This window comes from Pseudalkalibacillus hwajinpoensis, from assembly GCF_015234585.1.
Classification (GTDB): Bacteria; Bacillota; Bacilli; order Bacillales; family Guptibacillaceae; genus Guptibacillus; species Guptibacillus hwajinpoensis_B.
Window position 1 is genome coordinate 1,211,102 of the sequence record NZ_JADFCM010000001.1, and the last position, 57,671, is coordinate 1,268,772.

The following is a 57,671-nucleotide window of genomic DNA, read 5'->3' on the forward strand; positions in this document are numbered from 1 at the left end:
ATCTCCTTTATAACGGAGATGCGAACGATAAAGCGATCGGTGTGGAACTTTGTTGGGGAGGAGGTATATCCTTTATAGAGGCCTATGACCGCTATGTTTGGTACCATGCTTATTTATGTGATAAATATAAACTCGATCCTGAATCAGATATAGTTGCCCACTCAACACTTGATCCAACACGTAGAACAGATCCTGAGAATGCATTAAATCGCTATGGAATTACATGGTCGACTTTTATTGAAGATGTAACAGGTGTTTGGAAAAACTTTAAAGAAATAAGTAGCCCTGGGAAGGTGAAATCTACTACCAGCACACTTATTGTTAGTGCAGGTGATCGTGGGAAAGAAGTTGAGAGAATTCAAGAACTTCTCATTCGTGCAGGAATGGACCTGCGTGAATTTGGGGCGGACGGTATTTTTGGAAGAGAAACGCAGGAAGCAGTTGAGAAATTTCAGCGATTAACAGGTCTAGTGGAAGATGGGATTGTTGGTCCCAAAACACTTGCTGCGTTGAAGCGAGCTCCAAAAGGTGGGTTCTCTATGAATGCTCCAGTAAGACCTTACCCTGGTCGATATGTGATGAATGGCGATCGTGGCAAAGATGTAGAAGCCGTTCAACGAGCGGTTAATGTGAACCCAGATGGTATCTTTGGACCCGCAACTGAAAAGGCTGTAAGGGCTTATCAGAAAAGAAAAGGATTATCAGTAGATGGGATTGTTGGTCCAGATACATGGAATATGCTTTTTTAAGTAGCGCATTGAGAACCTCCAACGCAGCTCTTCCAGCTTACAATGCAACAGAGGCAGGTATCGTCTCACTATCGAAATCATTGGCAAGTCGTTATGCGAAGCGGAAAATACGTGTGAACGTTATTTCGCCAGGACCAATTGATACCCCTCTTGCTCGGAAGTTATATGGCACAGAGGATGGGTTTCAGAAAGCCTATAAACAACATCCTAGAGGGTCATTTGGAACGCCTCTTGAAATCGCAAAAGTGGTTTACTTTCTATCAAGTGAGGACGCAAGTTATATTAATGGTCATAATCTTGTTGTTGATGGTTGATATATCCTATCGTAGAAAAAAGCCCGTTATCGTTGATAACGGGCTTTTTTCTTATGGTTTTGGAACCTGTAAATCTGGCATCCACTGCTTCATATGAAGATTCATTTCATTTAATAAATCAGGTTTTACTTCACTTAGCGGGTGGACTTTATACTCATTATCTACATAAGTCGGAGTAAATGCTGGGGAAGTGATTGAGAGCATAGAGTTTCCTCGGAAATTCTTTTTGACGAATTGAACCTCAAGAATGCCTCCGATATCTTTGTAATCCCCTTTTTGACCTGACCAAAAATTACCTAGTGAATAGGCAACCAATACATTGCGCTTGTCGTTTGTTTCAATCCATTCTAACGGCTGGAGAACGTGGGGGTGATGACCTAAAATCAGGTTTGCTCCCGCTTCAGCTACATAAGAACTAAGTTCTAGCTGGTTATTGTTTGGATAGCGTTCATATTCATTTCCGAAGTGTAAGCTTACAACTACCCCATCCGCTACCTTTTTGGCTTTTTGAATATCTTGAGTTATGAGTTGTTTATCAATGTAGTTCACGAGATAAGGTTTATTTCCAGGAGGGCGGAGGCCATTGGTTCCGTAAGTATAGGAGAGAAAAGCCAGCGTTATCCCATTATGTTCAATCGTTCTAATGATAGTGCGATCTTTTTTTGAAACATAACTTCCTGTATAAAGAACGCCGATTTTGTTCCAATGTTTAATCGCATTTTGGATGGCTTTTTCTCCTCGGTCTAAAGTATGGTTATTCGCCATCGATACAATATCTACTCCGGAATTTTTAAGTGCGTCCCCAACTTCTGTTGGACTATTAAAAGAAGGATAAGATGAAAGGCCGATTGATGTCCCGCCGATGACGGTTTCTTGATTGGCGATCGTAATATCAGCTTTCTTTAATTGGTTTTGAACATCTTCAAGCATTGGATTAAAGTTAAATCCATTGCCTACTACTGCCTTTTCATAAACTCGGTCGTGAATGAGTATATCTCCCACCGCCGAAAGCGTTAAGGAAGCATTCTGAATAGCTGTATTCTCCTCAGTTTGTTGAGAGATGTTCCGATAGGTCGTGAGCAGCTCAGACGGCTGCTGAGGTTCAGTTTCATTTTGTGTAGAAAGCACAACTATGAGACCAGCCACAATAAAGAAAAGTATTCCAACAATAACGGATGTTTTTTTCATTAAGTTCACCCATATCCATATGTATATTATTAATATGAAATTAGTTTGCATCACCGTTATATTATCACCTTTTGATGAGAAAAGCATGTTCCTATCAAAAGGATAGACATGGTGAATTCACCATGTCTATTGGGGCGTATGATGTGGTCGGATTTTATAGTCTGAATTAGAGCTCACTGAAACGGTGTGAATGTTTTCTAGAAAAGTAGACAGAGTGGTATCTTCTTGTTGAAGTAACTTCGTTAAGGTTGCTTTTGTACTTGTCCTATAGACGCCCTGTAGAGGTTTAAGTGTCCCATCTACCAATGGAATTGCGCCATCTGCATGATAGCACAATACGTTTTTAATTAGTTTACTTGTCATAGATGTTGAAATGGAAAGTGTGTCTACTTCAATAACCCACGCTATTTCTGTTCTAGCGAGAGATAGTCCGGCATGCAATCCTCCTATAGGTCCCCTATTTAGATAAAAGTCCGTAATGATGCGAATATTTGTTGGGACGTGTGGTAGTAACTCTCTAGGATTATTTGTAACGATAATGATCTCATCTGCAATTTGACTCATTTTTTTGATCTGACATAAGATTTGTGGCTCATTATGATGTAGTAGAAGGGATCTATGGTGACCTTTTACATAATCACTAGGTCCTCCGGCTAAAATGATTCCTGTTAGCATGCTCATCACCTTCCAATTTTTTTGTTAACTTAAATGTAATATGGTTTGGGGAAACTAGGCTGTAAACAATGTCACATTTTTAAGAGAAAATTGATTGAGGTGTGATGTATATCACACTTAGAATGGAGTGGAACTCTTATAATGATGCTAAGAGAAACATTATAGGAGGCGAAAATCATGAAAGTTACTTGTCCCATCTCCACTATGAATAAAGGCGGATACAATACACAGTCATTTTCAAAGGATAATTTTATTAAATTAGAGGAATTAATGTATGAACAGCAGGTTAAGCGTGGCGAAACGATTTATTGGGAAGGCAATGAATCGAATCATATATACTATTTGATAAGCGGAGCAGTAAAACTTACGAAGAGTTCTGATGAGGGTAAAGATCTTGTACTCTATCATTTTCAAGCAGGAGATCTGTTCGGAGAATTCCATGATGATAGTCATGCGCAGAATAGCTTTAGTGCAGAAGCCATGACGGATTGTAGTCTAGGTATCATCCAGCAGAAAGATCTTGAAACAATTTTATGGCAAAATGGGGATCTTGCCATTGAATTTATGAAATGGATGGGCTATATGCAGCGTTTTACCCAAACAAAATTACGCGATTTGATGTTTTTCGGAAAGCATGGAGCACTCGCTTCAACTTTGATTAGAATCGCCAATACTTATGGGGTTGAAGAAGGACCAAGTATTCGTATGACTACGAAGTTTACAAATACGGAGCTTGCAGACTTGATTGGAGCAACTCGAGAAACGGTTAATCGAATGCTCAACCAGCTTAAGAAGGATGAGATTATAGCCTATGATGGGGGAGCAATCCTGATTGAAGATCTCGATAAATTGAAAGCCATATGTCATTGCGAAGGCTGTCCAAAAAACATATGCAGGTTATAAGGCGTGAGAGTTCAGGAGTTTTAATCCTGAACTCTTTTTTTGACTTGATCGTGATGGCGTGCGGAGGTTGTGGAAGAGGATATTCGCCAAAATCGATAAATAATGGCTAAATTCAGATATATTGGCTAACTCGTGAATGTTCTCTTGTTTAGTGAGTTTAGTCACAGATTAGGAATCTGTATTCTCATACAATAAACCTATAGTGAAGTATAAAGGAGGATGAGTGATGGGGGCTCTTGAGGAGAAGAAAGAAACAGCGAGAAAAGTTGTAATAAATAAGGGAGGACCAAACCTGAAAGGAACGATGGTCGCAGTAATGTTACTTGGTGGCTTTATTCTATTATCCTGGTTTGGGGTGTACTGGCTATATATGGTTCGTCTTTAGAAAGGGGGAAAAGAGATGCACATGCACAAATTAGAAAGACTTTGGCTTATGATTGGGAGCGGGACACTTATTCTTTTTCTTTTAGTCATTGGTGTGAACGCTTTCGCAATGGGGCATACGCCACCGAGTGATAACGATATTCTTGATCCAACAAAAGTAGATGTAACCGCGCCCTTTGATCAACCTGGTTTAAAGAAAATAGGTGAGAATGAATATGAAGCGGTTTTAGTTGCTCAAGCCTTCACTTTTCAATCAAATGATGAGCTGAAAATACCTGAAGGGGCTACCGTTCATTTTAAAGTTACTAGTAAAGACGTTGTTCATGGATTTCAAATCCCAAAGACGAATGTCAATATGATGATTACACCTGGGCACGTGAATACCATTACACATACATTTGATGAGGCTGGACAATTCCTGATTTTATGTAATGAATATTGCGGGGTAGGACATCAGGCAATGGGTGTACCTCTGGAGGTGACAAAATGAGTCATTCTATAGTAGATCGAAATGATGCAAAACTCAGTATGGCTCATTTGTTAATTGCCTTTGTATCTGTTCTATTAGGTGGTATTGCAGGATTACTACAAACGTTAGTAAGAAGTGGAACAATCCAGTTACCAGCAGGAATAGGGTATTATCAGCTTTTGACTGCACACGGGATCTTGCTCGCACTTATTTTTACAACTTATTTTATTATTGGGTTCTTTTATGCCGGCATGAGCAGAACAATGGGGAAGTTCTATGACCAACCATACCGTATGGCGTGGCTGGGATATATCATAATGACGATTGGAACGGTTCTTACAACTGTTATGGTTTTATTAAATGAGGGAACGGTTCTGTATACTTTCTATGCCCCGTTAAAAGCGTCTCCATGGTTTTATATTGGATTAACGTTGTTTATTATCGGAACATGGTTAGCGGGCGGTGCGATGTGTCATCAGTACTACATTTGGAAAAAAGTTTCTCATGAGAAGCTATCTCCATTATTTAGCTTCATGGCTGTGATGACGATGGTGCTTTGGTTTGTCGCTACTATTGGTGTTGCTGTTTCAGTTATCTTTCAGTTTATTCCATGGTCGTTCGGCTGGGTGGATGAAATTAATATTCTTCTAAGTCGTACGCTTTTCTGGTATTTTGGTCATCCGCTCGTTTATTTTTGGTTATTACCTGCCTACGTCTGTTGGTACGTTATTATACCCGAAATTATAGGTGGTAAAATTTTCAGTGATTCTTTAGCGCGTTTGTCTTTCGTCCTTTTCTTGCTATTTTCGATACCGGTAGGATTTCATCATCAGTTACTCGAATCTGGTATTTCTCCTTTTTGGAAATTTCTACAGGTTGTGTTAACGTTTATGGTTATTGTTCCTTCACTCATGACGGCCTTCTCACTATTCGCTTCTTTTGAAATCGCTGGTCGTCGCAAAGGGGCAAAGGGTCTCTTTGGATGGTTCCGAGTATTACCATGGAAAGATGCGCGGTTCTTTGCGCCAATGGTCGGAATGTTGATTTTCATTCCAGCTGGTGCTGGTGGGATCATTAATGCAAGTAACCAAATGAACCAGATTGTGCATAACACGCTTTGGGTAACTGGGCATTTCCACCTTACCGTTGCCTCAAGTGTGGCTCTTACCTTCTTTGGCATTGCTTACTGGCTAATTCCTCATCTTACTGGAAGAGTATTGACGGGGAAAATGCACAGCATAGCGAATTTGCAAACAATTTTATGGGCAATTGGCATGTTTTTTATGTCAGGAGCCATGCATACAGTGGGTTTACTTGGTGCACCGAGGAGAACAGCTTATACGACTTATCAGGATAACCCTGATGCATTAGGGTGGATTCCATATGAAGTGACGATGGCCGTTGGTGGATCAATCCTGTTTCTTGCCATTTTGCTGTTAGTTTACATTATTGTGAACCTCACGTTTTTTGCACCAAAAGGAAAAGAAGATTTTCCGATCGGAGAAGTGGCAGAAGATGCAGAGAAAACGCCTGCTATTTTGGAAAACTGGCGACTATGGCTTAGCATTGCGACAATACTCATACTTGTGGCTTATACAGTACCGGTCGTTCATATGATTGAACATGCACCACCCGGGTCTCCTGGGTTTAAATTTTGGTAATCAAAGCGCCGGTTATAATCCGGCGTTTTTCTATTGTACATCAGTTTGGTATAGTTAAGTTGGAAAAGAGGAGGGGTATAATTGAAAAAGTCTAATATCTTGTTTATTGGTGCTGGGCGCATGGCTGAGGCTATTTTCTCAGGACTTAAACAGTCTGGAAATATGGGGACAATTACGGTAACGAATCAATCTGATCAGAAGAAATTGGATGATTTGAGAAAAACGTATGAAGTTGAAACAGGAGTATGGCAGGATGTCATTTCCGAGCATGATATTGTCATTCTAGCAGTGCCCCCAGCAGCACATCCAACTGTTCTTAAAGAGCTAGCTGATCGAGTAACAAATCAATTTATCATTACAGTTGCTGCAGGCATTGGTCCTTCTATTTTAGAAGCATCACTTCCAGGACGTCCAACAGCCTGGATCATGCCGAATACAGCGGCTGATATCGGTGAGTCTATTTCATTATTCACGTGTGGAAATCACGTTACAGAGGATCATCGTGAAGCACTTCAGGTCATTCTGGATGCTATCGGAGAGTCTGAAGAGTTGTCTGAGAAGCAAATTCATGATCTTACTGCAATTACAGGAAGTGCTCCAGCATTTGTTTATCACTTAGCAGAGTCACTTGAAAAAACGGCTGCGTCTTATGGATTAACTGCTGATGTAGCTAGGAAGCTTGTTGTGCAAATGATCTATGGATCTGCTTCAATGCTTAAAGATGGGCGAGACGCAGGAGAATTGCGTGATCAAGTGACAACACCAGGTGGGGCTACTGCTGCAGGACTAGATGTTCTGAGGAAGGGAGATTTCAGTCAGCTTCTGCATGAGGCGATTCTCGCTGTAAACGACAAAGCGGCTGAACAGGCGAAATAAAAAGAGGATGCCCATTATAGCGGGCATCCTCTTTTTGATTATTATAAAATATAAGGTCCTAACAAAAAAATGAGAATTCCAAGATTTAATCCTAGCTGATAAGAAGTACGCTGAAGAATGGTCCATTCTTGGTCCTGTCCTATTCGACTGATGATGAAAGAGACAAGGAAGATAATCACTGGCCAGACGTATGGAGCTCCTTCAAACGTAAGATAGGTAGGGGCAAGGTTTTGAAAGGGGCCGTCAAGAATCGAAGGTAAGAAAATCATCTGGGACCCAACGCAAAGGAGGACAATTGTCCATTCTACCCAGCTCTTATCCTGCTCAACTGCAGTTGTATTTGCAAAATATAAGTACATTAAAGCAACTGCCGGTAGAATCAGAAAACCAAAGGAAAAAGCTAGCATTGCGAACATACCTACAATTGCTGTGAATGTATAATAAAGAGCGAATTTCAGATCATCTTTTGACGTTTCAATACTGCTCTCAATTACGGTTGAATCAGTAGATGCCCCATGTAAAACCAGGCCATTGTCTTCTTGGTCCATCCAAACTAGCGATTGATCTGTAATTGAAACAGGTCGTATCGAAAGTTCCTCACTTGTACTTCTTCTAGAAGCCAACCATTCTCCATCTTGGCGCGATGCTTCATAAATACTTATAACAGAACGCTTCGGAGATATTTCGCCCTCTGCACTAAACAACAGATGAGGTTTTCCATCTACTTTAGTTAATGAGAAATAGTTAGGCCTTGGGAAGCTATCTCCTGTTTCAACATTAGTGATTTTCAATAGGTTAACTGTAGCCTCTTCTCCACCAATACTTTCGCCGAAGTAAGTGTTTATCACTCTTGTTCCCTGTCTTGTTGCACTAACTGTATATGTAAACGTCACGGTTTCATCTACTTGAATCATCTGGAGATTGCTGTATAATTCTCCGGACGAGAGAGGGGTTTCGTGAATAATAACTGGTTCTTTGCCTGGATCAAGTGTTAAAAATTGATTTGTATCTTCTGATTGAACATAAAGAAATAACTGCCCATTTTCTGCAAAGGTTCCACCTTTTATGTATTGAGGTAACTCCGTTTCTGAATCAATTTTTCCTTCTGGAGAAATGGAGTAAACCGTGTGGCGTGACCAGGCTATAACCCCATCATTTGATGCATTTATACCTTCAATCTTATTCAGGATGGATTGCTCTTCTCCATTTCGAGCATAGATAATTTCATCCTTTTTTTTGTAAATGGCTTGTTTATCATCAACATAGAAAGAGTACCCTTCAGGAATAGCATACTCGAGATTTTCTGAGGATGTTTCAAGCTGTTCGTTAACGACGATTTTTCGCACAGGATCGCCGCTGAAATATAACGTACTTTCTTCTTCTTCATGTTCCACAAACATTTCACTATCCTCAGCTGCTACGTCTAAATCAATTGTTCTACTCCATTCTTCGTCGGGTTTTTCTTGAAGAATTGACAGCTGATGGAGAAAAATTAATAACAAAATAACGAGGCCAGTTAGTATGGGAAGCCCAAATTTTTTCATTCAATCACTCCTTATTCCTTACATACGTTTGAATTTTACACAAGTTTCAAAAAATTTACAATAGTTTTTAGTTTGAATCGCCAAAAGATTTCGTGAATAGAATACGGTAGCTAAATTCAGGGGGTACCGTTATGGATATGAAGAGAGTGAATGAGAGAATAGATGAATTAGTAAAAGAAGCAGTAAGTCACCAGGAGAAGAATGGCTCATTTCATTACTGTTTTGAGAATAGCCTTCTAACTGATGCAGTTATGATTGTGCTCATAAGAACACTTGGATTGAAAGAAGAAACATTAGTGGATCAGCTTGTCCATCGTTTGCTGATGAATCAGTCAAGGGGCGGGTATTGGAAGTTATTTGAAGATGATGAAGGGAATCTTTCGGCTACAGTTCAGGCGTATCATAGCCTCCTTTATTCGGGGAAAATAGAGCGGGAGCATACTCAGATGAAGAAAGCTGAGCGGTATATCCAAAAGTGGGGAGGGATAGAGAAAACGGATTCAATGACTAAAGTTTTTCTAGCATTAAATGGTCACCTGGAATGGCCACAGCTTTTCCATTTTCCGATGTTATTTATGCTAATACCTGGTTCCTCTCCGGTTTCTTTCTTTGATTTAAGCTCCTATGCCCGCCTTCATTTTGCGCCGATCATCTTATGTCAGGATCTACGCTATTCGATTAAGACGAGCTGGACACCTGATCTCGCTCATTTATTAAATGAAGAACGCGTTTTTTCAGACGCTATCAAATCATTTTGGGATTCCATAGTTCAATTTCCAGATAATCAGTTGTTCAAAGCAAGAAAGAGAGCTGAACAATATATGTTACAGCGAATTGAAAGTGATGGAACGTTATTAAATTATGCTACTGCCACATTTTTCATGATTTATGCCATGCTCGCCCTTGGTTATGAAAAACAGTCTCCGGTTATTCTACGTGCTATAGATGGTTTGAAGGGGATGTTGTGTTTGTCAGAGAATCATATTCAAAACTCTCCCTCTACAATTTGGGATACTGCTCTAATAACGCATACGCTCCAAGAAGCAGGACTTTCAAGTGTTGATCCTATCATTATGAAGGCAAGTGAATATTTAGGAAGAAATCAACACACAAAGTTTGGAGACTGGGCGATGGCAAAACAGAATATTATTCCTGGGGGATGGGGATTTAGTGAAGGAAACAGTATTCATCCAGATGTAGATGATACGACAGCTGCCCTGAGAGCAATGAAACATGCTTCTTCCTCAAATAGCTGGCAGCGAGGAGTGAACTGGATACTTGCGATGCAAAATAAGGATGGGGGATGGCCCGCATTTGAAACAGACCGTAAAGCTCTTCTATTGAAAGATCTACCGATCGATGGAGCGCAATCTTCTTTTCCTGATGATTCGTCAGCCGATCTTACCGGAAGAACTGTCGAATTTCTATGTAACTTCGCTGGGTTACAACATAATCATCCATCAGTAGTAAGAGGAGTAAAGTGGCTTGTTAGCAACCAGGAGAGTGATGGTTCATGGTGCGGAAGGTGGGGGATTTGCTATGTTTACGGTACATGGGCAGCTGTAACTGGACTGAAGGCAGCGGGGTATAGTGCGTCATTTCCTGCAATCAGTAAGGGTTTAGAATTTCTTAAAAAGATTCAGCAGGAAGATGGTGGATGGGGAGAATCATGTAAAAGTGATGAACAAAAAAAGTATATTTCTCTTAGCTATAGTACACCTTCCCAAACCGCTTGGTCAGTTGATGCTTTAACAATTTGTGGAGATAAATGTGATGCACTTCATAAAGGAGTAGAGTATCTTACGAAAGGTGCTTTTGAAAATAAAGAACTCACTTATCCAACAGGAGCAGGATTACCAGGTGGCTTTTACGTTCACTATCACAGTTATAAAATGATCTGGCCGCTCCTTGCCCTTGCCCATTACAGACAATTGTTGAATCAGGAGTGAAAGACAGAGCGGATGCACGATATGCATCCGCTCTTGATCGTTCTACTTTGCTTCGACGCCGCTTTTTTCAACTTCATTCACAGTGATTTCTCCAGTTCCACGAGGAATTTTTACTGTGTGTATCTTCTTCGCTTCAAGTGCTCTTGCAATAGCATTGGTTGCGTCTGAAGGGTCAATTTTGTCCCCGCAAGTATAGACATCTACTGAAGCATATCCGTGTTCAGGAAAACTATGAATGGTAAGGTGAGATTCAGCAATAATAACGGCGCCACTAATTCCCTGGGGCTCGAACGGGTGGAAGACTACGTCTCTAATTTCGGCTCCAGCTTCAAGTGCTGCACTAGCAAAGGTTTCTTCTATATAGACTAAATCGTTTAATTTCTCTTTGTTACAGTTCCACATTTCAGCGATAATATGGTGACCTAATGTTTCGATGGTAATAGCCTCCTTATTGGTTGCATCCTATAGTTTTGATTTTAGTAAATCGTTTTATACAGTTTTCTCCCCTATGAATGAGATATTTAAACATTAGGAGTGTCTTGATTTGACACCTTATGTTCAAAAGTTTAAACTTAAGAACAATAAAACGACTTGCCTGAGGAGATGATACGATGGAAGTGATAGAAGAAATAGTAAGAACACAAAGAGAGTATTATTATAATGGGGAAACGAAATCGTATGCTTTCAGAAAACAAAAGCTAGAGACATTAAGAAAAGTCATTAAAGAATATGAACCTGAAGTATTAAAAGCACTTAAGGAAGATCTTCATAAATCAGAGTGGGAAGCTTATACAACTGAAATTGGTTTTCTGCTTGAAGAAATAAAGTTTACGCTAAAGCATTTAAAGGAGTGGATGAGTCCTGAGAGAGCGAAGTCGCCTGTCACTCATCTTGGTTCTAAAAGTTATGTTCATCGAGAGCCGTATGGCGTTACATTAATTATTGCTCCTTGGAATTATCCATTCCAGCTGCAGATTGCCCCTCTTGTTGGTGCCATTGCAGCGGGTAACTGTGCCGTTTTAAAGCCATCGGAACTAACCCCCGCAGTGTCTGCTGTGATTGCCAAAATGATTCGAGAAGTCTTTCCGCGAAAGTATATTGCTGTCGTTGAAGGTGGCGTAGATACGAGTACGGAGTTATTAAAGCAATCGTTTGATCATATTTTCTTCACAGGAAGTGTTCCAGTCGGAAAAGTTGTGATGGAGGCTGCGGCTAAACAACTTATACCGGTAACGCTTGAACTTGGCGGAAAGAGTCCGGCCATAGTAAATAAAGATGCTAATTTAAACTTGGCTGCTAAACGAATCATGTGGGGTAAATTCACAAATGCTGGACAAACGTGTATCGCTCCAGACTATTTATACGTTCATCGTGATGTAAAGAAAGCATTGTTAGAACAAATGGCTCAAGTTTTGGTTGAATTCTACGGAGAAGATCCATTGTCTGATGAGAAATACGGTCACATCGTAAGTGATCGTCATTTCCAAAGATTAAAAGAATTCCTAAATGATGGTGACGTATTAATAGGTGGGCAACATAAAGAAAAGGAACGTGTCATTGCTCCAACAATTATGGATAATGTGTCTTGGGAAGATCCTGTCATGCAAGAAGAAATCTTTGGTCCGATCCTTCCTGTTCTTGAATTCACAGATATTTATACTGTGATTGATGATGTACGCAGACGTCCAAAGCCACTTGCTCTTTATTTTTTCTCGGAATCTGAAAAAATGCAAGATTTGATCACTTCTTCTATTTCTTTTGGAGGCGGATGTATGAACGACACGTTAATGCATATCGTCTCACCTTATCTACCATTTGGTGGTGTTGGTTCAAGCGGTACTGGAAGCTATCATGGTCAAGCGAGCTTTGAAGCATTTTCTCATCAGAAAAGCATTGTGAAACAAACAACGAAATTCGATTTTGCATTTCGTTATCCCTCTGCTAAAAACGGGCTAAAAATGATAAAAAGGATCATGGGATAACAAGTTTTTTTCTTTAGTGATCTACCGTGTCGTGATATGATTACGAAAAGCAGTACTCGAATGATTCTGAGCACTGCTCTATTCTCGATTAACTTAGGGGGAAGTAGATATGAGTAAAGGTGTTATTAGTCTTGGTGAAGCATTAATTGACTTTATTCCTCTCGACAAGGACAATCTCACGTATCAAAAAAGTCCTGGTGGTGCTCCTGCGAACGTATCTGTTGGACTTGCACGTCTCGGTGTTAACTCCACGTTTCTAGGGAAAGTTGGGGATGATGTCCTCGGACGATTTCTCCAAGAAACGCTAAAGAATTATGGTGTTGATGTATCAACGATGATCTTAACTGAGTCAGCCCGAACCGGAGTTGTCTTTGTTACAAATGCAGAAAACGGAGAGCGTAGTTTTGACTTTTACATAAACCCAAGTGCCGATCGCTTTTTGCATGCAGAAGAAATAAGTGACGAATTATTCGAGCGTCATCGTATCCTTCATTTTGGATCAATTTCAATGATTAGTGAACCTTCTAGAAGTGCAACTAAGGTAGCGGTTGAAAAAGCAAAAGAAAATGGATTACTCATTTCTTATGACCCGAACTTACGACTAGGCCTTTGGGAAAGTGAAGAAAGAGCTAAAGAAACGATCGTCTCAATGTTATCAGAGGCAGATATACTAAAACTTTCTGAAGAAGAGCTCACATTCATTACAGGTGAAGAAGCGATCGAAGATGGAATTAAGAAGCTCGCTCATTATCGTATTCCAGTGATCTTTATTACTATGGGTGGTGAAGGTAGTCTCGTTTACACACCAGACTACTCACTTAGAGTACCTGCTATGAAAGTTAAAGCCGTTGATACAACAGGCGCAGGAGATGCATTTGTTTCTGGCATTTTAAACGGTTTCAATGAATATGAAGGCTCTCTTAGTGATCTATCGCGTGAAGAGCTTAAACGTATGACGCAATTTGCTAGCGTGTCTGGTGCTTTAGCAGCTGCAACGAAGGGCGCAATGACCGCTCTTCCAACGAAAACAGAAGTGGAAGAAATCTTATTAAAAGAGTCGAAATAATGAAGCACCCCCGCTAATGTGCGGGGTGTTTTTGTGTACAAGATCTCCATTACACAAAACTAGAATGAAGTCTTGCTGTAAGATACAATGAAAAAGGAACTTATAAACTATTCGGAGGTGCATCGTATGAACCGTGATTTTTTATTAGAATTGTTATCAACCGCTTCTCCATCAGGAGCTGAAATGGAAATCCAGCATAAATGGATGAACTATGTAAGAGAGTTTGCAGATGACATTAAAACGGATAACGCAGGTAATGCGATCGGAATTCTTAATCCAGAAGCAGAATTTAAAGTGCTTCTTGCAGGACACTGTGACGAAATTGGATTTATGGTGAAGCAAATTGATCAAAATGGATTTATTCGCGTAGAGAAATTAGGTGGAATTAGTCACAAGCCTGCTATTGGCATGAAAGTAACAATTCTAGGCACACATGGAAAGTTAACAGGTGTATTTGGTGTCAATGCAGAACATCACGGAGGGGCGAAAGAGTTTCATTTCGAGGACCTCTATATCGACTGTGGTGCAACTACAAAAGAAGAAATCGAGAAGTACGTCCAAATTGGGGACCTCGCAGTCTATAAAAGAGAAGTTGAGCACCTCTTAAATGACCGAATTAGTGGAAGAGGCTTAGACAACCGGACTGGTTCATTTATCGTAGCAGAAGTTCTTCGTGAAGTAGCCAAGCGTAACCCTAAAGTAGGTGTTTATGCTGTTAGCACAGTGAATGAAGAAACAAACATGGGTGGTGCTTATTTCGCTGGTGCAGGAATTCAACCAACAATGGCCATTGCTTGTGATGTTACATTTTCTTCAGACTATCCTGGAATTGATGCAAGAAAGCACACAGAGGTTGATCTTGGAGGTGGACCTGTTCTTGCGAAAGGCGCTCCAATCAATATAAAAATCAATCAGCTCCTTGAAAAGGCTGCTAAAAAGCTTGATTTGAAACTTCAGTATGAGTTAACACCAAGAATGACAGGGACGGATGCAGATAAGCTTCGTTTAACAGGATACGGTGTTCCTGTATCACTTGTGTCCCTTCCGCTTCGCTATATGCATGCGCCGGTAGAAACAGTAAGTTTAAAAGATATGCAGGAAGAAATTGATTTGCTCGTGGAAATGATAGCGGATTTAACAGGCGAAGAAAGTGTGAATCCACTAATTAAATAATAATATTGACAAAATTGTGACAATAGTGCTAAGATGACAGAGTGAAAAATAACGGTAAAGGAGAGTGTGTGTGATGAGACATATTTTGAAAGATATCCAACAACTAACTTCATGTACTCATAGACGCACTTTGCCAGGGATGTAACCCCTTTGTCACAGTAAAGGAATCGGCACGCGTCTTAGACGTGTGCCCTTTTCTATGTCTTAAGAAGTCATTAGACATAACCGCATGCGGTTATGTCTTTTTTGGTTTCTGAGAAAAGTGACAGTGGGGAAATGAAGTGATCCATGGAAGGAGGATGGTGAAATAGTCAATCAGAAAGAATAACTGTAGGAAAAAGTTAGGAGGGATTAAGTTGTTCTCTATTTTACGGAAATTGAGCTGGTTTTTTAAACAGCATTGGAAACGGTATAGCATTGCTATTGCTTTATTGATTTTTGGGGGTATTCTCGAGGTCATTCCACCAAAATTAATCGGAATGGCCATTGATGAAATAAACGTAGGAAGCTTAACCTGGGAAAGCTTACGAAATTATTTATTTTTTTATGGAGGGTTATTGCTCGTCGTCTATATCGTCACATATATTTGGATGTACCAATTATTTGGTGGTGCCTTTCTAGTTGAGAGGGCGCTCAGATCTAAATTGATGAAGCACCTCCTTAAAATGACGCCATCCTTTTACGAGAAAAACCGAACTGGAGACCTGATGGCAAGGGCCACAAATGATCTAAAAGCTGTCTCCCTTACCGCAGGATTTGGTATTTTAACATTAGTAGATTCAACGATCTTTATGTTTCTTATTTTGATTACAATGGGCGTTCTTATTAGCTGGAAATTAACGCTTGCGGCTATTCTTCCTCTACCCCTTATGGCTCTTGCCATGAATCGTTACGGAAAAATCATTCATAAGCGCTTTACAGCTGCCCAAGATTCGTTCGGAGATATGAATGATCAAGTACTAGAATCGATTGCAGGAGTTCGAGTAACGCGTGCTTATGTACAAGAAAGGGCAGCTCAGCAAAAGTTTCAGAACTTAACGGAAGATGTATATAAGAAAAATATTGAAGTAGCAAAAGTAGATGTTTTATTTGAGCCAACTATTAAAGTTCTTGTCGGGATTAGTTATTTAATTGGGTTAGGGTATGGAGCGTATCTCGTTTTTCATAAAGTCCTAACACTCGGAGAACTGGTGTCATTCAATGTTTACCTGGGGATGCTCATATGGCCGATGATTGCGGTTGGAGAGTTGATCAACGTCATGCAGCGAGGAAATGCATCGTTGAACCGTGTCTTAGAGACGCTGTCTCATGAAGAGGATGTGAAAGAACACCATTCTCCTCAATATCTGGATACACCTGGTACGATCGTTTTTGAAGATGTTACTTTTAAGTATCCCTCTTCATCTGTTACGAATTTACAAAATGTTTCATTTACTCTGAAGAAAGGCCAAACATTAGGCGTTGTAGGGAGAACAGGTAGTGGGAAAACGACATTACTGAAGCAACTTTTAAGAGAATATCCGGTCGGTAAAGGGAAAATCAAAATTTCTGACGTGCCGATCGAAGAAATTTCTCTCGAAACTCTGCAAAGCTGGATTGGTTATGTTCCTCAGGATCAGATGCTTTTCTCAAGGTCGGTGAGAGAAAACCTTCTGTTTGGTAAAAATAATGGAACAGATCAAGACATTGATCGAGTGCTGCGGCTATCCGACTTTAAAAAAGATATACATGTGCTCCCTGAAGGACTTGAGACGCTTGTTGGAGAAAAAGGCGTCGCTTTATCAGGTGGACAGAAACAAAGGGTATCCATTGCGCGAGCTCTAATGATTGATCCTGAAATATTAATTTTAGACGATGCAATGTCTGCCGTTGATGGAAAAACTGAAGCACAAATTATATCCAATATTCGCAATGAACGTTCTGGGAAAACGACGTTTATAGCCACGCATCGTTTGTCGGGTGTTCAGCATGCTGATTGGATTATCGTTCTTGATGAGGGCAAGGTGATTGAGGAAGGAACTCATAAAGAGCTTCTTTCTAAAAAGGGATGGTATCGTGACCAATTTGACAGACAGCAGCTTGAGGATTCATTGAAGGAGGTGCTGTAAATGAATCGACAGGTAGGAAAGCGATTAGTTAAGTATGCACTGGGTTTTAAGAAAAATATTCTTATTGCTTTACTCTTATTAATGGTAGCTGTTACAGCAGAGCTCTCTGGGCCTTTCATTGCGAAACGTATGATTGATGTCCATATTATGGGGATTGAGTATCCCTGGTATGAAACAGATCAGGGAGAAGAAGCTGTTAAATATGATGGGGACTGGTATAAACGAAGTGATCATTTTGGGAGCGATGAATTTAAAGGAGAGGAAGTAAGGATTCTTCAGGTAGGTCGCGACTACTATTTCGTTGATGAAGCGATCGCATACGATGGAGAACGGTCGGTTGACGACAACCTTATCACGATTCAAAAGGATGGGGAACAACAATCCTATCAAGCTAAAGAAATAAGCAATGAAGAACTGCTTGCCTTTTATCAACCGCAAATAGAACCGATGGTCTGGTTAATAGCGCTCTACTTTGGGCTTCTATTGTTTGCATCCTTTTTTGAATATGGGCAGGGACTTCTATTGCAAACCTCTGCTAACCGTATTATTCAAAAAATGAGAACGGATGTTTACTCCCAGATTCAGCGTTTGCATATCAACTATTTTGATAATTTACCAGCCGGTAAAGTTGTGGCAAGAATTACGAATGATACGGAGGCAATAAGAGAGCTTTATGTGACGGTGCTCGCAACGTTCTTCACAAGCATCTTTTATATGACAGGGATATTTATTGCCTTATTCTTGCTTGATGTAAAGCTTGCGTTGATTACATTAACGATTGTGCCCCTCCTTCTGATTTGGATCTTCGTTTATCGTAAATATGCGTCGAAATTCAATAAGGTCATTCGAACAAGGATTAGTGATATTAACGGAATGATCAATGAATCCATTCAGGGCATGTCGATAATAAGAGCTTTCAAACGTCAAGAGAAGACTGAAGCGGAATTTGAAGAGCTGAATGACAGCCATTTTACTTATCAAAATAAGCTATTGAATTTGAATTCCTTAATGTCACATAACCTTGTGAACATTCTACGGAATATTTCATTTGTAGTATTGATTTGGTACTTTGGGGGAGCTTCATTAACGGTTGGGTCTATTGTGAGTCTCGGTGTTCTTTATGCTTTTGTGGATTATTTGAATCGCTTATTTCAACCCGTTACAAATATGGTGAACCAGCTAGCTAATTTAGAACAGGCTTTAGTAGCGGCGGACAGAGTTTTTGAGCTTCTTGATGAAAAGGGGGAAGATGTATCAGATGGTGAATTTCCTCGTTATGATGGGAATGTCACTTTCGATCATGTTTCGTTTGCATACAAAGCAGAAGAATATGTGTTAAAGGAACTATCATTTGAAGCGAAAAAAGGTCAGACGGTTGCCCTAGTGGGGCATACTGGTTCAGGGAAAAGTTCAATTATGAATTTATTATTCCGATTTTACGATAACCAAAAAGGAACGATCTCTATCGATGGTCAAAATATTCAAGATATTCCAAAGCAGCAGTTAAGACAGCATATGGCGATAGTGCTCCAGGATCCATTCTTGTTCACTGGAACGATTGCTTCGAATGTAAGTCTTAATGACTCCTCGATCTCAAGAGAAAAAGTTGAAAAGGCTTTAAAAGATGTGGGAGCAGAGCAGCTGCTTCGGTCTCTTCCAAACGGGTATGATGAGGCAGTGATCGAAAAAGGAAGCACGCTTTCTTCGGGGCAAAGACAGCTGATCTCTTTTGCAAGGGCACTAGCGTTTGACCCTGCTGTCTTAATTCTTGATGAGGCGACTTCGAATGTTGATACCGAAACAGAAATGATTATTCAAAATGCGCTGGATATTTTAAAAAAGGGTCGTACCACATTTATCATTGCTCACAGACTCTCAACAATTCGAGAGGCTGACCAAATCCTTGTTCTTCACCAAGGTGAAATCGTTGAACGAGGCGATCATGATCAATTGATGAAGCAAAAGGGAAGGTACTTCCAAATGTATCAGCTTCAACAAGGGAAAAAGGTTGAGCAGGCAGTTTAGTAGATATCAGTAGATGAAATGAATCAAAGCCGTAGCTTAAGCTACGGCTTTGATGTTGGAGGGAGCAAACCCCATTCTTTTTCTATTAGATATGTTAGGTATACTGTTGATTCTCGATCTTTGGCTTATTTTAGTGAACTCTTTATCTCACTCGTCTTTCAGTCTGAAGAGAGTAATAAGTAGTTGCATCTATCGTTGAGAGGGGCGGAATCCAGCTTGTTCGGCTTCATCTGTGTTACAAAACATTTCTTCTGCTTTCGTAATCTCGTAATATGATCCTTCAGGAACGTGGTAAATTTTATCTCCTTTAGAATTAATGTTTCCTTTAATGTCACAACCTTGTTGAGATCCCTTGTCAGAAGATGTGGAGTCAGATGCTTCAAAGGATTCGTTAAATCCTTCTTCGCGAACGTAATCTTCAATACTCCAAATGCCTTTGCCTTCTTCTTGAGCCTTACGCTGAATTTCTTGGAATGTATCAACGTACTTTACGTTTGGCTGATAAATATAAGCAACTCTTGCTAGTCCTTCTTCAAGGAGCATCTCATTAAACATCTGATCGCCAATCCATACGTAAGCAAGCAGTCGACCGTATTTGTCGCGTTCTGAAACATCTATCTCGACACCAATTTCTTTTCCTTCTAGTTGATTCTTAGCAAACTGGGAGGCTTCAGGTCCATAGGGTTGTACAGGTTTACTCGGATGCTTTGTTTCCGGAGTGTCAACGAGAAGGAGTCTAATTGTTTCTTCTCGATCTTCAAGAGTTACTTTCAATGTATCGCCATCAACAACTCGATCCACTGTTGTCGGAATTGTGTTTTCTTTTATTTCTGTATCAGATGTGAGTGTAGCGCATGCAGATAAAAATAAGATGATAAAAAGAAAAGGCAGTCTTATTCGTATCATTTGTTACTCTCCTTTCCGTTCCACTTAGGTCTTAGACGCCCATATTAGGCATAATCTAAAAGGGGGGTGATCCAATTGAATCACGGATGTATTTACTGTGAGAAAGAATTGCTCTTCCCGTGGGAACGACGAAGATTGGTTTGCGATGAATGTCATTATGCAATATCAGACACCTATCATGAAGATTATAGAGAAATTGGTGAAAGAAAAATAGAACAGAAAGCCCGTCATTAATGACGGGCTTTTCTTTGAGTGTTGTTGTTCAAGCGTTCCAATATCTCCGTTTCTAAACGCTCGTCTTCGCTTTTCTTAATACCTTTTAACGGCTAGGGTGCAGCGGGATATGCAGATTAGTTCTTCTTGTTCGTCTACGATGTTGATTTCCCAGACCATTGTTCTTCTGCCGATGTGGATTGGTTCGGCGATAGCTCGGACGACGCCGTCTTTTTTGCTTCGGAGGTGATTAGCGTTGATCTCCATCCCAAAAGTTGCTTCGTTTTCTGAATCTAGATTAAGTGTGCCGCCTATGCTGGCTGCTGATTCTGCTAGGGCTACTGATGCGCCACCGTGAAGAAAGCCAAGTGGTTGATGAGTGCTTGGTCCAACTGGCATTTCGAGAACAACTTTTTCAGGTGTTAATGTAATGGCTTTAATGCCGAGTGCCTCTAACATTGTATTTGCAAATTCCATCGTATTACCCCCATTTTTATGTACTTATTTACAGTATACACGAGGCTAACGTGAGAAAAAGAGAAAAGTTAGCGATCGATAGGCTGTAGCATTTCTAAATAAATTCCTTTTTACTTTCATTCCGAGAATAGAGGATTATTTTCACGAATTTATGTAAAGGTGAGGGAGTGGTTCATAAATATAAAAAAGTCAGAGACCAAATGGATCTCTGACTTTCTCACCGTGTTAAATGAAATAGGCTAACAATAAACCAATTGCCATTAACAGTCCGAATTGTGTATGCATTTGAGCAGTTGCTTGCATAGCAGGCATCATGTGAGCTGCTTTGGTTTTTCCTTCAAATAAGCGGATGGCTTTAAATGCTTTAGGGATGCTCAATATTATCAACAAAAGCCATAAAGATGAATCAATTGTAATAATAAGTCCAACCACCCAGAGGTAGGATACGATAAACATACCCTCTAAAAATGTTACAGCCTTATCATGTCCGAGAAGAATCGCAAGTGTTTTACGTCCTTTTTCCTTGTCGCCTTCTAAGTCACGAATATTATTCGCCATGAGGATGCCGCCAACTAGAATGGATATAGGAATCGAAACGAGAATGCTTTCAAACGTAACCACACCTGTTTGAATAAAGAAAGAAAGTAATACAAGTATTAGTCCCATAAATACACCAGCAGCAATTTCACCAAATGGTGTGTAGGCGATTGGATACGGACCGCCAGTGTAAAAGTACCCTGCTGCCATGCAGATTGTTCCAATAACCGCAATCCACCATGTTGTAAGGATACAGATATAAACACCTAAAAGAATCGCAATGCCGAAGAAAATAAAAGCAAGGTTTAATACTGTTCTTGCACTAACACCATCTCGTACGATAGCGCCCCCAATTCCTACACTCCCAGCGTGATCGAGACCCCTTTTGAAATCATAGTATTCATTAAACATGTTTGTTGCAGATTGAATAAGAATAGATGCGATCATCATCGCCATAAACAATCCAAAATGTAATGTATGACTTTGAAGGGCAAGCATTGTGCCCAGAAAAACCGGGACGAAGGAAGCAGTTAATGTATGCGGCCTGAGTAAACGCCACCATACCTGCCATGTTGGTTTTGAAGGCGTGACTTTGTTCAGCTTATCGTTGCTGTTATTCATACGCTCTTCCATATAATTGTGTCTCTCCCTTTAGTAATAAACTTCTTATAAATTCCCCTTGTAACCATTATAGTTTAAAAAAATGGATAAGGGGTGTCAATCCTTTTGTCAATATCAAGAAGTCTCTGTCAATAGAGGAAAATAGCGAATTTCCCTTCAAACGAAAGAGAAATGAAGGTTATTCTAAGTTTGAGGTGGATAAAAGTAGTTATTCTTCCATTCAAAAACGATCCTTCGTTTGAAGGATCGTTTTTGAATGATTAATAATATGGGTAAGGATATGGGTATGGTCTGAAGAACGCAATACTTCCTAGTCCTACTCCTAAAAGACCGCCAAGAAAACCTCCTGCAAGTGCTCCGAAGAAAAACATGCCTGGTCCTTCGGGATGTTGTGGCCCGTCACAATTGCGATTTAAAGGGCGGATATAAACAAATTCATTATCAACTTCTTCAACGTGACCTCTATGCAATTGACCGTCATGACACTTGATTTCAACACATTGTCCTATGTGTTGACGACAAACCCCATGGTAATAGTGTCTGGACAATATAGACCCTCCCTTATGCATTAGTTTATAAACGACTGCAAAGCAGCGTCTACTTTTATCAGTGTATGCTCATTATTTTTTTTGCTAAGGGCACTTGCGGAACATTAAAATGGTTTTTTTCTATGAGATGGGGAATCTATACATAAGAAGCATTCATACGGTTAAACAGCTTCGTTGACAGTCTTAGCCAGACAGGTGTATCCTTTAATTAACTGTGGCCGAGGCTAACTCGGTCTGCTTTTGCATGGACAGAAAGTTGGGGGGAGAAGACGGTGTCTACAATACAACATCAAGAATTATTTAGCCTGCTTCATCAAGGTGTAAGTAAGGCAGAAAAGCGGGGAACGTCCGTGCTTGTTAGTCAGGTGCTATCAGTAGCTGCTGTCGATCCCCTCTCCTTTTATGCTGCAGGTTCGTTTACTAACGAGAATGATCGAACATTCTGGTCGGACCCTGAGAATGACACGACAATAGTGGGCCAGGGTTGTGTGAAGCAATTTGAGGCTCAAATCGATCGTTTTCGTTCAATTGAAAGTGATTGGCAAACTTTTTTAGAACAAGCGATCATAGAGGGGGCTCCATCAAGGCCAGGTGTTGGACCGGTTCTGTTAGGTGGGTTTTCATTCGATCCAACTGCCCCAGATAGCGGTGAATGGGATTCCTTTCCTAAAGGCGGGATGGTTCTTCCAGAATTAATGTTAACTTCAGCTGGAAACCATGCTTGGCTCACACTCAACGCAATTGTTAGCGCAGGAGATAATGTGGAAGTTATATCTGAAGCGCTTTTAGATAAGCATGATCGTCTTTTTGAGAAGCTTACGTCTCATGCCTATGCAGATGTCGATGCTATTTCAATAGAAGAAATACGACCTAAGGAATGGAAAGAAACGGTCAGAAGTGCTGCTGCTAATATTAGAAATGGCCATCTTGATAAAGTCGTTTTAGCGAGAGAAATTAAGCTCCAGTCGACTCAAAACTTTTCATCAACAAAAACACTGACAAATTTAAAAAAACAACAAAGTGATAGCTATGTTTTCGCGTTCGAATATGGGGACAAATGTTTTCTTGGAGCTTCACCTGAACGGTTAGTCAAAAGAGATGGACAACAAGTGTATTCGACTTGTCTTGCGGGCTCTATTCAACGAGGTGAATCGAAGGAAATGGATGATGAACTTGGAGAAGCTCTTCTTCATGATCAAAAGAATCGAATTGAGCATGATCTTGTCGTTCAAATGATTCGATCAGCTATGGAAGAGGAGTGTGAATTTGTTCAGGTACCGTCAAGGCCGGAAATACTTAAAACGCCTCATATTCAACATTTATTTACTCCTGTTGTAGCAAGGGCTGGTAGAGAGACAAGCCTTTTTCGTATGGTTGAACGGCTTCATCCTACCCCTGCGCTTGGCGGTTATCCTCAAAAGGAAGCCGTAAATGAAATTAAGCGAATAGAGAAGCTTGATCGAGGTTGGTATGCAGGACCTGTTGGTTGGGTTGATTATCAGGGAAATGGAGAATTTGCTGTAGCTATACGCTCTGGTCTACTTAAAGGAGAAGAAGCAACGCTATACGCTGGGTGCGGTATAGTTGGAGATTCTGACCCTGATAGTGAATATGAAGAAACCAAAATGAAGTTTAAACCAATGCTAACAGCTCTTGGAGGTAAGAAATATGACTGACCAGGAAATACTAGCAAGTTACGTAGGATCATTTGTTGATGAGCTTGTGCGTTCAGGTGTTAAACATGCTGTTATTAGTCCAGGATCGCGTTCTACCCCGCTCGCAATGGTCATGGCTGAACACCCGTTACTAAACGTCTGGGTGCATATCGATGAGCGATCTGCTGGTTTTTTTGCGCTTGGCATGGCCAAATCGCATAAGGAACCTGTCGCACTTCTATGTTCTTCAGGTACGGCTGGCGCTAATTACTATCCTGCTGTTATTGAGGCTGCTCAATCCAATGTACCGTTGATTGTTTTGACTGGCGATCGCCCGCATGAGCTTCGTGATAATGGAGCTCCACAGGCGATTGATCAAATCAAGCTATATGGGGACTATGTGAAATGGTTTATGGAAATGGCGATGCCTTCTTCCTCTCCAGATTTAAATCGGTATATCAGAACTGCGGCTTCTAGAGCGACAGCCGTTTCTTCCGGTCTCCCTGCTGGACCTGTGCATCTTAATTTCCCATTTAGAGATCCCTTGATACCAGATCTATCCTATACAGGTCTTTTTTCAGATGGTAGGGAGAATTATGAGCCGTGGGTAAATGCGGCAGATCACATACGTGTTTTAAACGAAGATGCAGTCACAGATTATGCAAACAAATTAGCTGGCAAGAAAGGTATTATTGTGGTCGGACCTCAGGATAATGACGAATTAGCTGAACCGCTATTTGCTCTTGCTGAGGAATTAGGTTATCCGCTTTTAGCAGATCCACTTTCAAAATGCCGGCATATTGATTCTCCTAATCTTGTAGAAGGGTATGACGCCTTTCTTAGGGGTGAGGTGGATTCAGAGCTATACCCTGAAGTAGTGATTAGATTTGGGGCGATGCCAGTTTCAAAAGCTTATATGCTCTTTATGAAGAGAGTAGCAAGTCCTATTCATATAATTGTGGATGAGAGAGGATGGAGAGACCCTACTCTTTATAGTTCTGACATGCTTACAGTTTCCTCTGTATCGTTTGTGAACAGTCTTCTTCCTGCTGTGCGAAGCATCAACTCTACTGAGAAGCGGTGGTTACACAAATGGAAGGCCATTAACCAAACGACTCTCACCTTACTTCATGAAGATTTAGGAACTGACGAGCTATTTGAGGGCCATGTGTTTAGAGAATTAGGGAAACTGATGAGTGCGAATGATCTCCTGTTTGTAGGGAATAGCATGCCTATTCGCGATATGGAGAACTTTTTCTTGCCAGAGAATTCTCGACCTACTGTAATGGGGAATCGAGGAGCGAATGGTATTGACGGTATTATTTCAACAGCTCTTGGAGCAAGTACAGCCTATTCTTCTAGCGTGCTGGTGATTGGTGACCTTTCTTTCTACCATGATATGAATGGTCTGCTTCTAGCTAAGCTATATGAGATCAATATGACGGTTATTGTGGTTAACAATGATGGCGGAGGGATTTTCTCATTTCTACCTCAGCGCAAGCAGGAGAAGCACTTTGAGAAACTCTTTGGCACACCACATGGACTAAATTATGAACATGCTGCCGCATTATATGAGGCAAGTTTTGAACGCGTATGGAATTGGGAAGAGTTTAGTTATGCGTATGAGAAAAGTCAGGATCACCATGGGCTAAGCATTATTGAGGTTCCAACTGATCGTGATGCCAATCTTAGGCTTCATCGAGAGATGTTCGCGAAGGTTTCGAAGGAAACAGCAATAGTCCTGCAGGAGAGTCTTAAATCATGATTTATACCGTTGGTGGACAACCTTTTCATGTCGAAATCGCGGGAGAAGGAGAACCTCTTCTATTATTGCATGGATTCACAGGATCGAGTGAGAACTGGTCTTCTTTTATGAAAAGATGGTCCAGGCTATATAAAGTGATTGCAATCGATCTTATCGGTCACGGCGAAAGTGCGAAACCGAATGATGCTTCTCAATATACTATGGAATCTATGGGGAGTTACTTGAAACAACTATTAAATTTACTTGGGATCGATCAACTCCATTTGCTTGGCTATTCCATGGGTGGACGATTTGCTTTGTCATTTTCTGTCCAGTACCCTTCGCTCATTAAAACGCTTATTCTGGAAAGCAGTTCACCTGGGCTTTTTACGGAAGATCAAAGAAGAGAGCGAGTGCAGAAAGACCATGCACTTGCCAGGCGAATTCAGAAGGAAGGTATTGAAGATTTCGTAACCTTCTGGGAATCTCTTCCGTTATTTTCTTCGCAGAAGAAACTTTCGCCAAGTATTCAAAGTGAAATAAGAAAGCAGCGTTTGAGCAATACTGAAATAGGACTAGCCAATAGTCTAATTGGAATGGGAACGGGGGCACAGGCTTCCTATTGGAGTGTGTTAGAGAAGATAACCTTTCCAGTCCTTCTAATAGTTGGGGAGTACGATCAGAAGTTCATTTCAATTGGGAAACAGATGGAAAAAAAGCTTCCTCAGGCTGATTTTGTGCAAATTATTGGCGCAGGGCATACAATTCATGTAGAAGAACCTGAAATCTTTGATAAAATGGTAGTAGCTTTTCTAAAAAAGCATGCAGATTCTAATCTGTAAATTTTGTTACATAAGGAAGGAGAATTTCTAAATGATTCAATGGAAGACTGAACGAGAATTTGAAGATATTCTTTACGAAACGTATGATGGTATTGCTAAGATTACAATCAACCGTCCAGAGGTGCGCAATGCATTTACGCCAAGAACGGTTAACGAATTAATTACCGCTTTTTCATTTGCGAGAGACAATTCAGATATTGGTGTTATTGTTCTAGCAGGAGCTGGAGACAAAGCTTTCTGTTCTGGCGGTGACCAAAGTGTTCGTGGTCATGGTGGTTATGTAGGTGATGATGAGATTCCTCGTCTAAATGTCTTGGATCTTCAACGCCTCATTCGTGTTATCCCTAAGCCGGTTGTTGCAATGGTATCAGGTTATGCGATTGGAGGAGGACACGTCCTTCACGTGGTATGTGACCTGACAATTGCTGCAGATAATGCTATTTTTGGTCAGACTGGCCCTAAAGTTGGTAGCTTTGATGCTGGATACGGTGCAGGATACCTTGCTCGTATCGTAGGTCATAAGAAAGCTCGTGAAATCTGGTACCTATGTCGTCAATACAATGCACAAGAAGCACTTGATATGGGACTTGTTAATACGGTTGTTCCACTTGATCAGCTTGAAGCTGAAACAGTACAGTGGGCACAGGAAATGCTTGATAAGTCACCAACAGCCCTACGCTTCCTTAAAGCTTCTCTTAACGCCGATACAGACGGTCTTGCAGGACTCCAGCAAATGGGTGGAGACGCAACGCTTCTTTATTACACAACTGATGAAGCAAAAGAAGGACGCGATTCATTTAAAGAAAAACGCAAACCGGACTTTAAACAGTTCCCACGTTTTCCTTAAATCGATTGCTTGAAACAGCTTGATGGATTCCCATCAAGCTGTTTTTTTCAAATAGTCTATGGTAATGAAAGAAAGGATGTTAAAGGTGGATACGATGCCAAATTGGCTACATAAACGTGCTTCTATGACGCCTGAGCGAGTGGCGCTTATCGATAATGGCAAACAGTTAACTTATAAACAGTTACAAGAAAAGGCAGTTAATATGGCAAATGCTCTAAAAGCAAAAGGGATCGAAAAAGGAAAGCATGTTGGTTTTTATATGGAGAATGGATTAGAGGCTGCCGTTTGTTTACATACTCTGATGTACATTGGGGCTGTCATTGTTCCATTGAATCATCGATTAACAGGACCAGAGCTATCTTTCCAAATGAACGATGCTGAGATTTCCTATGTGATCACTGACAATTCACTTGAGAAGAAAGCTAGTGACGCAATACAAAGTCCGGTAAATATAATCATCTGGGAAGATGTTCACCCAGGTGCTTATCAGTTAGAAGAGTTACAAACAACTATTGAGTTACATCAGCTTCATACGATTATGTACACTTCTGGCACAACTGGAAAACCTAAGGGTGTTATGCTTTCATATGGTAACCATTGGTGGAGTGCGATCGGTTCCAGTCTTAATCTTGGTTTAGATATGAATGATCGCTGGCTGTGTGCGGTTCCAATGTTCCATATGAGTGGACTTTCTATTCTATTGCGAAGTGTTATTTACGGAATCACAATGGTTATTCAACGACGGTTTGAACCGCGTGTCGTTAATCAATCGATTCAAAAAGAACGGATTACAATTGTATCGGTAGTAAGCGCTATGCTGAAAAAAATGCTCGATGACCTTGGAACCGATCATTACCCCGAAACATTTCGCTGCATGCTTCTTGGAGGTGGTCCAGCTCCATACCCGCTTCTTTCTACTTGTGAGGAGAAGGATATTCCTGTCTTCCAGACATTTGGTATGACGGAAACTGCCTCTCAAATTGTGACGCTTTCACCTGAATATATGCTAGATAAACAGGGGTCAGCTGGAAAGGCGCTTTTCCCATCAGAGATTATGATTAGTCTTGATCATAAATCCCTTTCTGCTTTAGAGCATGGAGAGATTCTCGTGAAAGGACCTACGATTACAAAGGGGTATTGGCGAAGGGATGATGCAACAAGAGCTGCATTTGAAGACGGGTGGCTTCATACAGGCGATATTGGTTATCTGGATGAAGATGGCTTTCTCTTTGTATTGGATCGAAGGAAAGACCTCATTATATCTGGTGGTGAAAATGTGTATCCCGCAGAAATTGAAGCGGCGATCCTTGAGCATGTAGATGTGGAGGATGCAGGCGTAACTGGGGTTAAAGATGAGCAATGGGGAGAAGTACCTGCAGCATTTGTTGTTAGTAAGAATCGCTCTTTGACGGAACAGCAGCTGCTCGATTATCTTTCAGAACGTCTTGCGCGTTACAAGCTACCTAGAACGATTACTTATGTGGATAGCCTTCCTAGGAATGGGGCAAATAAGCTACAGCGAAATTTATTAGTAGATATGAGTGATACGATATGATGCAACTGGAGAGTGTTACTCTACGTCATATTCGAATGAACCTAAAATCCCCTTTTAGTAACAGTTTGGAAACAGTCACTGCTCGAGATTTAATTATCGTCGAAGTAAGAGATTCTGAAGGGGAAGTAGGTTTTGGAGAAGGAGTTGCCTTTACGTCGCCCTGGTATACAGAAGAGACGCTTCAAACTTCCTGGCATATGCTAAGAGACTTCATCATTCCTAAACTCAAAAACCAACTGATTGCTCATCCGTCCGATGTGGAAGGAATACTAGCGGGCATTCGAAGAAATCCAATGGCTAAATCTGCGATTGAGGGTGCGATCTGGGACTTATATGCTAAAAGAGAAGGAATTAGCCTCTCAAGAGCATTAGGTGGTTCTTCACAGAAGATTAAGGCAGGAGTTGCCGTAGGCGCTTCGGATCCTTCAGTTATGCTAGAAGAAATCCATAGAAGAATTGATGAGGGATATGAACGAATTAAAGTGAAGATCAAACCTTCGCAGGATATATCGATTCTAGAAGCAATACGTCATTCTTATCCAAACTTATCGTTAATGGCAGATGCGAACTCAGCTTATTCTCTGCAAGACATCGATCGTTTAAAAGCACTTGATCCATTTCATTTGCTGATGATTGAACAACCTCTAGCAGCTGACGATATCGTAGATCATGCGATTTTACAAAAAGAGATTGAAACACCGGTCTGTTTGGATGAAAGTATACATTCTTATGATGATGCCCGTCGAGCACTCGATTTGAATAGCTGTAAGATTATTAATATTAAACCCGGACGTGTTGGAGGGTTATCCGTTAGTAAGAGGATCCATGATTTATGTAGCGAAAGGGGGATACCTGTTTGGTGTGGTGGCATGCTAGAGTCCGGAATAGGAAGGGCGCATAATATCGCACTTTCTAGTTTGGCTAATTTCACAATACCAGGAGATGTCTCTGCATCAGCACGGTACTGGGAAAAAGACATTATTGAACCTGAAGTGGAAGTGGAGAACGGTTTGATTACTGTTTCTAAAGAGAGTGGGATCGGATACGAAATAAACTGGAAAGAACTTGAGAGAGTGACGGTTTCTAAAGAAGTTTATTAACATAGCTAGGGAAAAGATAACAAAAGGCAGAACCTTCTTAAGGTCCTGCCTTGTCTTTATACTTCAGAATTTTTTGCGATTCGCGCATCGAATATAAACGGTCCGAATGGGATAACGGAGGAGACAACTGCGAGCGCGGCTTTAATGAAAGACCAGCGCTTAACGATTGTGACATATAGAATTACGGCAAGATAGAGAACAAACAGTCCGCCATGTAACGCTCCAACAATCGTTACGGCCATAGGGATGTCCATCATGTATTTAAGAGGCATCGCAATTCCTAGTAATAATAAAAATGATATTCCTTCTGCAAAGCCGACGCCTCGGAATAGTTTCAATGGTTGCTTTAACAATGCATTTCACTCCTTCATCATTAGCTGATGTGATCTGTTTCACATAAACAGTTACAGGCAGTTTACAAATAGTATATCAATACTAGTCCTACAATAGAAGTTGAAGTTTTATCGATTTCTTGACAGTTTGAATGTAAATACTCCTAATCACATTTCAATTCACAGAAAATTTAGTACTAAGGCATTGTTTTCAAATGTTTTGTAAGTGATGATTGCTTATACGTGCCTTTATCGAGTAGAATGAATGAGGGTAACAATAAATCAACTCTGAAGGAGATTTGTATGAATAATAACAAAAAGGCAATCTTTATATACATTCCAAAGTCCAAAGTTGATGAAGCCAAAAAAAACATGAAGAAGAATGATTAATAGACGATAAAAAAACAGTCGAACCGTAATGGCTCGACTGTTTTATTTATGATGAATTAATAAATTTCAATTGCTCAATTTTACAATATTAAATAAATGAAATGATAGCTGCAATCACAGCAACCGCGCCAATGATCATAAGGATTGTACGTACCATTGCTATTCCTCCTTGATAAGGTCAATTTAGTTCATACATAACTATATTTTTGCTGCCTTCTAGAATAATGCGCTGACAACAAATGCTACTACAACAACAATACCGATAATAACGAGAACTTGTTTTAACATAATGACTTCCTCCTCTAATATAGCAATGTCCTTTGCTACTATTGATATACCCTATTCATTTTTTATATCAAACCTTTTTTTGAAATAAATAGTTATAAATGACTACTTGCAGAAGAAAATACTTCAAGTTACAAAGCGATTTATGAATAGCGTTCCAGTTATCTGGGTTTTTATGCTTGAAAAATAAAAAAGAAGCCTTCCTTTATTTGGAGGCTTCTTCGTTTATTTAAACATTTGTTTCTGAGTGGGTAACTATTGTTTAGGATGTACCTTCATCCGCTCTTGCTGGAAAAATTCTTTTAGCTCCGGGTTAAGTAAGTCCGGCTCCTCATCATTTAAGTTCAGTCTGATCAGCTTGCCTTCAAGGTAATCCATAATCCCGATAATCGTACCGTTTCCAAGCTGCTTCTGAAAGATGGTTTCGTAACGAATGCTGCTCATCGGAGCCCTCCTGTTGCGCGTTTTTTTCTACTATAGCACGTTTGGAGAGCGAATTATTGCAGTTAAACTTCTCTTAAATAATTTGTAATCAAAGCGCAACAAAGCTTAACACAGTGACATAGTTCAGTCTTTTTGAACAGGCTTTTGCGAAATGATCATTGGCTTATCACATAAGGGACATTGCTTTTGATCAGGTTGTTTCTTATCCTCTATTTTCATCCATCCTTTGCAAAATTCACTACTGCAAACCCATGCTTTCACCGTTTTACCTTCTTGTTGAATTTTCTTCTTGAAGGCATCCGTTAAGAAACGAGAGACGGGTGTTTGTTTACCAAGGTGTTTCTCAGGGGAGCAAATATAGAGCTCTTCTTTTGCACGTGTAATGGCAACGTAACAAAGGCGACGTTCTTCCTCAAGGTCAGCAGTCGGGTTTTTCATATAGAGCTGCTTATGAGAGGCTTCTTTGTCTTTCATCGTATTGAGCGCAGAAACGTGCGGTAGAATCGTTTCTGAAGCACCAATGACGTAAACCACAGGGAATTCAAGCCCTTTAGCCTGATGAATGGATAGTAGTGAAAGCGCGTTAGAGGCGCTAGCTTTTTGTTTATGCTCATTGAATCGTTGAATGATTCGATCGACGTAGGCAAGGAACTCTGGGATGGTTTCAAATCGTGAGCTTGAGAACTCAAGCTCGTCCATCATTTCTTTAAGAGTAGTCTTATGCACAGTTAATGCTTCGTCATTTGCGCTGTCCAGATGTTTCATATAGTCATCTCGTAACAATTGAATGGCTTTCTGGGGCCGATGACGTTTAGCTTCTTGAACAAGACGGACACGTCGATCTATCGATTTTTTTTGAAAATCACGTAGTGTTTTCCAGGATTTTAAATGTAACAAAGGAAATTCAACTGGATCAACGAAATTTTCCATCTCAATGTGACGCATACCTGATTCTTGATTAATAAAAAGGGATGGGAGTATGGCGGCTGTCGCATCAAGATTTTGGTGCTCGTATGCAAGTCGAAGGTGTTCCATCATTCCTTTAATAATCGACTGCTCGTAAAAGACCTGTTTCATTCCCTGTGCGTTGAAAGGAATGTCCTGTTCAATCAACTGCTCGAAAATGGCTCTAGCATTCGTATAAGTTCTTGTAAGAATGGCAATGTCTTTCCACTCTCGCTTTTTTTCTCGAATATGACGGAGGACATAACCTGCTTCGTCTTCTGTTGTAGCAGGACGAAGATAGTATGGTTGTTTTCCGTCTTTGTCTGTAGCGTTCATTGTTTTCGTTCTTCGATACGTATTGTGCTTAATTACATGGTTTCCGAGTCCAACAATGGGTGGAGCTGATCTGTAGTTTGTATCCAGCGTTACGACGGATGCCTCGGGATAAGCACGATCGAACTCTAAAATGATTGAGCTATTTGCACCATTAAAAGAATAGATAACTTGATCATCGTCACCCACTACAAATAAGTTGTTTTGAGGAGCTGCAATTTGTTTAATTAATTCATATTGAATTGGGTTCGTATCCTGGAATTCATCTACTAAAATATATTGAAATCGATTTTGCATTTTTTGAAGTAGAGCGGGATTTTGATTGAATTCTCGATACATATAGACAAGAATGTCATCAAAGTCAATATAGCCATTAGCTGTTTTCCACTCTTCATATTCAGAGTAGGCTTTCTTTAATTCTTCTGTTTCTTTACTGTCAGGGATATCTGCAGGCTCCATCATTTTAACTTTGCAAGCAGAAATTGATGAAAGCATAATCTCTGGTAAAGATGCTTCAGGACTTTTCATTTTTTTTAGAATATTTTTCATTATAATTTGTTTGTGACGATCACTATTCAATATTTTTTGGTTATAACCGAGACTCCTTAATAATTTCAAGAAGATAGAATGAAATGTTCCTGCTGTTAATCTTCCTGAGTCTTGAGAAGAGACACCTGGTAAGTGACTGATACGCTGTCGCATTTCTTCAGATGCCTTTCGAGTGAAAGTAATGAGTAGAATACTAGAAGGATCTTTTTCCTTTACTGTCATTAGAAAAGCTGTTCGTGCTGTTAAAACAGATGTTTTTCCACTTCCGGCTCCGGCAATTGTCAAAAGAGGGCCTTCAGTATGCTTTACTGCTTTTGTTTGAGGTTCATTCAGACGTATACCTTTTTCCTCTAAAGCATGAAAAAAAGCCTGCTCTGCTTTATCTTCCAATGGTCTGAGAGACGAGTGGGGTGTTAAAGGAGCAGATAGGTCCAATTCAGTCACTGCTTGATGCGGTGTTGTAGTAAAATTCATGATCATCACCTGAACTATTCTTATGGATTCATCCCTTCATTTTAACATAAATTTATGTGTTTTCGTTTATAAGGAAAAGATTAATATTTATCCGAAAAGGGTAAAGTGACAAGCAGGATAGGATAAAGAGGAGGGAAAATCAATGGAAAAATTTATTCAAGTTGTAGTTGATCATGATAAGAAACAATTTCATGTGGAGTCAGAAGCGACCGAAGAAACCAACTATGATGCGCGAGTTGAAGAAGCGAAGAAACAGGGACGTGACGTTGGATCATTTCGCTCTAGGCTTGACACTGTTGAGAAAACCATTGATGCTGCTCAACATGAATACAAAGGGTATCGTCATTTAGAAGAAAGTCCTGTTTAAATTTTCATGGAGGTGAGAAGCAATGGTACGTGAGACGTATTTTGTAACACCTAAAGGTGAGCTTCATGAGACAAATGTTGGCACTCAAATGAATGCCTTTGAAATTAGAGCAAGTCAAGAAGAGAAAATGGAAATGGAACGTGTAATTGAGAAGTTGCGCTCTCAGAAATATGTGCAACAAAATGATTTCTTTTCACTGAATCATTATGATGAAAGTGAAGTAGACCGTCATCGAGATTGGACGGATGAAGCGATTTATGAATTATATAAGATGATCCATCGACTAGGCACACCTCATACAAAGCAACAAATTGATCAAATGGGCGTATTATCAGCTCTAAACCACAATACAAGAAATTGAGGATGAACAACTAGTTTTTCTTCAGGAACTCCGCTCATGCCCTTCCTAAATGGAATCAACTACATAAAGTAATAGTGTAGTGAATGAATTCTAACGAGGGGGATAAAGATGAGCGGAGGATATGGTAAAGGTTTTGCGTTAATTGTTGTTCTGTTTATTTTACTAATTATTGTTGGAGCTGGCGCAATGGGCGGCGGTTGTGGTCCTGGACCAGGTTATGTAGGCGGAGCAAACTACAATCCTTATTGTTGCTAAATCATAAAGAGAAGCTGGCTAATATTAGCCAGCTTCTCTTTATGATTTTCTCTGTTTTTTGTTTTCTAAAAAAAATGAAATCAAAAGCCCTTCTACTAAGGTACAAAAACTATGCTGTAAAGAAGGAAGCTGAACAATACTAAATAATATGGATTGTATAACTAATAACGATAAAATCATGTTTCTCAGTGAATAATCGTTTCGGAGAATAACAAGAAACGAGTCTCTCATTTGTTCTTTTTTGATTGCTAAGAGCTGTTTATGAGTGATCCATAAAAGAAGGGGAACAATCAAGTACGATGTGTACTCTTCTCTTAGGTAGTAGAGAATATATGCCCCAATTCCAACTAATCGGATAAAGACCCAAATGTAGCTTCCCTTACGGAAGAAAATTCTAATGAATAGAAAGGTCTGTGCGTTAGACACTGGTATCAATTGAATAATCCAACTTAAATACTTTCTTGGATTCACTTTATTCTGTAAAGAAGGCACATCAACGAACTGGTTTGCGAATTGCTCGAACCGAGCAGTTTGTGATGATTCAAGTTCAATCAATCTCTCCCACTGAAGCATCGAGCTTTGACGAAATAGTAAGTAAAGATATGTAATGGGAAACATAAGGAATAAGGCACCAATAAAAACATATCCTTTCATGGTGAAGTAAAGAATAGTGAAATTGCTAATGAAAAGGTAAAGACGCTGCCATTTTTTCTTCGTGAAGTAAGATCGTACGATCGTAAGAAAAGACAATATAAAGAGCAAGAGTATCATGACATAAATCCATGTTAGTAATTCCAAAGGAATTTCTAAATGAATGAGGGCAGGAGCACTTACTAAACTAACGATTAAAATTATCGGCAGTGAACGAATCAAAGAATAGAAGAAAGTATACTTAATGTATTGCCTCATACGATCTTCACATGTGATTAAAAAGACGCGATCCGCTTGAAAGAGAAAGAACTTTCCTTCAAGAACACTTAGTACTACGCTCATGATGAGGGCGATCGCAAATAGGAGTGGAAATGGCTCAGGTATAACATCGAGTAAACGTTGATAATAAACAATTCCTATTGCTCCGATTAGCAATAAAGCGATCAATAATCCACCTTGCATGATGTAAGACAAATACTTAAGTCGATGCCGCAGATAATTATTGAAGCGAATCTTCCATAGTCCTCCCAATTAATCACCCCTCTCCTGAAATAAATTAAGAAAAATCGAAACATTCTGCTATATCTTTTCGTATAAGTAGTGTATCCAAAAGAAAATAGCTAAAATCCATTCATTACTATGGTAAAAAAGACTTAATATATCACTAGTTTGTTTGACACCTAATAGGATGAGGTATGAAATCAATATAAAGAAATTCTACTATACTTAAAGGATGAGTGACATGAAAAAATACATAGGTTTATTAATGTTTGTAGGTGCGCTAACTTTCACTTCGGGTTGTGGTGGAGAATTATCAAAAGTTGCTGCTGATCATTCAGAAATCGTGATTTCTTCTCTTGAGAATAAAGCAGAAGCAAAGACGAATTCAATCGAAAAACCAGAAGTTGAGAATTTATCTAACGAACTTATCAATCATATTATTCAGGATACAGATGAAGAGGGTAAAGTTAAACAGTTTCAAACAATAGCAGAGGTTGAGCAGGACTTACAAAAGATAACCTCAAAAGAACTCGCTTCTGAAATTGCGGATGTTTATTTTGCAGAGCGTGAAGGTGATCTTTACTTAGTACCAACAGAGCTATTTCCATGGGTGAATACTGATGAGTCATATGAACTGGAGAAACTTAATGAATATGAATATGAACTGACTCAATCGAATGAGTCTGAGCTTTATGGCTCTTACACAATAAACATCCATTTTCTTTATGAAAACAACCATTGGATCATTAATGATTTTGAGATTAAATAATTCAAACGCACGGAACTTTTGGTCCGTGCGTTTTATTTTTTGTACAGGTAGATTGGACAAGCACAGGCTACTCTTTTACAATAAAGTAAGAAACTAAAGGACGAGGTTATCAAATGAGCGAATTTATGTTTACAGATTACTATCATAATCAGGTAACATTTTCTTTCGAGGATCATCCTTACTCTCCCGCACCAAAACATGTTTGGGTTATTTGTCGCCTCGAAAACCAGTGGCTGTTAACCGAGCACTCTCGAAGAGGCATTGAATTTCCAGGTGGGAAAGTGGAAGAAGGAGAGAATGCCGAAGAAGCTGCGGTGCGTGAGGTATATGAAGAAACAGGTGGAGTTGTTAAGCACCTTCAATATGTAGGTCAGTATCGTGTTGAAGGAAAAGGCGGGACAATTATTAAGAATGTCTATTATGCTGACATTGATCGTCTCGTAGACAAAGAAGATTATATGGAAACAAAGGGACCGGTGAAGCTAACAACACTTCCGAAAGATATTCATTTAAATGAGCGTTATAGCTTTATGATGAAGGATCAAGTACTTACTTATAGTCTAAAACATCTTAATTATTTGTAATGAGAAAAAAGTCCAGTTCATTGTCCTGGACTTTTTTGCTCGTATTTATACAAAATCCAATAGGTCACAGCCTTCAAACAAATAACAGATGGAGAATGCACTATTCATTGACAGAGCCTCTTTCAGTAATTTCCCTGCCAGGTTCAACATGAATGGTGGCATTTCGAACGTCATGATCCTTCTCTAACTGGGCTTCTATTTTGTCTGTAATCGTATGTCCTTCTTTAATATTTAAATGAGGTGCTACCTCTACAACGGCATCGACAATAATATCATTTCCAGCCATACGTGCTTTAATATCTACTAATGTTTCTACCCCTTCAATGTTTTGGATCGTCGCCTCTATATCATTCAATTTCTCTTTATCAAATCCATCCGTTAACATGAGTGATGAATCTTTAAAGATATCATAAGCCGTTTTGCATATGATAAGACCTACAATAAAGCCTGTAAGAGGATCTAGCCAATGCATGTTAAAGTGAGCGCCAATAATTCCAATAAAAGCACCAAGACTAACGAGAGCATCTGATAAATTGTCTTTGGCTGCAGCCATTAGTCCGAGGCTGTTCGTTTTTTTAGCGAGGCGGTAGTTAAAAAGATAAACGCCTCCCATAACGATCATTCCAAAAAAGGCTACCCAGGCAGAGCTAAGTGGAGGAGAAGAGACTTTTCCACTGAGTAAGACAGTAGCTGTATGGAAGAGGACTTGTATTCCAATCGCAAACATAACAAATGAGGCGAATAGAGAAGAAACGGTTTCTGCTCGAGAATGGCCATATGGATGGTTCAAATCTGGTGGTTTAAGAGAAATTTTCATGCCAATCAAAACAGCAATGGATGCCACGATATCTGATGCGTTATTCCATCCGTCTGCTAAGAGGGCTTCTGAACCAAAGAGATACCCTGCGCCTAATTTGATCATTGAAAGTAGTAAGTAAGCTGTTATGCTAAGCCATACACCTCTTAGTGCGCTCATTGTTTTCACCTGTCTTATATAAGAATATGTTCTTCTATATGCTAGCAGATGGTATTTGGGTGGGTCTATAGCAATCATTTTGCAAGTGGTAAGACGTGTAGGAACCCATCATATTTGTGAGTGGTGGCTAACTAGTTTGCCCAATCACAACAAAATAAGCCCCTCTTAAGAGGAGCTAGTGTTTAATTAATTTCCGTTCTAACCATTCGACCCCTAAATACATGATTGATGAGAGAATCGCAATCATAAATAAGCTCAGTAAAACCAATGTGAAATTAAATACTTGGAAGCCATATATAATCATATAACCAAGACCTTGTTTTGAAACAAGAAATTCCCCAACAATAACGCCGACCCACGATAAACCCACATTTACTTTCAAGGTCGAGATAATCGCTGGAAAGGAAGATGGCAGAATAACTTCAAAGAAGATCTGGCGCTTATTACCACCAAATGAGCGAATAACTTTGATGAAGTTAGGTTCAACAGTATGAAATGCGTGGTAGATCACAAGAGTAGTAATAATAACGGAAATAGAAGCGCCCATCGTAATAATGGAGATGTAACCTGGACCAAGCGCAACTATGATGATCGGACCAAGAGCTACTTTAGGCATGGAATTCAATACAACAAGATACGGATCTGAGATTCTAGAAGCTTTGCGTGACCACCATAGAATTGCCGCGAACACGGTTCCAAGTACTGTTCCAAGAAGAAATCCAGCAATTGTTTCAAGTAACGTTACACCAGTGTGTAACAGTAATGAACCATCTGTTACTTTTGTTATAAAGAGAGAAGCAATTTTAGAGGGGTAGCTAAATAATAACGGATCGATCCATGTGAACCGTCCTGCTAATTCCCATAAAGTGAGAAATGCAAAGAGAATACACACCTGAAAACCCAATATTTCATTTCTTTCCCTTTTCAACTCTCTTAGATAATGTTGATGCTTATGTTTAAGTTGGAGATGGTTCAAGAGAATCAAGCTCCTTCCATATCAGCTGGAAATTCTCAGGGAAAGCAGAATCATTCCTAGCTTCAAAAGGAAGTAATTCTTTAAGGGAAGCTGGGACTTGAAAAGTTCTCGCGATTTTCCCGGGACGAGGCGTTAAAAGGATGATGCGGTCTGACATCGCAATCGCTTCTCCAATATCATGAGTCACCAGCAAGGCGGTTTTTCGATGCTTTTTTAATGTTTTAAACACAAGGTCTTCGAGTTTTAATTTTGTTTGATAATCAAGTGCAGAGAAAGGCTCATCTAATAACAGTAGATCAGGATCTGTTGCAAGTGTGCGAACGAGAGCTACGCGTTGACGCATTCCACCTGAAAGCTGATCAGGATAGGCCGAGCGGACATCGCTTAATCCCATGCTATCCAATAATTCCAATGTTTGTTCTTTTTTATCCGCTGTCAACTTGTTTAGAAGCTTTAATCCTATAAAACAATTTTCTTCAATTGTTTTCCAAGGAAACAAGTAATCCTGTTGAAGCATATAGCCCATTCGTTCGCCGGGAGATTTTATAATTTTATTTTGTAGAGAAACGCTCCCTTCAGTAGGTTTTACTAATCCTGAAATGATCGACAACAGAGTAGATTTCCCGCATCCACTAGGCCCAAGGAGGGAAACGAATTCTCCTTCTTCAATAGCGAATGAGAGGTTGGAAATCGCTTCTTTGGCAGCGTTTTTCGTCAAATACACATGTGAAATAGCGTTGAGTTGAAGGAAAGACATTATTTTCCCTCCTATTTTTGCGCTTTTTCGGCATAGCTATTATCTACTAATTTGCTATGATCAACGCGTTTTGGGAGTTCTCCTGCTTCATCCATAATATTTTGTAAGTTATCCCATTCTTCTTGATCCAGTGATGGGTTTGTAGCGAATGAATGCTGGCTTTTGTAACGATCTACTACAGTTGTAATGAGTTCAAGATCGGTATCCTGAAAGAAGGGTTCAATTGACTTTGCAATTTCTGAAGAAGAATGAGTATCTACCCACAGTTGAGCCTCATAAAGTGCTTTTGTAAAACGCTCTGCTACATCAGCATTTTTACTCAAATAACTTTCTTTTGCCATAAATCCTGTATATGGAATTTTCCCTGATTCTTTTCCAAATGAAGCTACAATGTGTCCAACCCCTTGTTCTTCAAAGACACTTGCTGTTGGCTCGAATAACTGAACGTAATCGCCAGTTCCAGAAGCGAATGCGCTTGAAATGTTTGCGAAATCAATATTTTGAATGAGGTCCAAATCGTTTTGTGGATCAATTCCTTTCTGTTTCAGCACGTATTCACCAGCCATTTGTGGCATACCACCTTTACGTTGGCCAAGGAATGTACTTCCCTTCAAATCTTCCCATTCAAAATGATCGACTTTTTCTCTTGATACAAGGAACGTACCGTCTGTTTGTGTAAGTTGAGCAAAGTTTATGACAGGGTCATCAGTGCCTTGTGCATAGACATAAATGGACGTCTCTGATCCTACAAGAGCGACATCAGCTCCGTTAGATAGTAGAGTGGTCATTGTTTTATCTCCGCCCCAAGTAGTCGTTAATTCGACATCAATGCCATGCTTCTCAAAAATACCCTCTGAGAGTGCCACGTATTGTGGTGCATAGAAAATCGAGCGTGTAACCTCAGCTACTCTTACCTGATCGTTTCCACTATTTGTACCACACGCCGAAAGAATAAGAAGAAATACACTTGTGTATATACAAAACGTTATAAACCAGCTTCTTTTCATTATCTATCCTCCACATTCGTCACATGAGGTAGGCTCATGTTTTAGATACTATAGCCTATGTATTTTAAAACAATTGGTGTTTTGAATAGGTAAATTAATGGAGGTAGATAGAAAGAGGAGGATGCGCGAAGTTGAGGAGAATGAGTCTTCAAATAAAAAAAGCACCCGTTAAGGTGCTTTTTTCAATGAGACTAAACATTTGGGCCTGCTTGTTTGATTTCGTCAGCTACATTTGAGAATTTGTCGAAGTTCTTCACAAACTTAGTAGCGAGATCTTTGGCTTTCTCATCATATTTCTCTTGATCTTCCCATGTTTGTTTTGGCTGCAATACTTCTGCTGGAACACCTGGACAATGAGAAGGAATATGCAATCCGAAAATAGGGTCTGTTACTGTTTCGATACGATCAAGTTCTCCATTTAAAGCCGCCTGGATCATCGCTCTAGTATATGAAAGCTTCATGCGCTCTCCGACACCATAACCGCCCCCAGACCATCCGGTATTTACGAGGAAGACTTGAACATCATGCTCCATAATTTTCTCGCCGAGCATTTCTGCATAGCGATGGGCAGGTAATGGCAAGAACGGTGCACCAAAGCATGTAGAGAAAGTGGCTTCTGGTGAAGTGACGCCTCTTTCTGTTCCGGCTAACTTGCTCGTGTAACCTGATAGGAAATGAAACATGGCTTGTTCTTTGGTCAGTTTGCTAATTGGAGGAAGGACGCCAAATGCATCTGCCGTTAAGAAAATGATCGTATTGGGATGTCCGGCAACGCTAGGAATTGCAATATTAGGTATGGCGTCAATCGGATAGGCAGCGCGTGTATTTTCAGTTAGACTAGTGTTATCGTAGTCAGGTTCACGCGAGCCGTTATCCATCATAACGTTCTCAAGAACCGTTCCAAAGCGAATTGCATCCCAGATTTCAGGTTCTTTTTCTTTTGATAAGTTGATGCACTTAGCGTAGCATCCACCTTCAATATTAAAGACACCATTCATAGACCATCCGTGTTCATCATCACCGATAAGAGATCGATGAGCATCTGCTGAGAGCGTTGTCTTTCCAGTTCCAGATAAACCGAAAAATAGAGCAACATCCCCCTCTTTACCTACGTTAGCAGAGCAGTGCATTGAAAGAATATTTCGCTCTGGTAATAAGTAGTTCATAACGGTGAAAATAGACTTTTTAATTTCTCCAGCATATTCTGTTCCACCAATTAAGACGGTTCGTTTCTCAAAGGAGATAATAATAAATGTTTCTGAATTTGTGCCATCCACTTCTGGATCAGCTTGAAAACCAGGTGCAGAAATGACAGTGAATTCAGCGTCATGTTCTTTTAACTCTGATTCATTCGGACGGATGAACAGCTGGTGGGCGAAAAGGTTATGCCAGGCATATTCATTAATAACCTGAATGGGTAGTCTTGATGACTGGTCAGCACCAGCAAATCCTTTAAACACATAAAGTCCCTTTTTCTCACCGAGATAGTTCAACACCTTTGTGTAAAGGTTTTCAAAACTTTTTTCGGAAATAGGCTGGTTTGTTTCCCAGTTCACTTTGTTCTTTACGGAATCTTCCTTTACAATGAACTTGTCCCCAGGAGAACGTCCTGTATATTTTCCGGTTTCTACGCGAAGAGCTCCTGTAGCTGATAGTTGCCCTTCGTTTTTAAATAGTGAATGTTCAACCAGTTCAGACACTGATAAATTCACATGTGGATTATTCTTATTTAATATCGCATCCAATAACGGTGAGGAGAAGGAAGCTGTTTTCATACGTTAAACCCATCCTTTTTTAAAGATTTCGTTGATTGACTTGTTTAACTCAAAAATAGTATAACACATTCATTCAATTATTCTATACTAATCTATGTATTTTTTGCATAAAAAGTGAAAAATGGGTGAATGACTATTTCTTTAGGTTGAATTCCTGTCGCCATTATATAGGAAGTGATTATTTTATGGGTAAAGGATTAGGGTAGTGGTTCGATCGCTTCGCCCTTGAATTCGAACACAAAGCCCGTGTTCTTTTCGGAGGGCTCCAGCGCTTGTCGAAGCTAAACGGGCGCTTCCGCTTTTCTTCATTGACACATCCTTTCATGTGCGTTATTATATGTCGAGAATGGATACTCTTATCCCGAGCAGGCGGAGGGACAGGCCCGATGAAGCTCAGCAACCAACTCCTATACAACAGGATTAAGGTGCTAACCTGCAAGACGATAGTCTTGGAAGATAAGAGGCGAAAGGCATGAGATATCAGCTCCTTTTCCCTCTGATTGTAGGGAAGGGCTTTTTTAATGTCGTTGAGATTGATGACGCTATAAAAAAAGGTAAGACGATAAGAAATTGAATTCGTTCTCTCGTTTCGGCACAGGGTAATAGGGAAATGAGTACCGTATCCATTACAACATAATTAGATAGGATCCAATCCTTAAGGAGGTACTTGAGTGAGTAATCGTCGTTTGTTTACTTCTGAGTCAGTAACAGAGGGGCATCCTGATAAAATTTCAGATCAGATTTCCGATGCCATTCTGGATGATATTCTTGCGCATGATCCAAATGCGCGCGTTGCCTGTGAAACTACAGTAACAACTGGTCTTGTTCTAGTTTCCGGTGAAATTACAACATCACACTATGTTGATATTCCGAAAGTGGTTCGTGAGACGATTCAAACGATCGGCTATACACGTGCGAAATACGGATTTGATGCTGAAACATGTGCTGTTCTTTCATCTATTGATGAACAATCTGCAGACATCGCTGCAGGTGTAAACGTTGCTCTTGAAGCACGTGAAGGTACGATGTCAGATGATGAAATCGATGCAATTGGTGCAGGTGACCAGGGGCTTATGTTTGGTTACGCTTGTAATGAAACAGCGGAATTAATGCCGCTTCCGATTTCTCTTGCGCATAAACTAGCGCGTCGTTTGAGTGAAGTAAGAAAAGAAGAAATTCTTCCTTATCTTCGTCCTGATGGTAAAACACAAGTAACAGTGGAATACGATGAAGCTGGTAAGCCGGTTCGCGTTGATACCATTGTTGTTTCTACACAGCATCATCCTGAAATTTCACTTGAACAAATTCAACGTAACATCAAAGAACACGTTGTGAAGCCGGTTGTTCCTGCTGAATTAATTGATGAAGAAACAAAATACTTCATCAACCCAACAGGACGCTTTGTTATCGGTGGACCGCAGGGTGACGCAGGTTTAACAGGAAGAAAAATCATTGTTGATACTTACGGCGGGTATGCGCGTCACGGTGGCGGTGCTTTCTCAGGTAAGGATGCTACGAAAGTAGACCGTTCTGCGGCATATGCTGCTCGTTATGTTGCTAAGAACCTTGTGGCAGCGGGTCTAACAGATCGTTGTGAAGTTCAACTTGCTTACGCTATTGGGGTTGCTCAGCCAGTATCAATTGCTATTGATACATTTGGTACAGGAAAAGTGTCTGAGGAAAGTCTTGTAGAGCTAGTAAGAGAGAACTTCGATCTTCGTCCAGCAGGAATTATAAAGATGCTTGATCTTAGACGTCCCATTTATAAGCAAACAGCTGCGTATGGACATTTTGGACGTACTGATATTGACCTTCCATGGGAACAAACAGATCGTGCAGAATCCCTTAAACAGGGTGCCGGAATTTAATTAATTTCTAAGAAGCCAAAAATATTTTGGCTTCTTTTTTTGCTCTATCATCCTTTTTGACATCCGTTATATTGTATTGAATTATCATAAAATAGATGGGTGTTGTGATAAAATGGAAGGAAAAATGGAGGAGTGTAATGTGTGAAAACTAGTATATTCGGAGAAACCGTGACCGATGTGAATGAACTAAAAGACATGGCAGGAATACCGAGTAAATTGGCTGCAAATAAAGTCATATCTTTTCTTGATAAACACTGTAAAGAGTTCATATGCTGTACACCATTTATTACGATTGCCACTCAATCAAGTACGGGTGGTGATGTTTCGCCAAGAGGCGATGCACCGGGGTTTATTCAAGTTCTGGATGATCATCATTTATTGATACCGGAAAGACCGGGAAATAAACGAATGGACTCATTGATCAATCTATTAGAAAACCCAAATATCGGTTTGCTGCTGATGATTCCCGGCCGAGAAGAAGCATTGCGTATTAATGGGAAGGCCTCGATTGTAAAAGATAAAACGCTGCTAGAGCAGTGTGAATATAAGGGGAAAACGCCTTTGTTAGGTATTGGAGTAGAAGTAAAGGAATGCTACATTCATTGTGCCAAAGCCTTTAAACGATCATATCTTTTTGAACCTGAACGATGGCCGAGTACTGAGGGGCTCGCGCCAGCTGCCAGAATGCTATCTGATCATGCAAAAATAGGCGAAGAAAAAGTGATTGAATCGTTGAAAGAAAGTTACACTAAACGTCTTTATTGAACTAATTTAACAGAAATCGAGCCCAAACCTTTGTATATGTTTGGTCGACCAATAGAGCAGTAAATGAGATCATACGTATTTGCTATTTTTCGCATTTCATCTAGCGCGTACAAGTTGTGACCATGTGTTGCGAAGATAGAAGGTGCAGTTAAGCCGATTTCATTAATCCCAAATACAGTAAGGTTCATTTTTTTCTCCTTTCTAAGCATATCGAGCTAATCTTTTAATTCCAATTGTTTTCTCATAATCCTCTACTAATCGTCCGAAGATCGCATCCCATGATTGAGTAAGTGCATAACGACGTCCTTCATAACCCATCATTCTCCGTTCGGTATCATCTGATAAGAGACGATTGATAGCGTGGATATATTCCTCTTCTTTATACGGAGAGCAGAAAAGACCATTTCTTTCTCCAGTGACAACGTCGGATAACCCTCCAGCATTTGCAGCGATAACAGGGGTCCCGGAGGCAAGTGACTCCAATGCGACATTTCCAAATGTTTCAGTAGCTGATGGAAAGATGAAAAGATCTGAAGTAGCGTATAGCTCTGCTAATTCTTTCCCTTCTCTATAACCAGTGAAAGTGACGTTGTTAGGGACGTTTTCTTGAATATGAGGGAGGGCTGGTCCATCACCAACAATCAGCCATCTTGTTTGTTGTTTCAGCTGTTCTGGTAACTTCCACATGATTTTTTGTAACGTTTCAAGATTTTTTTCTGGAGCGAGTCGACTAACAAATAAAAGAATATACTTCTCCTGAATATTATATCGTTCACGTAGCGAGTGATTTTTTCTAATCGGAGAATATTGTTCGCAATCGACGCCTCTTCTCCAAAGCTTGAGGTTCTTAAAACCTCTTCCTTTTAATCGATTGCGCGTTTCATTGGAAGGAATAAAGGTAGTGGAAAATGGTTGATGAAACCAGGTTAAGTATTTCCACATAAAAGGAGAGAACCATTCAAGGTGGTAATGCTTTAAATAGTCATCAAAATTAGTGTGGTATGAAGCAACCATAGGTATGTTATTTTTCTTTCCGTAATGTAGTCCGCACATGCCAATATTAAAAGGTGTCGCGACATGAAGAAGGTCCGGTTGAAAATCTTTAAGTTGGTTGCGGATAAGACTTACGTTAGGAAGGGCGATGCGACATTCGGGATAAAGGAAAAACTTCATACTGGTAAAGCGGTGGATATTACTTGAGAAAAGGTCATCATCTTTCTGACAGTTAGGAGCAAAAAGCATATAATCAACCTGCTGACGGTCCATATACCTGGTTAGTTTACCCAGAGTGCGAGATACTCCGTTAACCTGTGGATAGTAAGTGTCAGTAAAAAGTGCAAGTTTCATGAATAGCCCTCCCTTTTTCAGCTTAGGATGAAAGTTGAAAGAATACCGGATCCGCCACCAAGTATAAAACCAACAAGAACGTCAGAAGGATAATGATGACCTAAGTAAATCCGCGATATGGCAACTAGACTCCCAAGAGCCATTAAGGGAATAGCTAGTGAAGGAATATGAAAGATAAACGGTGTAAGCACAGAAAAAATAGCCGTTGTATGTCCTGATGGAAAAGAATGATCTTTTAGAGGGTATACGAGTATCTTTGTTTCAGGTAGAGCGAGATATGGCCTGTGTCTTGGATAATGCTTTTTAATAAATTGAACAGGTATATGACTGACAGCAAGGGCAAGCGCAGCTTGAAACGCCCATATCTTTAAAGGAGCAGGTAACAGGAACATCAACAAAAGTGTACTTAAAATCGTTGCCCGAGCACCACCCGCATGCGTAACAAATCCAAAAATAGAAGTAAGATACCTTGAATGACACGTTAAATTCACAAACCGAAACATCGTACACTCACGCTCATAAAGCCACCCAACCACTTTACTCAAAAAGAATCCCCCTTCATCCTATGTGTTACTTCTATCCTATACGAGAAATTTAATGCTACTATTAAAGAAATCTTAAAGAATTGTTAAGAGTATAATGAAAAGCGGAGACGAGCGTTTAGAAACGGAGATATTGGAGCTCTTGAACTAGAACACGTCCTTTGTGTTCTGGTGAAAGAGTGAAATATCGCAGTTTCTGCGAGTCGCAGCTAGCCAAGAAAAGCGGAGACGAGCGTTTAGAAACGGAGATATTGGAGCTCTTGAACTAGAACACGTCCTTTGTGTTCTGGTGAAAGAGTGAAATATCGCAGTTTCTGCGAGTCGCAGCTAGCCAAGAAAAGCGGAGCGGGCCCGCCTAAATCCGCAGGATTTTTGAGCCCATGAGAGTGAGACGCTTTATGTCTCATTCGAATGGGCGAAACAGCCGGAGGATTTGGCCCGCGCAACTAGCCAAGAAAAGCGGAAGCCTCCGTTTAGACCCGTCAGGCACTGGAGCCTGCAGTTGAATCTCAAGAAAATAAATAAGCTCGTCCACAGCCTAACGCTCCAAACGTTTTCAAAAACCACACAAAAAGCCATGAAAAAAGACCAGGAATACCATCCTGATCTTTTTCTTCAAATTAATGTGAAGTAAATAACATAACCGATTGCAAGTGCTGTAGCGACGATATAAACAAGAAAAATCGGATTGCTAAAGAAAGAAGATTTCACCCTGGCGTTCCCTTGATTATCATATTCGCCTTTTTGATTTTGTCCGAGTCTGTACGTCATATATGCCCCTATAAGCAAGGTGATGACGACGAGCACGATCAAGACCATGGTCATTTTGTACACGGAGGCCACCTCGATCCATTAGGATTGTATTGGTAACCTTCCTCAAACTAGCGATAAATATGCGTGCTTTCTAGAGCGGCTTTTGCTCTTTGTAATAGGTTGCTTTTTCAACATATTCTCTTCGAATGCGGTTCATATCCTTTCGATCATCCTCTGTTAATGTTCTAACAACCTTTGCAGGTCTCCCGAAAGCAAGGGAATGAGGGGGGATTTTCTTACCTGGAGGAACAAGGCTTCCTGCGCCAATAAAGGAACCTTCCCCGATCTCAGCTCCATCAAGAATAATGGAACCCATTCCAATAAGTGCCTCTTTGCGAATAATACTACTATGAAGGATTACCTGGTGGCCGATCGTCACACCATCTTCCAGAATGAGTTTTTTATTTGGACTCTGATGAAGGACACAATTGTCTTGAATATTGACCCTATTGCCAATTTCAGTTGGGGCAACATCTCCACGTATGGTCGTGTTAAACCAGACGCTGCTATGTTCCCCGATTGTCACATCACCTGTAATGGTAGTATAATCCGCAATATAGACCGTTTCATGAATCACTGGTTTTTTGTCATGATAAGCATAAAGCATTCCAATCCCAACTTTCATTTATTATAGATGAAATCCTTTTCAAAAGTAGTGTATCAAAAAGAACGAACCTACATAAGGGGGCTAATGTCCATGCGTATAAAAGAAACTGAATATCCAAAAGCGGTTATTGTGTTAGTTCATGGAGCAAACGAACATCATCGAAGGTATGATTGGCTCGTTTCTAAGTGGATTGAAGCAGGCTATCATGTAGTGCTTGGCGATTTACCTGGACAAGGTGAAAGTACTAGAAGACGGGGCCATATTGATTCATTTAACCAATATATTGAAACGATTGATAAGTGGATCAAGAGAGCTCATGAGTATAAGCTACCTGTGTTCTTACTTGGGCATAGTATGGGAGGACTTGCATCCATCCGTACGATTATGGAAAAACGTCCTTCTCTAACTGGAGTCATTTTATCTTCTCCGTGTATTGGACTAGTTAATCCCCCTAACAAAGGTGTAGACTTGCTCTCAAAAGTACTAAATCCAATTGTCCCTTCTCTAAGGTTAAATTCAAAGCTAGAACCGAACATTGGGACAAGGAATCCAGAGTTCCACAAACGAGATCAAGAAGATCCATTAATGGTTCAAAAAGTATCTGTTAGATGGTACCGTGAACTTCTAAAAGCGATGAAAATAGCCAATGAAGGAGCGAGATCATTTCATAATTTGCCATTGCTTGTATTACAGGGTGGCGACGATCGAATTGTAGATAAGCATGCTGTTATTTCGTGGTTCAATCGCATTCCATTAACAGAGAAAGCATTTAAAGAGTGGGATGGATTTTATCATGAGGTGTTTAATGAACCAGATCGTGAAGATGTATTTCAAACAGCAAAATCATTTGTTGAGTTAAAACTTGAATTATTAGAGCGTAAGGAAAATAAGATAAATAATTAATACAGGAGTGGGATCACTTGAAAGTACCAAGTCAACCGTGGACGCTAATGTATAGTATTTATAGACGCGTCTTACCGAGGGTTCATCATGAATTAGAATATTGGAGGAAGCGGGCTGAAGAAATCCCTAATCCTGAATTGAGAAAGCAGGCGTTAGATAGCATTGATTCAAAAACGTTTCACTGTGAAGGTGGAGGGATTTATGGATTGCTTGCCGGGAAAGAAATTGATCGTTCTATTTCATTTATCGCAGCTTACCAGACGATAAGTGACTATCTGGATAACTTGTGTGATCGAAGTACTTCGCTTGATCCAGAAGACTTTAGTGCATTACATGAGGCAATGGCGGAGGCTCTTTCCCCTGAAGTTGAAGCTTCAAATAACTATTATCGGTATCGTGAAGAAAAAGATGATGGAGGCTATCTATTAGAACTGGTTCAAACGTGTCAAAAAGTCATTCGTGAATTGCCGAATCAAAGGGAAGTGCAGCCTGCCTTACTTGAACTCTGCCATTACTATTGTGATCTCCAGGTACATAAGCATGTTACAGAGGAAGACCGTGTTCCAAGGTTGAAAAGCTGGTTTGACCAGCATAAGCAACAGCTTCCAGAAATGACATGGAATGAATTCTCAGCGTGTGCTGGATCAACCTTAGGGATTTTCTGTCTTGTATCTTACTCATTAGGAGACATGATCCCTAAGGGCGGTACAGCTATGATTAAGGAAGGTTATTTCCCCTGGGTTCAGGGTCTTCACATAATGCTGGATTACTTTATAGATCAGGAAGAAGATCGAGCAGGTGGCGATTTGAATTTTTGTTTTTATTATAAAGACAATGATGAGCTCGCTCAGCGTGTTGCTCACTTCATTAAAGAAGCGGATAAAAGTGTTGAAGGGCTTCCACATTCTTCCTTCCATCGATTAATTAATCGTGGTTTACTTGGTATTTACCTTGCGGATCGTAAAGTAATGGAACAGAAAGACGTGCGTTCTCTTGCTCGTAAAATTATTCGAATTGGAGGAAGATCGAGCCTTTTCTTCTACTTTAATGGTTGGGTTTATAGAAGACTTCACAAAGCGTCTCAGTAAAAGCGTATAAAAAACGCTCTTTCGTGAGAAAAGAAGCCTATAGGATTTTGAAAGGGGCTCTTAAAATGAAAAAGCGTTACTATGTGGCTGTAAGTTCGGGCGAGATACTGGAAGATCAAGGGGCATCGAGCTATAATTTTGAAATCAATGCAGATGAGGAAGATATCTTCAAGCTCAGTGAGCTATTTGATCTGACAGATAAGGATAGTCGCCTATCGTTATATCGTTCACATGTTCCAGCTATGAGTTATCATGAAGATAAGAACAATGATGATTATGATAATCATATGAAAGAGATCTATGGTCTTTTACACAAATTAGGGAATAAGAAAACAAGAGAACATATCGAAACGATGGGAATTCTATAGAGAATAGAGGCTGTGCAGATGCACAGTCTCTTATTTTTTGCTGATGGCAAGAATATAGGGTGGTTCATTGATTTGGTTAATAAATTGGTATTTTAGAACTTGATACTGTGACTGATCGAGATCTGAAGCGAAATCTGTCACCTTCTCACTTTCAATTTTACCTTCTGGATGTCCTGGGTAGACGACTAGAATAAGGAGTCCTTCTGAACGAAGCAAATGTAGGATGTCTGTTACTGCTTGGATTGTTTCTTCAGGTTTCGTCACAATAGTTTTATCTCCACCTGGGAGGTAGCCAAGGTTAAAGATTGCGGCAGAAACGTTTCCTACATCTTTCGTCTCAATTTTGCTATTGATTGAAGCGTGACTCTCGTGGAATAATGCCACCTGGGCAGATTGCTTAGCTTCTGCCAGCCTTTTTTCTGTAGCTTCAATCGCCTCAGGTTGGATATCAAAGCCATACACCTTTCCTGAATTCCCAACTGATTCAGCTAGGAAGAGAGTGTCATGTCCGTTTCCACAAGTGCCATCAATAGCAATGCCTCCTTCTTTTAATACTGAATTCAGTAGCGTTCTTGTAAAAGGTAATATTCGTTGCATGATCTTTAATCCTTTCTATCAATTAAAATTTTCTTAAATGAGTCTTCTTACACTCATCCTATCAACTTATTAGGACGTCGAGGTTTAGAATGGCTTTTTGTTTGCTTCTAACTAAGTATGACTTTACCATGATCGACCTTTTACTCCAACTAACATCTTTATGGGTTTGGGAATATCTGGCTCGTGGTACAGAGTACTATACAAAAAATGAGGTGATCATATCGCAGAGCATGAAAAATCACATAAACAAGGCGAAACTAATAATCCCGAGCAATTACCAGATAAGGAAAAGAATCAGCTCGACGAGGATGCTTCAGAAATGAATGTCGATGCGATTCCATTAGAAGATTTAAAAGAAGAACAAAAAGAAGAAAAAGATAAGCCACATTCCAAAGATGATTCGGCTAGTCAAAAAAAGCATCGTAAAGGATAACGTACCCAATCAGGGTGCGTTTCTTTTTTTGAGATATCCGCTTACTGTATTAATTGGAATTGTTCTTTTGGCACACATGCTAATTCATCGAATATAAGGACAGCGGATGTATAGATTACGAAAAAAACGTCTATTCTGATAATGTTCTTGACATTTCTCACAAGTATTCATACAATACAAATTATATACGTAACTAGTGAAACCAAAGATAATGATAAGGAATAGTAACAAAAATTCTATTACTAGAGAGTTAACGGCTGGTGGAAGTTAACATAGGAGATTTGTGAACTCACCTTTGAATCGGAAGCCTGAATAGAGTAAGGTTGCCCGTATGCCTGCGTTAAAGGCCTTAAGTGAGTGCTGTTTCTAGCACTAAGCCGGGTGGTACCGCGGGTGATTGTGAATATTAGATTCTCAACCTCTCGTCCCTGTTGATGAACAACGGGGACGGGAGGTTTTTTTATTTTTTTGCAAGGACTGGAAGGAGAGAGTGACAATGGCATTTGATCACAAAACAATTGAGAAGAAGTGGCAACACTTCTGGGAAACAAACAAGACTTTTAAGACAGAAAACGATGCTAATGGTGAAAAAATTTATATTCTTGATATGTTCCCATACCCATCAGGGGCTGGGCTACATGTTGGGCACCCTGAAGGATATACAGCTACGGATATCCTTTCACGTATGAAACGAATGCAGGGATATAATGTTCTTCACCCAATCGGATGGGACGCATTTGGACTTCCGGCAGAGCAATATGCTCTTGATACAGGAAATAATCCACGAGATTTTACTCAAAAGAACATTGACACATTCCGTCGTCAAATTAAAGAGTTAGGTTTTTCTTATGATTGGGATAGAGAAGTTAATACAACAGATCCACAATACTATAAATGGACACAGTGGATTTTCACAAAGCTTTACGAAAAAGGACTTGCGTACGTAGATGAAGTGGCTGTTAACTGGTGTCCAGCACTTGGAACGGTTCTTGCGAATGAAGAAGTGATCGACGGTAAAAGTGAACGTGGCGGCCACCCGGTAGTTCGTAAACCAATGAAGCAATGGGTTCTTAAAATTACAGAGTATGCGGATCGTTTACTTGAAGACCTTGAAGAGCTTGACTGGTCTGACAGCATTAAAGAAATGCAGCGTAACTGGATTGGGAAATCTGAGGGTGCTGAAGTAACATTCACGATTGACGGTCATGATGAATCGATCGATGTGTTTACGACGCGTCCTGATACACTTTTTGGAGCTACGTATATGGTCCTTGCACCTGAGCATCCTTTCGTTGACAAAATTTCTACTAGTGAACAAATCTCAAAAGTTGAAAGCTACCGATCAAAAGTACAAACAAAGAGTGACCTTGAGCGTACAGAGTTATCAAAAGAGAAGACTGGCGAGTTTACTGGCGCATATGCCATTAATCCAATCAATAATGAGATGCTTCCAATTTGGGTAGCAGATTACGTTCTTATGAGCTATGGAACAGGAGCTATTATGGCAGTTCCAGCTCACGATGAGCGCGATTATGAGTTCGCTACTACATTTAATCTTCCTATTAAAGAAGTCGTTGCTGGAGGAGATGTATCCAAGGAAGCTTATACAGAAGACGGAAAGCATGTGAACTCTGATTTCTTAAACGACCTTGAGAAAGTAGAAGCAATTACGAAAAGCATTGAATGGCTAGAGGAAAAAGGAAAAGGAACGAAAAAAACGACGTATCGTCTTCGCGACTGGTTATTTAGTCGTCAGCGTTATTGGGGCGAGCCAATTCCAATTATCCATTGGGAGGATGGCACAATGTCTGCTGTCCCGAAAGAAGAGCTTCCTGTCGTTCTTCCTGAAACAACGGAAATTAAACCGTCAGGAACTGGAGAATCTCCTTTAGCTAATATTGAGGATTGGTTGAACGTAGTTGATCCTAAAACGGGCATGAAGGGCCGACGTGAAACAAACACAATGCCGCAATGGGCTGGAAGCTGTTGGTATTACCTTCGCTACATTGATCCGGATAACGATGAAATGCTAGCTGACCCGAAAAAACTCGATGAGTGGTTGCCTGTTGATATGTATATCGGCGGTGCGGAACATGCGGTTCTTCACTTGCTATATGCTCGTTTCTGGCATAAAGTTCTTTATGATATCGGTGTTGTGCCAACAAAAGAACCATTCCAACGTCTCCGAAATCAAGGAATGATCCTTGGTGAGAACAACGAGAAAATGAGTAAATCAAAAGGAAATGTTGTTAACCCAGATGAAATTGTCGAAAGCCACGGTGCTGACACGCTACGTCTATATGAAATGTTTATGGGACCGTTCGAGGGTTCTATTGCATGGTCTAACAATGGTCTAGATGGCGCGCGCCGTTTCCTTGATCGTGTGTGGCGTTTATTTGGTGAAGGGGATCTAACAAAGTCTTCTATTTCTGAAGAAAATTCAGGAGAAGAAATGGACCGCGTCTACCATGAAACGGTTAAGAAAGTAACAGAGGATATGGAAGGCTTACGCTTTAATACTGCTATTTCACAAATGATGGTATTTGTGAATGAAGCATATAAGCAGGAGTCAGTTTCCGTTACATTAATGGAGGGCTTTGTGAAGTTGCTATCTCCAATCGCACCGCACCTTGCTGAAGAGCTATGGAGTGCGCTTGGACATGAGGATACACTCGCATATGCAAACTGGCCAATGTTTGACGAAAGCAAGCTTACTGTAGATGAAGTAGAAATTGTAGTGCAAATCAATGGAAAACTTCGGGCCAAAATTTCTATTCCGACTGAAGCATCTCGTGATGAAATGCAAGAAATTGCTTTAGAGCATGAGAAGATTAAAGGTCAACTTGATGGCAAAACACTTCGAAAAGTGATTGCAGTACCAGGAAAGCTGGTTAATATTGTAGCTAATTAAGGTTGAACCCTCTCCTAACGACTAAGGAGAGGGTTTTTGAACGTAACCTACCTATAGGAATGGATTTTTAAACAACTTGAATAACCTTTTCCTAAAGCTGAGAATACTACTAAGATGAGTGGAAGATAGATTTCTTGTATTGAAGATGCAAATCATGTACGATTGAATTTGTTGAAGTGATTATAATTGAAAAATCCATATTAAAACTGTACGAGAGGGGTATGTTTTTATGAGTAACGAAATTAAGTCGGTAACACCTCAAGAGGTTCAAGAGTTAATTAATGAGGGCAAAAATGTTTCATTAATCGATGTTCGTGAGGATGAAGAAGTAGAAGAAGGCATGATCCCTGAAGCAAAGCATATTCGTCTTGGCACACTTCCGGAACGACTTGATGAGATCAATAAAGAAGAAGAGCATATTATGATTTGTCGTTCAGGACGTCGTAGTGAGCGCGCATGTGAGTACTTGCAAGAAGCTGGTTATGAAGTGAAGAACATGGTTGGCGGTATGATGAAATGGGAGGGTAAAGTGAAATAGCCCTGCTAAAAAGGAGAGAGTTTGAATGGCGATATGGGGAACGGCTTTAGCTGCTGTTGCATTTACTTTAGGATTATGGAGAGTCATTTATCCTTATTCTTATATGAAGCCAATTAATATGGAGCGGTTTGATGATGATAAATATTGTCTAATCGATGTGAGAGATTACATTCTTTCACACCGTACGCCTTATGAAAAAGCAAAGAACATCCCGCTTTCTTATCTGGGCAGACAAACGAAAGAAAACGAAGTGTGTGATAAAGAGATTATTGTTCTTGCGGAAGATCGAAAAGCAGCACGCCTTGCTGTTAAAATTTTGATGAAACAACGGAAGCAACCTATTTATTACATGACAGTTTCTTAAGTACGACGTCTTTTGGAGCTGGTCTCTAAAAGGCGTTTTACTGAACCTTTAATCCTAGTAAGTTGATAAGATTAATAAATCATAGCACTTTTTTCTCCATTGTCCAAGTAAATTGCCTTAAAGCTCTCTCTCTATTCATTTTGTTGATTTCTCGATATATAGCTCGGTTCGTAAGTGGATCAAAATATGAGAAAAATAATCGTTCTTGCTCATGATCTGGTATAATGATGGAAAAGACTACACCGAGGTGTTGAAATGAAAGCAGATCTTATACGTGCAATGATGGATTTACAGGCTTTGCGACAGCTACAGCCTAACGCATTAGGCAAGCAGCAGCCGTCTACTTTTTCCTTTACAGACATGCTTGAGCAAGCTCTCTCAACTCAAAGTACAGGACAGCAAATGAAAGCAGAAGTTCCTGTAAATTCAACCTCGGTGAATTCCTATGGAACATACAATTCTCAAATAGTACCGTCGACTAATTCTTCATACACATCTTCATCGCTTGAAATTGATGGATATATTGAAGAATTATCGGCTAAATATAGTGTTGATCCAAAACTTGTTCATTCGATTATTAAACAGGAATCTGGCTATAAATCCGATAGTGTTAGCGGAGCAGGAGCTATGGGGTTAATGCAATTAATGCCCGCAACTGCCACTTCACTTGGTGTGAAGGACCCTTTTGATCCTGGACAAAACATTGAAGGCGGCGTGAAATACATTAAGCAAATGATGGATAAATATAATGGCAATACTAAGCTTGCATTAGCAGCTTATAACGCTGGACCCGGCAATGTTGATCGTTACGGTGGGATTCCTCCATTCGAAGAAACGCAAAATTATGTTTCAAAAGTAATGGGTCATTACCAGGCATAATAAGTAAAGGCTGTCTCATCGACCGCTCTTCAGCAGTCGTAAAGGAGGCAGTTTTTTATATGGAACGGACTTAGAACCGTTTCAACCTTGACCAAGATGGATCAAGCTTTCTTAAAGCCATAAAGATAATAAAGATAATTGTTATACTAAACACGAGGTGAATAATTTGAACGAATTTAAAGAAATGGGACTTGATGAACGTCTCGTTAAACAACTTGAAGTTCAGGGTATTAGTACCCCGACCGATATTCAAAAAGAAACAATCCCTGTTATGTTACAAGGAAAAGACGTGATTGCTCAGGCACAGACAGGGACAGGTAAAACTTTTGCGTTCTTACTACCGATACTTGAAAAAATTGATACAGAAGCACCTGAAGTGCAGGCTCTTATTGTAACCCCGACACGAGAGCTAGCCATCCAAATCTCATCAGAACTAATGAAGTTAGTAGAACATCGCAATGACATCAATGTACTAGCTGTCTATGGTGGTCAGGATGTAGAGAGACAGATTAAGCGCCTTAATAAACAAGTACACATTGTTGTAGCGACGCCTGGACGTCTGCTCGATCATGTTAGGAGAGAGACCATTGATTTATCCCATACTTCTTATCTTGTATTAGATGAAGCCGATCAAATGCTTCATATCGGTTTCCTAAGAGAAGTGGAAGATATTATTAGTGAAACGCCTGAAAGTCGTCTTACAGCTCTTTTTTCTGCAACGTTATCAAGTGATATTAAACAGCTTGCAAAACGATTTATGCGTTCCCCTGAGAAAATCAGAGGGAAGGAAAAAGGGAAAACTGTCG

57 protein-coding genes, 2 pseudogenes, 1 riboswitch and 1 other annotated feature (2 of these 61 running past the window's edge) are annotated in these 57,671 nt (G+C 40.1%); of the genes and pseudogenes, 36 read left to right on the forward strand and 23 right to left on the reverse strand.

Annotation, left to right across the window (positions count from 1 at the left end; genetic code table 11):
- From IQ283_RS24085 to IQ283_RS05800, 3 genes and pseudogenes are all read left to right on the forward strand, one after another.
- Window positions 1-272, forward strand: a pseudogene (locus IQ283_RS24085) (peptidoglycan recognition protein family protein) (its annotated part extends 265 nt beyond the left edge of the window); the annotation flags it as partial.
- A 21-nt stretch (window positions 273-293) separates the two neighbouring features.
- A complete protein-coding gene (locus IQ283_RS24090; protein WP_276511809.1) occupies window positions 294-749 on the forward strand; it encodes a peptidoglycan-binding domain-containing protein in 456 nt (151 codons plus the stop codon).
- Complete coding sequence (locus IQ283_RS05800; RefSeq protein WP_206759432.1) at window positions 731-1,063, forward strand: SDR family NAD(P)-dependent oxidoreductase; 333 nt, start codon at window positions 731-733, stop codon at window positions 1,061-1,063. The genes IQ283_RS24090 and IQ283_RS05800 overlap by 19 nt, the downstream gene beginning before the upstream one ends.
- Before the next feature lie 51 nt (window positions 1,064-1,114).
- Here the strand turns inward: IQ283_RS05800 and IQ283_RS05805 are convergent, their stop codons facing one another.
- Together IQ283_RS05805 and IQ283_RS05810 are read right to left on the reverse strand one after the other, a co-directional pair.
- On the reverse strand, window positions 1,115-2,251 hold the full coding sequence (locus tag IQ283_RS05805) for a CapA family protein (protein ID WP_194219168.1): 1,137 nt from the start codon (window positions 2,249-2,251) through the stop codon (window positions 1,115-1,117).
- Window positions 2,252-2,377: 126 nt separating this feature from the next.
- The gene (locus IQ283_RS05810; protein WP_194219169.1) at window positions 2,378-2,926 is read right to left on the reverse strand and encodes a molybdenum cofactor guanylyltransferase; all 549 of its coding nucleotides are present in this window, start codon (window positions 2,924-2,926) and stop codon (window positions 2,378-2,380) included.
- A gap of 177 nt (window positions 2,927-3,103) precedes the next feature.
- Between IQ283_RS05810 and IQ283_RS05815 the strand changes: the two genes are divergently transcribed.
- The 5 genes from IQ283_RS05815 (at window position 3,104) to proC (ending at window position 7,219) form a co-directional block, all read left to right on the forward strand.
- On the forward strand, window positions 3,104-3,829 hold the full coding sequence (locus IQ283_RS05815) for a Crp/Fnr family transcriptional regulator (RefSeq protein WP_242057255.1): 726 nt from the start codon (window positions 3,104-3,106) through the stop codon (window positions 3,827-3,829).
- A 226-nt stretch (window positions 3,830-4,055) separates the two neighbouring features.
- Window positions 4,056-4,214 carry a cytochrome c oxidase subunit 2A gene (locus IQ283_RS05820; RefSeq protein WP_194219170.1) on the forward strand — a complete coding sequence of 53 codons (159 nt, stop codon included), beginning with the start codon at window positions 4,056-4,058 and terminating at the stop codon, window positions 4,212-4,214.
- A gap of 15 nt (window positions 4,215-4,229) precedes the next feature.
- Window positions 4,230-4,703: a cytochrome c oxidase subunit II gene (locus IQ283_RS05825; RefSeq protein ID WP_194219171.1), complete on the forward strand. Its 474-nt coding sequence runs from the start codon at window positions 4,230-4,232 to the stop codon at window positions 4,701-4,703.
- Complete coding sequence (locus IQ283_RS05830; RefSeq protein WP_194219172.1) at window positions 4,700-6,343, forward strand: b(o/a)3-type cytochrome-c oxidase subunit 1; 1,644 nt, start codon at window positions 4,700-4,702, stop codon at window positions 6,341-6,343. Before IQ283_RS05825 ends, IQ283_RS05830 begins: the two co-directional genes overlap by 4 nt.
- 81 nt (window positions 6,344-6,424) lie before the next feature.
- Window positions 6,425-7,219 (forward strand): pyrroline-5-carboxylate reductase, encoded by a 795-nt coding sequence (gene proC, locus IQ283_RS05835; RefSeq protein WP_194219173.1) that lies wholly within the window; start codon window positions 6,425-6,427, stop codon window positions 7,217-7,219.
- 41 nt (window positions 7,220-7,260) lie between these two features.
- Here the strand turns inward: proC and IQ283_RS05840 are convergent, their stop codons facing one another.
- Entirely contained in the window at window positions 7,261-8,763 is a 1,503-nt protein-coding gene (locus tag IQ283_RS05840) for a hypothetical protein (RefSeq protein WP_194219174.1), read from the reverse strand.
- 131 nt (window positions 8,764-8,894) lie between these two features.
- On the opposite strand from IQ283_RS05840, the gene IQ283_RS05845 reads away from it, so the two are divergent.
- Window positions 8,895-10,712 (forward strand): terpene cyclase/mutase family protein, encoded by a 1,818-nt coding sequence (locus tag IQ283_RS05845; RefSeq protein WP_242057256.1) that lies wholly within the window; start codon window positions 8,895-8,897, stop codon window positions 10,710-10,712.
- A 42-nt stretch (window positions 10,713-10,754) separates the two neighbouring features.
- Here IQ283_RS05845 and speD read toward each other — a convergent pair whose 3' ends face one another.
- Window positions 10,755-11,147: an adenosylmethionine decarboxylase gene (gene speD, locus IQ283_RS05850; RefSeq protein WP_194219625.1), complete on the reverse strand. Its 393-nt coding sequence runs from the start codon at window positions 11,145-11,147 to the stop codon at window positions 10,755-10,757.
- Window positions 11,148-11,323: 176 nt separating this feature from the next.
- On the opposite strand from speD, the gene IQ283_RS05855 reads away from it, so the two are divergent.
- From IQ283_RS05855 to IQ283_RS05875, 5 genes are all read left to right on the forward strand, one after another.
- Entirely contained in the window at window positions 11,324-12,694 is a 1,371-nt protein-coding gene (locus tag IQ283_RS05855) for an aldehyde dehydrogenase (RefSeq protein ID WP_194219175.1), read from the forward strand.
- A 109-nt stretch (window positions 12,695-12,803) separates the two neighbouring features.
- The gene (locus IQ283_RS05860) at window positions 12,804-13,760 is read left to right on the forward strand and encodes an aminoimidazole riboside kinase (protein ID WP_194219176.1); all 957 of its coding nucleotides are present in this window, start codon (window positions 12,804-12,806) and stop codon (window positions 13,758-13,760) included.
- Between the two features lie 126 nt (window positions 13,761-13,886).
- Entirely contained in the window at window positions 13,887-14,933 is a 1,047-nt protein-coding gene (locus tag IQ283_RS05865; protein WP_194219177.1) for a M20/M25/M40 family metallo-hydrolase, read from the forward strand.
- Window positions 14,934-15,289: 356 nt separating this feature from the next.
- Window positions 15,290-17,041, forward strand: coding sequence for an ABC transporter ATP-binding protein (locus IQ283_RS05870; protein ID WP_194219178.1), 1,752 nt, complete (start codon window positions 15,290-15,292; stop codon window positions 17,039-17,041).
- Window positions 17,042-19,066: an ABC transporter ATP-binding protein gene (locus IQ283_RS05875; protein ID WP_194219179.1), complete on the forward strand. Its 2,025-nt coding sequence runs from the start codon at window positions 17,042-17,044 to the stop codon at window positions 19,064-19,066. It begins immediately after the preceding gene.
- Between the two features lie 189 nt (window positions 19,067-19,255).
- Here IQ283_RS05875 and IQ283_RS05880 read toward each other — a convergent pair whose 3' ends face one another.
- Window positions 19,256-19,972, reverse strand: coding sequence for a thermonuclease family protein (locus IQ283_RS05880; RefSeq protein ID WP_194219180.1), 717 nt, complete (start codon window positions 19,970-19,972; stop codon window positions 19,256-19,258).
- Between the two features lie 75 nt (window positions 19,973-20,047).
- On the opposite strand from IQ283_RS05880, the gene IQ283_RS05885 reads away from it, so the two are divergent.
- Window positions 20,048-20,206, forward strand: coding sequence for a hypothetical protein (locus IQ283_RS05885; protein ID WP_194219181.1), 159 nt, complete (start codon window positions 20,048-20,050; stop codon window positions 20,204-20,206).
- A gap of 75 nt (window positions 20,207-20,281) precedes the next feature.
- Here the strand turns inward: IQ283_RS05885 and IQ283_RS05890 are convergent, their stop codons facing one another.
- The 3 genes from IQ283_RS05890 to IQ283_RS05900 all read right to left on the reverse strand — a co-directional run bounded on the left by IQ283_RS05890 (window position 20,282) and on the right by IQ283_RS05900 (window position 22,368).
- Complete coding sequence (locus IQ283_RS05890; protein ID WP_194219182.1) at window positions 20,282-20,662, reverse strand: hotdog fold thioesterase; 381 nt, start codon at window positions 20,660-20,662, stop codon at window positions 20,282-20,284.
- Between the two features lie 225 nt (window positions 20,663-20,887).
- Window positions 20,888-21,820: a 1,4-dihydroxy-2-naphthoate polyprenyltransferase gene (locus tag IQ283_RS05895; RefSeq protein ID WP_242057288.1), complete on the reverse strand. Its 933-nt coding sequence runs from the start codon at window positions 21,818-21,820 to the stop codon at window positions 20,888-20,890.
- 260 nt (window positions 21,821-22,080) lie between these two features.
- Window positions 22,081-22,368, reverse strand: a complete 288-nt coding sequence (locus IQ283_RS05900; RefSeq protein WP_194219658.1) for a hypothetical protein — start codon at window positions 22,366-22,368, stop codon at window positions 22,081-22,083.
- A gap of 272 nt (window positions 22,369-22,640) precedes the next feature.
- On the opposite strand from IQ283_RS05900, the gene IQ283_RS05905 reads away from it, so the two are divergent.
- The 6 genes from IQ283_RS05905 (at window position 22,641) to menC (ending at window position 30,111) form a co-directional block, all read left to right on the forward strand.
- The gene (locus tag IQ283_RS05905; protein WP_194219184.1) at window positions 22,641-24,044 is read left to right on the forward strand and encodes an isochorismate synthase; all 1,404 of its coding nucleotides are present in this window, start codon (window positions 22,641-22,643) and stop codon (window positions 24,042-24,044) included.
- Window positions 24,037-25,788, forward strand: coding sequence for a 2-succinyl-5-enolpyruvyl-6-hydroxy-3-cyclohexene-1-carboxylic-acid synthase (menD, locus tag IQ283_RS05910; protein WP_194219185.1), 1,752 nt, complete (start codon window positions 24,037-24,039; stop codon window positions 25,786-25,788). Before IQ283_RS05905 ends, menD begins: the two co-directional genes overlap by 8 nt.
- A complete protein-coding gene (menH, locus tag IQ283_RS05915) occupies window positions 25,785-26,609 on the forward strand; it encodes a 2-succinyl-6-hydroxy-2,4-cyclohexadiene-1-carboxylate synthase (RefSeq protein WP_194219186.1) in 825 nt (274 codons plus the stop codon). The genes menD and menH overlap by 4 nt, the downstream gene beginning before the upstream one ends.
- Before the next feature lie 31 nt (window positions 26,610-26,640).
- Window positions 26,641-27,456: a 1,4-dihydroxy-2-naphthoyl-CoA synthase gene (gene menB / locus IQ283_RS05920; protein ID WP_194219187.1), complete on the forward strand. Its 816-nt coding sequence runs from the start codon at window positions 26,641-26,643 to the stop codon at window positions 27,454-27,456.
- Window positions 27,457-27,541: 85 nt separating this feature from the next.
- Window positions 27,542-29,011 carry an o-succinylbenzoate--CoA ligase gene (locus tag IQ283_RS05925; RefSeq protein WP_194219188.1) on the forward strand — a complete coding sequence of 490 codons (1,470 nt, stop codon included), beginning with the start codon at window positions 27,542-27,544 and terminating at the stop codon, window positions 29,009-29,011.
- Window positions 29,011-30,111, forward strand: coding sequence for an o-succinylbenzoate synthase (gene menC, locus IQ283_RS05930; protein ID WP_194219626.1), 1,101 nt, complete (start codon window positions 29,011-29,013; stop codon window positions 30,109-30,111). The genes IQ283_RS05925 and menC overlap by 1 nt, the downstream gene beginning before the upstream one ends.
- 56 nt (window positions 30,112-30,167) lie before the next feature.
- On the opposite strand, the gene IQ283_RS05935 is transcribed toward menC, so the two are convergent.
- The 3 genes from IQ283_RS05935 to IQ283_RS05945 form a co-directional block, all read right to left on the reverse strand.
- Window positions 30,168-30,464, reverse strand: a complete 297-nt coding sequence (locus IQ283_RS05935) for a DUF3817 domain-containing protein (protein ID WP_194219189.1) — start codon at window positions 30,462-30,464, stop codon at window positions 30,168-30,170.
- 909 nt (window positions 30,465-31,373) lie between these two features.
- Window positions 31,374-31,562: a hypothetical protein gene (locus IQ283_RS05940; protein ID WP_194219190.1), complete on the reverse strand. Its 189-nt coding sequence runs from the start codon at window positions 31,560-31,562 to the stop codon at window positions 31,374-31,376.
- A 123-nt stretch (window positions 31,563-31,685) separates the two neighbouring features.
- Window positions 31,686-33,863, reverse strand: coding sequence for a UvrD-helicase domain-containing protein (locus IQ283_RS05945; RefSeq protein WP_194219191.1), 2,178 nt, complete (start codon window positions 33,861-33,863; stop codon window positions 31,686-31,688).
- A 142-nt stretch (window positions 33,864-34,005) separates the two neighbouring features.
- Between IQ283_RS05945 and IQ283_RS05950 the strand changes: the two genes are divergently transcribed.
- From IQ283_RS05950 to IQ283_RS24095, 3 genes and pseudogenes are all read left to right on the forward strand, one after another.
- On the forward strand, window positions 34,006-34,230 hold the full coding sequence (locus IQ283_RS05950) for a hypothetical protein (RefSeq protein ID WP_194219192.1): 225 nt from the start codon (window positions 34,006-34,008) through the stop codon (window positions 34,228-34,230).
- A 22-nt stretch (window positions 34,231-34,252) separates the two neighbouring features.
- On the forward strand, window positions 34,253-34,591 hold the full coding sequence (locus tag IQ283_RS05955) for a hypothetical protein (RefSeq protein WP_194219193.1): 339 nt from the start codon (window positions 34,253-34,255) through the stop codon (window positions 34,589-34,591).
- 108 nt (window positions 34,592-34,699) lie between these two features.
- Window positions 34,700-34,771: pseudogene (locus IQ283_RS24095) on the forward strand (YjcZ family sporulation protein); the annotation flags it as partial.
- A 114-nt stretch (window positions 34,772-34,885) separates the two neighbouring features.
- Here IQ283_RS24095 and IQ283_RS05965 read toward each other — a convergent pair.
- Window positions 34,886-36,028 carry an ABC transporter permease gene (locus IQ283_RS05965; protein ID WP_194219195.1) on the reverse strand — a complete coding sequence of 381 codons (1,143 nt, stop codon included), beginning with the start codon at window positions 36,026-36,028 and terminating at the stop codon, window positions 34,886-34,888.
- A 211-nt stretch (window positions 36,029-36,239) separates the two neighbouring features.
- Here IQ283_RS05965 and IQ283_RS05970 point away from each other — a divergent pair, with 211 nt between their 5' ends.
- Both IQ283_RS05970 and ytkD read left to right on the forward strand, forming a co-directional pair.
- Window positions 36,240-36,767, forward strand: coding sequence for a hypothetical protein (locus tag IQ283_RS05970; protein WP_194219196.1), 528 nt, complete (start codon window positions 36,240-36,242; stop codon window positions 36,765-36,767).
- A 113-nt stretch (window positions 36,768-36,880) separates the two neighbouring features.
- Window positions 36,881-37,351, forward strand: a complete 471-nt coding sequence (gene ytkD / locus IQ283_RS05975) for an RNA deprotection pyrophosphohydrolase (protein WP_194219197.1) — start codon at window positions 36,881-36,883, stop codon at window positions 37,349-37,351.
- A 100-nt stretch (window positions 37,352-37,451) separates the two neighbouring features.
- Here the strand turns inward: ytkD and IQ283_RS05980 are convergent, their stop codons facing one another.
- The 5 genes from IQ283_RS05980 to pckA all read right to left on the reverse strand — a co-directional run bounded on the left by IQ283_RS05980 (window position 37,452) and on the right by pckA (window position 42,842).
- Complete coding sequence (locus tag IQ283_RS05980; RefSeq protein WP_194219198.1) at window positions 37,452-38,327, reverse strand: cation diffusion facilitator family transporter; 876 nt, start codon at window positions 38,325-38,327, stop codon at window positions 37,452-37,454.
- Between the two features lie 175 nt (window positions 38,328-38,502).
- Entirely contained in the window at window positions 38,503-39,303 is an 801-nt protein-coding gene (locus tag IQ283_RS05985) for an ABC transporter permease (RefSeq protein ID WP_194219199.1), read from the reverse strand.
- Window positions 39,284-40,060 (reverse strand): ABC transporter ATP-binding protein, encoded by a 777-nt coding sequence (locus IQ283_RS05990; RefSeq protein ID WP_194219200.1) that lies wholly within the window; start codon window positions 40,058-40,060, stop codon window positions 39,284-39,286. Before IQ283_RS05990 ends, IQ283_RS05985 begins: the two co-directional genes overlap by 20 nt.
- A gap of 11 nt (window positions 40,061-40,071) precedes the next feature.
- Entirely contained in the window at window positions 40,072-41,067 is a 996-nt protein-coding gene (locus tag IQ283_RS05995; RefSeq protein ID WP_194219201.1) for an ABC transporter substrate-binding protein, read from the reverse strand.
- 191 nt (window positions 41,068-41,258) lie between these two features.
- On the reverse strand, window positions 41,259-42,842 hold the full coding sequence (gene pckA, locus IQ283_RS06000; RefSeq protein ID WP_194219202.1) for a phosphoenolpyruvate carboxykinase (ATP): 1,584 nt from the start codon (window positions 42,840-42,842) through the stop codon (window positions 41,259-41,261).
- Between the two features lie 353 nt (window positions 42,843-43,195).
- Window positions 43,196-43,305: riboswitch (SAM riboswitch) on the forward strand.
- 208 nt (window positions 43,306-43,513) lie between these two features.
- Here pckA and metK point away from each other — a divergent pair.
- Both metK and IQ283_RS06010 read left to right on the forward strand, forming a co-directional pair.
- Window positions 43,514-44,710 (forward strand): methionine adenosyltransferase, encoded by a 1,197-nt coding sequence (gene metK / locus IQ283_RS06005; protein WP_194219203.1) that lies wholly within the window; start codon window positions 43,514-43,516, stop codon window positions 44,708-44,710.
- 141 nt (window positions 44,711-44,851) lie between these two features.
- On the forward strand, window positions 44,852-45,475 hold the full coding sequence (locus tag IQ283_RS06010) for an MSMEG_1061 family FMN-dependent PPOX-type flavoprotein (protein ID WP_408962566.1): 624 nt from the start codon (window positions 44,852-44,854) through the stop codon (window positions 45,473-45,475).
- On the opposite strand, the gene IQ283_RS06015 is transcribed toward IQ283_RS06010, so the two are convergent.
- The 5 genes from IQ283_RS06015 to IQ283_RS06035 form a co-directional block, all read right to left on the reverse strand.
- Window positions 45,469-45,663: a hypothetical protein gene (locus tag IQ283_RS06015; protein WP_194219204.1), complete on the reverse strand. Its 195-nt coding sequence runs from the start codon at window positions 45,661-45,663 to the stop codon at window positions 45,469-45,471. The genes IQ283_RS06010 and IQ283_RS06015 overlap by 7 nt on opposite strands.
- A gap of 13 nt (window positions 45,664-45,676) precedes the next feature.
- Entirely contained in the window at window positions 45,677-46,822 is a 1,146-nt protein-coding gene (locus tag IQ283_RS06020) for a glycosyltransferase family 4 protein (RefSeq protein WP_194219205.1), read from the reverse strand.
- A gap of 17 nt (window positions 46,823-46,839) precedes the next feature.
- Entirely contained in the window at window positions 46,840-47,325 is a 486-nt protein-coding gene (locus tag IQ283_RS06025; protein ID WP_194219628.1) for a phosphatase PAP2 family protein, read from the reverse strand.
- A gap of 654 nt (window positions 47,326-47,979) precedes the next feature.
- Window positions 47,980-48,198 carry a hypothetical protein gene (locus IQ283_RS06030; protein ID WP_206759433.1) on the reverse strand — a complete coding sequence of 73 codons (219 nt, stop codon included), beginning with the start codon at window positions 48,196-48,198 and terminating at the stop codon, window positions 47,980-47,982.
- A gap of 70 nt (window positions 48,199-48,268) precedes the next feature.
- Window positions 48,269-48,784, reverse strand: a complete 516-nt coding sequence (locus IQ283_RS06035; protein WP_194219629.1) for a gamma carbonic anhydrase family protein — start codon at window positions 48,782-48,784, stop codon at window positions 48,269-48,271.
- 90 nt (window positions 48,785-48,874) lie between these two features.
- Between IQ283_RS06035 and IQ283_RS06040 the strand changes: the two genes are divergently transcribed.
- From IQ283_RS06040 to IQ283_RS06050, 3 genes are all read left to right on the forward strand, one after another.
- On the forward strand, window positions 48,875-49,687 hold the full coding sequence (locus IQ283_RS06040; protein ID WP_194219207.1) for an alpha/beta hydrolase: 813 nt from the start codon (window positions 48,875-48,877) through the stop codon (window positions 49,685-49,687).
- A gap of 17 nt (window positions 49,688-49,704) precedes the next feature.
- Entirely contained in the window at window positions 49,705-50,775 is a 1,071-nt protein-coding gene (locus IQ283_RS06045; RefSeq protein ID WP_194219208.1) for a tetraprenyl-beta-curcumene synthase family protein, read from the forward strand.
- 65 nt (window positions 50,776-50,840) lie between these two features.
- Entirely contained in the window at window positions 50,841-51,143 is a 303-nt protein-coding gene (locus IQ283_RS06050; RefSeq protein WP_194219209.1) for a hydrolase, read from the forward strand.
- Window positions 51,144-51,173: 30 nt separating this feature from the next.
- Here IQ283_RS06050 and IQ283_RS06055 read toward each other — a convergent pair whose 3' ends face one another.
- Window positions 51,174-51,740: a class I SAM-dependent methyltransferase gene (locus tag IQ283_RS06055; RefSeq protein WP_194219210.1), complete on the reverse strand. Its 567-nt coding sequence runs from the start codon at window positions 51,738-51,740 to the stop codon at window positions 51,174-51,176.
- A 635-nt stretch (window positions 51,741-52,375) separates the two neighbouring features.
- Window positions 52,376-52,606, forward strand: a binding site (T-box leader).
- Between the two features lie 63 nt (window positions 52,607-52,669).
- On the opposite strand from IQ283_RS06055, the gene leuS reads away from it, so the two are divergent.
- From leuS to IQ283_RS06080, 5 genes are all read left to right on the forward strand, one after another.
- Window positions 52,670-55,084 carry a leucine--tRNA ligase gene (gene leuS / locus IQ283_RS06060; RefSeq protein ID WP_194219211.1) on the forward strand — a complete coding sequence of 805 codons (2,415 nt, stop codon included), beginning with the start codon at window positions 52,670-52,672 and terminating at the stop codon, window positions 55,082-55,084.
- Between the two features lie 229 nt (window positions 55,085-55,313).
- Window positions 55,314-55,622, forward strand: coding sequence for a rhodanese-like domain-containing protein (locus IQ283_RS06065; protein WP_194219212.1), 309 nt, complete (start codon window positions 55,314-55,316; stop codon window positions 55,620-55,622).
- Between the two features lie 25 nt (window positions 55,623-55,647).
- Window positions 55,648-55,986, forward strand: a complete 339-nt coding sequence (locus IQ283_RS06070) for a rhodanese-like domain-containing protein (RefSeq protein ID WP_194219213.1) — start codon at window positions 55,648-55,650, stop codon at window positions 55,984-55,986.
- 255 nt (window positions 55,987-56,241) lie between these two features.
- A complete protein-coding gene (locus IQ283_RS06075; RefSeq protein ID WP_194219214.1) occupies window positions 56,242-56,865 on the forward strand; it encodes a lytic transglycosylase domain-containing protein in 624 nt (207 codons plus the stop codon).
- 166 nt (window positions 56,866-57,031) lie between these two features.
- A protein-coding gene (locus IQ283_RS06080; protein WP_408962567.1) for a DEAD/DEAH box helicase crosses the window boundary here: on the forward strand, window positions 57,032-57,671 show its 5' portion. It continues 602 nt past the right edge of the window; only the first 640 of its 1,242 coding nucleotides appear in the window; the start codon lies at window positions 57,032-57,034; its stop codon lies off the right edge, out of view.

Coding starts and splice junctions, on each gene's coding strand:
- IQ283_RS05800 (WP_206759432.1), top strand. CDS start 731: ATGGAATATGCTTTTTTAAGTAGCGCATTGAGAACCTCCAACGCAGCT.
- IQ283_RS05805 (WP_194219168.1), bottom strand. CDS start 2,251: ATGAAAAAAACATCCGTTATTGTTGGAATACTTTTCTTTATTGTGGCT.
- IQ283_RS05810 (WP_194219169.1), bottom strand. CDS start 2,926: ATGCTAACAGGAATCATTTTAGCCGGAGGACCTAGTGATTATGTAAAA.
- IQ283_RS05815 (WP_242057255.1), top strand. CDS start 3,104: ATGAAAGTTACTTGTCCCATCTCCACTATGAATAAAGGCGGATACAAT.
- IQ283_RS05820 (WP_194219170.1), top strand. CDS start 4,056: ATGGGGGCTCTTGAGGAGAAGAAAGAAACAGCGAGAAAAGTTGTAATA.
- IQ283_RS05825 (WP_194219171.1), top strand. CDS start 4,230: ATGCACATGCACAAATTAGAAAGACTTTGGCTTATGATTGGGAGCGGG.
- IQ283_RS05830 (WP_194219172.1), top strand. CDS start 4,700: ATGAGTCATTCTATAGTAGATCGAAATGATGCAAAACTCAGTATGGCT.
- IQ283_RS05840 (WP_194219174.1), bottom strand. CDS start 8,763: ATGAAAAAATTTGGGCTTCCCATACTAACTGGCCTCGTTATTTTGTTA.
- IQ283_RS05845 (WP_242057256.1), top strand. CDS start 8,895: ATGGATATGAAGAGAGTGAATGAGAGAATAGATGAATTAGTAAAAGAA.
- IQ283_RS05855 (WP_194219175.1), top strand. CDS start 11,324: ATGGAAGTGATAGAAGAAATAGTAAGAACACAAAGAGAGTATTATTAT.
- IQ283_RS05860 (WP_194219176.1), top strand. CDS start 12,804: ATGAGTAAAGGTGTTATTAGTCTTGGTGAAGCATTAATTGACTTTATT.
- IQ283_RS05865 (WP_194219177.1), top strand. CDS start 13,887: ATGAACCGTGATTTTTTATTAGAATTGTTATCAACCGCTTCTCCATCA.
- IQ283_RS05875 (WP_194219179.1), top strand. CDS start 17,042: ATGAATCGACAGGTAGGAAAGCGATTAGTTAAGTATGCACTGGGTTTT.
- IQ283_RS05880 (WP_194219180.1), bottom strand. CDS start 19,972: ATGATACGAATAAGACTGCCTTTTCTTTTTATCATCTTATTTTTATCT.
- IQ283_RS05890 (WP_194219182.1), bottom strand. CDS start 20,662: ATGGAATTTGCAAATACAATGTTAGAGGCACTCGGCATTAAAGCCATT.
- IQ283_RS05895 (WP_242057288.1), bottom strand. CDS start 21,820: ATGAATAACAGCAACGATAAGCTGAACAAAGTCACGCCTTCAAAACCA.
- menD (WP_194219185.1), top strand. CDS start 24,037: ATGACTGACCAGGAAATACTAGCAAGTTACGTAGGATCATTTGTTGAT.
- menH (WP_194219186.1), top strand. CDS start 25,785: ATGATTTATACCGTTGGTGGACAACCTTTTCATGTCGAAATCGCGGGA.
- menB (WP_194219187.1), top strand. CDS start 26,641: ATGATTCAATGGAAGACTGAACGAGAATTTGAAGATATTCTTTACGAA.
- menC (WP_194219626.1), top strand. CDS start 29,011: ATGCAACTGGAGAGTGTTACTCTACGTCATATTCGAATGAACCTAAAA.
- IQ283_RS05940 (WP_194219190.1), bottom strand. CDS start 31,562: ATGAGCAGCATTCGTTACGAAACCATCTTTCAGAAGCAGCTTGGAAAC.
- IQ283_RS05945 (WP_194219191.1), bottom strand. CDS start 33,863: ATGAATTTTACTACAACACCGCATCAAGCAGTGACTGAATTGGACCTA.
- IQ283_RS05950 (WP_194219192.1), top strand. CDS start 34,006: ATGGAAAAATTTATTCAAGTTGTAGTTGATCATGATAAGAAACAATTT.
- IQ283_RS05955 (WP_194219193.1), top strand. CDS start 34,253: ATGGTACGTGAGACGTATTTTGTAACACCTAAAGGTGAGCTTCATGAG.
- IQ283_RS05970 (WP_194219196.1), top strand. CDS start 36,240: ATGAAAAAATACATAGGTTTATTAATGTTTGTAGGTGCGCTAACTTTC.
- ytkD (WP_194219197.1), top strand. CDS start 36,881: ATGAGCGAATTTATGTTTACAGATTACTATCATAATCAGGTAACATTT.
- IQ283_RS05980 (WP_194219198.1), bottom strand. CDS start 38,327: ATGAGCGCACTAAGAGGTGTATGGCTTAGCATAACAGCTTACTTACTA.
- IQ283_RS05990 (WP_194219200.1), bottom strand. CDS start 40,060: ATGTCTTTCCTTCAACTCAACGCTATTTCACATGTGTATTTGACGAAA.
- IQ283_RS05995 (WP_194219201.1), bottom strand. CDS start 41,067: ATGAAAAGAAGCTGGTTTATAACGTTTTGTATATACACAAGTGTATTT.
- pckA (WP_194219202.1), bottom strand. CDS start 42,842: ATGAAAACAGCTTCCTTCTCCTCACCGTTATTGGATGCGATATTAAAT.
- IQ283_RS06015 (WP_194219204.1), bottom strand. CDS start 45,663: ATGAACCTTACTGTATTTGGGATTAATGAAATCGGCTTAACTGCACCT.
- IQ283_RS06020 (WP_194219205.1), bottom strand. CDS start 46,822: ATGAAACTTGCACTTTTTACTGACACTTACTATCCACAGGTTAACGGA.
- IQ283_RS06025 (WP_194219628.1), bottom strand. CDS start 47,325: ATGTTTCGGTTTGTGAATTTAACGTGTCATTCAAGGTATCTTACTTCT.
- IQ283_RS06035 (WP_194219629.1), bottom strand. CDS start 48,784: ATGCTTTATGCTTATCATGACAAAAAACCAGTGATTCATGAAACGGTC.
- IQ283_RS06040 (WP_194219207.1), top strand. CDS start 48,875: ATGCGTATAAAAGAAACTGAATATCCAAAAGCGGTTATTGTGTTAGTT.
- IQ283_RS06050 (WP_194219209.1), top strand. CDS start 50,841: ATGAAAAAGCGTTACTATGTGGCTGTAAGTTCGGGCGAGATACTGGAA.
- IQ283_RS06055 (WP_194219210.1), bottom strand. CDS start 51,740: ATGCAACGAATATTACCTTTTACAAGAACGCTACTGAATTCAGTATTA.
- leuS (WP_194219211.1), top strand. CDS start 52,670: ATGGCATTTGATCACAAAACAATTGAGAAGAAGTGGCAACACTTCTGG.
- IQ283_RS06065 (WP_194219212.1), top strand. CDS start 55,314: ATGAGTAACGAAATTAAGTCGGTAACACCTCAAGAGGTTCAAGAGTTA.
- IQ283_RS06070 (WP_194219213.1), top strand. CDS start 55,648: ATGGCGATATGGGGAACGGCTTTAGCTGCTGTTGCATTTACTTTAGGA.
- IQ283_RS06075 (WP_194219214.1), top strand. CDS start 56,242: ATGAAAGCAGATCTTATACGTGCAATGATGGATTTACAGGCTTTGCGA.